The sequence below is a fragment of the Paraburkholderia phymatum genome (genome assembly GCF_038900715.1).
Classification (GTDB): Bacteria; Pseudomonadota; Gammaproteobacteria; order Burkholderiales; family Burkholderiaceae; genus Paraburkholderia; species Paraburkholderia phymatum_A.
In genome coordinates this window covers 229134-286804 of sequence record NZ_JAYMRZ010000001.1, presented here as the reverse complement: position 1 = coordinate 286804, position 57671 = coordinate 229134, and the positions used below count along the sequence as shown (strand labels likewise).

The following is a 57671-nucleotide window of genomic DNA, read 5'->3' as shown; positions in this document are numbered from 1 at the left end:
AAAACCTGACCCGCGTGCTCGTCGCCGCGCAGCAGCCGATCGCGGGCAAAGCGTTCGAGGAGCGCGTGACGCAAGCCGCGTGGCGCTACAAGCCCTCGTGGTACATCGTGACCACGCGCGACCGCGCCGTATCGCCGGAAATCCAACGCTGGATGGCGCACCGGATCGGCGCGACCATCATCGAGACGCCGTCGAGCCACCTGGTGTCCGTGGCGCACGCGGGCGCGACGGCCGATGCGATCGCGCGCGCGGCGAAGGAATTCGGCAAGGAGTGACGGCTCGTGAAGAGCGCGCGCACGGCGCGGATCACGAGGAGAGAACGGCCACGCCGTCCGGAATCCGCGCGAGCCGCGCAACAGGCGACATCACGATGATCCACGCCTGCGCGACGAAGCCGATCGCCGCCACCACCAGGCACGCGTCCATCCCGAAGCGCGCGCTGACGACCGCGCCCAGCAGCGCGCCGAGCGGCCGCGCGCCATACGTCGCCGTGCTGTTGAGCGCCGACACGCGGCCCATCATGTTCGCGGGCGTGATCGCCTGACGCAGCGTCGTCGAGCCGACCGTCCACAGGATCGGCCCCGCGCCGAGCAGAAAGAAGCTCGCTGCCGCAAGCCAGAACGACGGCACGGCGAGCGTCGCGATCATCGTCAGCGAAGCGGCCAGCCCGCAAAACGGCCCGATGATCAGCGTGCGCCCGAACGAAACCCGCCGCGCGACGGACGGCGCGGCCAGCGCGCCGCACACCATGCCGACCCCATACGCGCCGAGCGTCACGCCGATCGCCGACGCGCTCAGCCCGAGCCGATGCACCGCATACGGCACATAGACCGCCTGCAACGTGAAGAAACCAACGTTGAAGAACACGGCCGTCGCGAGCATCGGCCGCAGCAACTCGTCGCCGATCACGAAGCGCGCGCCTTCGCGCAACTCGGCCATGAAATGACGCGCGGCGCCGACGACGCGCGGCGGCTCGCGCAAACCCGCGAGCAGCGCGGCCGCGAGCGCCGACAGCGCGGCCGCGCAGCCATACGCCCAGCCCGCGCCGATCCAGCCGACCAGCAGCCCGCCCAACGCCGGCCCCGCCGAATACGCGACGCTGCGCGCGAGTTCGATGCGTCCGTTCGCGGCGGGCAGCGCGTCGCGCGTCACGAGCGCGGGGACCAGCGCCGGCGCAGCGACGCTGTACGCCACCGTGCCCGTCGCGCCGAGAAAGCCGAGCACGGCGAGCAGCGGCAGCGTCAGTCCGTGCGACAGCACGAGCAGCAGCACACTCGCCATCGCCAGCGCGCGCACGCTCTCCGAGACGGCCATCAGCGTGCGGCGCGAACGGCGATCGGCAACGACGCCGAGGGGTATCGACAGCAACAGGAACGGCAGCGTCTGCGCCGTCTGCAGAAGCCCCGTATCGCGAGCCGTCGCGCCGAGCGTGAATACGGCAACGAGGGGCGCCGCGGCGAGACTGATCTGTTCGGCGGATTGCGCGATCAGGTTCGACCACGCGAGCTGCTGGAACGACGCGGACAGGCTGGCGCCGGCAACGGGAAAGCGAAAGCGGGGAAAGCGGGAACGCATCGGAGGGCTCCGTGACGCGATGACGAGAAGCCCATCGTCACGATTTCGGCCTGTCCGTGCGCTCCGGTTCTTGCTGTGTGATTCCTATCCCTTCCTGATGACCCAGCGCTTCGCCGGCGAGGAAAGCGCGCAAGGCATTCAAGGTGTTCAAGGCGCGTACGACGAGGCCATCCCGCTCTCGCGCCCATGCTCGGGCGTCGTGCGGATCGGCGCGAGTCCGCGGGCGAGCTGTCGGGCGGCATGCGTCAGCGGGTCGGACTGGCGCGCGCGCTCGCCGCCGACACCGACGTACTGCTGATGGACGAAGCATTCTCCGCGCTCGATCCGATGATCCGCACGGAAATGCAGGTTCAGTTGCTGCAATTGCAGGCGACGCTCAACAAGACGATCGTGTTCATCACGCACGATCTGGACGAAGCGCTGCGCATCTGCAATCGCATTGCGACCCCGCGCGACGGCACGCTGGTGCAGGAAGGCACGCCGGATGAAATCCCCACGAAGCCCGCCGACGACTACGTCGCGCGTTTCGTCGAACGGCGGTCCGGCGCGCATTGAGCGTGTGCGTGACGCGCCGCATGTGTCGAAGCGAGCGGCGCAAGGCCGCGAAGGCGACGGGTAGAATGCACGCGACGACGGCGTCCTCGATACTTGCGGGCGCTGTCATCGTCTGATGCATCGCGGCTTTTGGCCGCCCTCTGCCCGTTCCAATGAATCTCGAAAGCGTTCTCTTTTCCCAGGGTTTCGGCTCGCGCCGTCAGTGCCGCGCATTGATCGCGGACGGCCGCGTGTCGATCGGCGGCTCGACCATCGACGATCCCAACGCCGACGTCGCGACCGACGCGCTCACGTTCGAAGTCGACGGCACGCCGTGGCCGTATCGCGAGCGCGCGTACATCGTGCTCAACAAGCCCGCGGGTTACGAGTGCTCGCGCGATCCGCAGCATCATCTGAGCGTCTTCAACCTGCTGCCCGCGCAGTTCGCGACGCGCGGCGTCCAGTGCGTAGGACGGCTCGATCAGGACACGACGGGGCTTCTGCTGCTGTCCGACGACGGCCAGTTCGTCCATGCGTACACGTCGCCGAAGCGCAAGGTGCCGAAGGTCTATCTGGCGACGACCCGCCATTCCCTCGACGACGCGCAGCTTGCCGCGCTGCGCGAAGGCGTGCTGCTGCATGGCGAAGCGAAGCCGGTTGCGGCTGTGGCGGCACATGCGCGCGGCGAGCACGAACTCGAGCTGACCGTGCTGGAAGGCAAGTACCACCAGGTCAAGCGTATGGTTGCAGCAGCGGGAAATCGCGTGGAGGCGCTGCATCGCGAACGGATCGGCGGGCTATCGCTGCCAGCTTCGCTTGCCGAAGGTGCGTGGCAATGGCTCGATGAAGCCGGCCTCGAATCGCTGCGTGTCGTGTAAGCGACGCGTTCCGCGCCCGCCCGCTTTCAGGTGCCCTGACACTGCGTTGGATTCCGAACAAAGCGGCGACAAAAGCCTTTCGGAACGCTGCGACGCAGCATGCTTGCTACGAACGCCCGTCCTATACTCGTACCAACAAACATTACAAGGCAGGCAAGGAGGCGCCATGGTCATCTACGGCAACCTGGCGATTTCGTATGGGATGGTCTCGATCATCTGCTTCGCGATACTGCTTGTCGGCGGCCTGCTGGCCGTCATGCACATGCGGCACAGGTACGCGCCCAATCTGATCGCAGCGCTGATCGGCGCAATCTGCTGCTTCCTGCTGCTCGAAGCGCTGCCTGCCCTCACCTGACGGCTTCGCGGTCTCACTCGCTGCTCTTCACGGCAACGCGGCGTGTGGTCCCGTGCACGGCCATGTTCACGCGCGACGGGCTACCGTGCGCAAGAAATCATCGACGCTCGGATAGCGCAGCTTCACGCGCAACTCGCGCTTGAGCCGGCCGTTGACGAGGCGCCGCGACTCGCGCATGAACGACAGCATCATCGGTTCGAGTTGCCGCTGCGCTTCGCCGCGCGTGATGCGCGGTGCCCGCTCGACGCCGAACGCATCCGCCACCCTGTCGAAGTACTCGCCCATCTTCAGCGTCGTGTCGTCGGATGCGTGGATCACGCGCGATGGCAGGCCATGCGTCGCCATGCGCAGCAGGATCGCGGCGAGGTCGTCGGCGTGGATATGATTCGTGTAGACGTCGTCGGCATCGACGAGCGCGGGAGTGCGCCTCTCGAGCCGCGCAAGAGGCAGCCGGTTGCCCGCGTAAATGCCCGGAATGCGCGCGATGCTCGCCGCAATCGCATGCCGCGCGGCCGCGCGCCGCAACTGCGTCTCCGCCGACACGCGGCGCTTCGCGCGCTCGTTCGCGGGCGCGACGGGACGCGTTTCGTCGAGCCACGCGCCGCCGCAATCGCCATAGACACCCGTCGTGCTCGCATAGACGATGCGCGGACGCACGCCCTTGTAGTGTCCAGCCCTAAGGGCCGGGATACCCCCGTCGGGTACAATAACGGATGTTTTGCGAGCACGAATGCCTTGCTGCGCGGACCTGAGCCGGCCCGTCGCCCGTGCCTCGGCATGGCGGGCATGCCCGATGCGCGGCGTGGTCAGCGTGGCGATCAGCGAGCGCGTGCGCATGTCGACGTCGCCTGTCTTTTGCGGCGGCGCGAGATGCAGCACGGTGGGCGCCAGGCCCGCGAGACGCCAGAGGCTCTGGCGCGCGTCGAGATCTCCGACGATCGGCGTCACGCCCGCCGCGCGCAGTTCGTCGCGGCGCTCGGCGTGATGCGTGAGCGCATAGAGGCGCGCGCGTCGTTGCAATTGCCGCACGCAGCGCATGCCGACATCGCCGCAACCGACGATCAGCACGCGCGGTCTGCGCAAGTTTCGTGTCGCTTTCATCGTGGACGCATTGTAGCCGCGATCCACGGTACGCACTGGCTACCGATCTCTGTACTCAAACCTTGAACGACCTATGGCATTTAACGTAACGCTCCGGCAAAGCGGCCGGCAGTTTCAGGTGGAACCCGATGAACCCGTGCTGACGGCCGCCCTTCGCCAGGGCATCGGCCTGCCATACGGCTGCAAGAACGGCGCATGTGGCTCGTGCAAGGGCACGGTCATCGCCGGCGAAATCGAACAGCGCGCGCATTCGTCGTCGGCGCTGTCGAACGACGAGAAGACGCGCGGCATGGCCCTTTTCTGCTGCGCGACGGCCTGCACGGACCTCGAAGTCGACATCCGCGAAGTGACGGGCATCGGCGACGTGCAGATCAAGAAGCTGCCGTGCCGCGTGAATTCGATCGAGCGCAAGGCCGACGACGTCGTCGTGCTGAAGCTGCAACTGCCCGCCAATGAACGCCTGCAATACATGGCCGGCCAGTACCTCGAGTTCATCCTGAAGGACGGCAAGCGCCGCAGCTACTCGATGGCGAACGCGCCGCATACGGAGGGCCCCGTCGAGCTGCATATCCGCCACATGCCAGGCGGGGCGTTCACCGATCACGTGTTCAACACGATGAAGGAGCGCGACATCCTGCGCTTCGAGGCACCGCTCGGCACGTTCTTCCTGCGCGAGGAATCGGACAAGCCGATCGTCCTGCTCGCATCGGGTACGGGCTTCGCACCGTTGAAGGCGATCGTCGAGCATGCCGTCTTCAAGAACATCACGCGCCCGATGACGCTGTACTGGGGCGCTCGTCGCAAGAAAGACCTGTACATGATGGATCTCGCCGAGCAATGGGCGCGCGAAGTGCCGAACTTCAGGTTCGTGCCCGTGCTCTCCGAACCCGACGCGGACGACGCATGGACGGGCCGCACCGGCTTCGTTCATCGCGCCGTCATCGAAGATCTGCCAGACTTGTCGGCATATCAGGTGTATGCGTGCGGCGCGCCTGTGATGGTCGAATCCGCACAGCGCGATTTCACGCAGCATCATCGCCTGCCGGAAGACGAGTTCTACGCGGATTCGTTCACGAGCGCAGCCGATCTGGCGAACCCCGTGTGATCGTTGCGTCGTCATCCTGCATGAACGAATCGGCTGGCAATGCGTGAAGACATGCAAATTGCTGGTTTACACGGGCGCCGGCATTGTCGTATTCTTTCGCGCATGAACCGCATCCTGTCCGAACTTCGACGTCGCCGCTCGCTGCTCCCATAGGGGCGCCGCTGGCTTCGTCACGGTTTGCGCGTATCAGTTCAGTATCACGCGCACGCAGTTCAAATCACGAAAGCCACGGCATGCCGTGGCTTTTTGCATTTCCGTCGCTGCTTTGACGTTCTGCCGACGACGTGCCGTCGATCACGTTATTGAGCACGTGTACTCGTCAGCGTTTTCTCTCCGTTGCTGGGCCATTTTGTCCGAGGCGGTTTCTTATCCCTGTTTGCCTGGAGCCTGTAGCCATGAACTTCAATGAGTACCCGATCGATTCGCTGATGTACATCACGAACCGGCCCGAAATCGTTTTCACACACGGCAAAGGCTCGTGGCTCTACGACAACAACGGCAAGCGATATCTGGACTTCATCCAGGGCTGGGCTGTGAACAGCCTCGGCCACTGCAACGAAGGCATGATCGAAGCGCTCACGCAGCAGGCGCGCACGCTGATCAACCCGTCGCCTGCGTTCTACAACGAGCCGATGGCGAAGCTCGCCGGCCTGCTCACGCAGCACAGCTGCTTCGACAAGGTGTTCTTCACGAACAGCGGCGCCGAAGCGAATGAAGGCGCGATCAAGCTCGCGCGCAAGTGGGGCAAGAAGTTCAAGAAGGGCGCGTATGAAATCATCACGTTCGATCACAGCTTCCACGGCCGCACGCTCGCGACGATGTCGGCGAGCGGCAAGCCGGGCTGGGACACGATCTACGCACCCCAAGTGCCGGGCTTCCCGAAAGCGGATCTGAACGATATCGCGTCCGTCGAGAAGCTGATCGGCGACAAGACGGTCGCCGTGATGCTCGAACCGATCCAGGGCGAAGGCGGCGTGATTCCCGCAACGCGCGAATTCATGCAGCAGCTGCGCGAGCTGACGAAGAAGCACAACCTGCTTCTGATCGTCGACGAAGTGCAAAGCGGTTGCGGCCGCGCGGGGACGCTGTTCGCGTACGAGCTGTCGGGTATCGAGCCCGACGTGATGACGCTTGCGAAGGGCATCGGCGGCGGCGTGCCGCTCGGCGCGCTGCTGTGCACGAAGGAAGTCGAAGTGTTCGAAGCGGGCGAACAGGGCGGCACGTACAACGGCAATCCGCTGATGACGGCGGTCGGCTATTCGGTGATCTCGCAACTGACGGCGCCCGGCTTCCTCGATGGCGTGAAGGCTCGCGGAGAATATCTGCGCGCGAAGCTGCTCGAGCTGTCGGAAGAGCGCGGCTTTGCGGGCGAACGCGGCGAAGGCATGTTGCGCGCGCTGCTGCTCGGCAAGGACATCGGCATCCAGATAGTCGAGAAGGCGCGCCTGATGCAGCCGGACGGTCTGCTGCTCAACGCCGCGCGTCCGAATCTGCTGCGCTTCATGCCCGCGCTCAACGTGACGACGGAAGAGATCGACCAGATGATGTCGATGCTGCGCTCGATTCTTGACACGCTGTGACGGCTGCTTCGTCACTGTCGATCCGCTGCTTCGACGCGAGCGACACCGATGCCGTCGTCGCGCTGTGGCTCGACGCGTTCCCGGAGTACAAGGACGCGAGCAAGCCGCAGCGCAATCCGCATCTGTCGATCGCAAACAAGCTCGCGACGCAGCCCGAGCTGTTCTTCGTCGCGGTGATGGATGCGTGCATCGTCGGTACGGTGATGGCCGGTTACGACGGGCATCGCGGCTGGCTGTACTCGCTCGCGGTCGATCCGTCGCAACGGCGCCAGGGCATCGGCACGCGGCTGGTGCGTCACGCGGAAGCGGCGCTGACGGCGCGAGGCTGTCCGAAGGTCAATCTTCAGGTGCTGAGCGCGAAGGCCGACGTGCGCGCTTTCTACGAATCGCTCGGCTATCACGCCGATGAGGTCATCAGCCTCGGCAAGCGGCTCGGCGCGTTGGCTTGAGCGCTTGCGCCCGCCCGCACGTTGAATCGCTGAAAACACAAAGGCCGCATGCTGACGCATGCGGCCTTTGTTTATTGCGCGTTGCCGGTTGTGAGAACCGGCACGTGAGCTTGCTGAGCTTTACTCGCCGAGATACGCGGCGCGCACTTTCGGATCATCGAGCATCTGCTTCGCGTCGCCCGACATCGTGACCGTGCCCGAGTCCATCACGTAGCCACGGTCAGCGGCCTGCAGCGCGAGACGCGCGTTCTGCTCGACCAGCATCACCGTGATGCCTTCCTTCGAGATCTCGCGCACCACTTCGAAGATCTTCTCGACCATGATCGGCGAGAGACCCATCGAAGGTTCATCCAGTAGCAGCAGCTTCGGCTTCGAGATGACGGCGCGCGCCATTGCGAGCATCTGCTGTTCGCCGCCCGAGAGCGTACCGGCCAGCTGCGTCGCACGTTCCTTCAGGCGCGGGAAGAAGCCGAACATGCGCTCGACGTCCTTCTTGATGCCATCCGTATCGTTGCGCAGATATGCGCCCATCTGCATGTTCTCGACGATCGACATGCGCGCGAAGATGCCCCGGCCTTCCGGCACCATCGCGAGACCGCGCTTGAGCAGTTCGTGCGGCGGCACGCCCTTGATCGACTGGCCCATGTATTCGATGTCGCCGGCCGAGTAAGGCTTGAGGCCCGTGATCGCCTTCATCGTCGTCGTCTTGCCCGCGCCGTTCGCGCCGATCAGCGTGACGAGTTCGCCCTGCGCGATCTCCAGGTCGACACCCTTGACGGCCTGAATGCCGCCGTAGTTGACCTGCAGGCCCTTGATTTTCAACATTGCCGTAGCCATCAGTGGACCCCCGCACCCAGATAAGCCTCGATCACCTTCGGGTCCTTCTGCACATCCTGCGGCAGACCTTCGGCGATCACCTTGCCATAGTCGAGCACTGTCATCCGATTGCACAGGCCCATCACCAGTTTCACGTCGTGCTCGATCAGCAGGATCGTCTTGCCGTCGCTGCGGATCTTGTCGAGCAGCTTCGTAAGCTCGACCTTTTCCGTTGCGTTCATGCCGGCAGCCGGTTCGTCGAGCGCGAGCAGTTTCGGATCGGTCGCCAGCGCGCGCGCGATTTCCAGACGGCGCTGGTGGCCATACGACAGGTTGCGCGACGTGTAGTCCGCGTATTGCAGCACGCCGACGTACTCGAGCAGTTCCAGCGCGCGTTCCTTGATTTCGCGCTCTTCCTGGCGCTCAGCGGGCGTCTGGAAGACAGCGCCGAGCAGGCCGTGCTTCGTGCGCACGTGGCGGCCGACCATCACGTTTTCCAGCGCGGTCATGCCGCCGAACAGACGGATGTTCTGGAACGTGCGCGCGATGCCCGCCTTCGCCACCTGATACACGGCCGTCGGCGTGTAGTTCGTGCCGTCAAGCCTGAACTCGCCCGAGTCCGGCGTGTAGAGACCGGTAATCACGTTGAAGAACGTGGTCTTGCCGGCGCCGTTCGGGCCGATCAGACCGTAGATGGAGCCTTCCTCGATTTCGAGGCCGACATCCGACAGCGCCTGCAGACCACCGAAGCGCTTGTTCACGCCCTTCACGGACAGACGGATTTGTTTGTCGCTCATGTGTGTTTCCCCTTCGATCCGTGGTCCGTTACGCGCGCACCGGCTTCTTGCCGCCGCGCTTCGCCAGTTTCGCGATCTTGTCCTCATGCTTCGGCGACGGCCACAGGCCTTCCGAGCGGTACAGCATGATCAGCACCATCGCGAGTGCGTAGACGAGCTGACGGATCACTTCCGTATCGACGATCTCATGACCGAAGAGCATGTTTTGCAGCGGGCCCATCGTCGAGCGCAGGAATTCCGGCAGCACGGCGAGCAGCACGGCGCCGAGAATCACGCCCGGAATGTGGCCCATGCCGCCCAGCACGACGCACGCGAGCACGACGATCGATTCCGGCAGCGTGAACGATTCCGGCGACACGAAGCCCTGGAACATGCCGAACATCGCACCCGACAGGCCGCCGAACGACGCGCCCATCGCAAACGCGAGCAGCTTCACGTCACGCGTGTTGATGCCCATCGCCTTCGCGGCGATTTCGTCTTCGCGGATCGCGGCCCATGCGCGGCCGATGCGCGAGTGCTGCAGGCGCGTACACACCCAGATCACCAGCAGCGCGCACAGCACGAACACGTAGTAGTACGAGTACACCGACGGGAACTGGAAGCCGAACAGCGAGTGCGACTGCGAGAGGCTGAAGTCGCCGACGTGGATCGGATCGATGCCCGTGATGCCCTTCGGGCCGTTCGTGATGTTCGCCGGACGGTCGAGGTTGTTCAGGAAGATCCGGACGATTTCCCCGAAGCCCAACGTCACGATCGCGAGGTAGTCGCCACGCAGACGCAGCGTCGGTGCACCGAGAATCACGCCGAAGAACGCGGCAATCGCCATCGCGATCGGCACGATGATCCAGAACGGCGTGTGCAGGCCGCCCGGCGCGAGATGCGCGATCCATTCGAACTGCGAGGACAGGTGCGGCGAGCTCAGCAGCGCCGCCGTATAGGCGCCCACTGCATAGAACGCGATGTAGCCCAGGTCCAGCAGGCCGGCGAAGCCGACCACCACGTTCAGGCCCAGCGCGAGCATCACGTACAGCATCGCGAAGTCGAGCACGCGAACCCAGTAGTTGCCGCCTGCCGTGCCGATGATCATCGGCGCGGCGATCACGAACACGGCGGTGAGGATGCCCACCGTCAGCGTCTTCGTCATGTTGCGTTCAGGGACGAGCGTCGTGGACGGCTCGATCGGTTGAATTGAGGTCATTGTGTTTACTCCTTTCCCTTACGCACGGTCCGCAACACGTTCGCCGAGCAGGCCCGACGGACGGAACACCAGCACGATGATCAGCACGATGAACGCGAACACGTCCTGATAGTTACTGCCGAACACGCCACCCGTCAGATTGCCGATGTAGCCCGCGCCCAGCTGTTCGATCAGGCCGAGAATCACGCCGCCGACCATGGCGCCGCCCAGGTTGCCGATACCGCCGAGCACGGCTGCCGTGAACGCCTTCAGGCCGGGGATGAAGCCCATGTAGAAGTGCGCGTTGCCGTATTCCGACGCGATCATCACGCCCGCCAGCGCAGCGAGCGCCGAGCCGATCATGAAGGTCGCCGAGATCACGAAGTTCGGGTTCACGCCCATCAGCGAGGCGACGCCCGGGTTCTCGGCGATCGCGCGCATCGCGCGGCCGAGCTTCGTCTTGTGCACGAGCAGCAGGAGGCCCGCCATCACGAGGAACGCGACGACGATGATCACGATTTCAGTCATCGAGATCACGGCGCCCGGCGTCGTGTCCGTGGCCTTGATCACGTTGAGGGGATCGGTCGGCAGAAGCTGCGGGAACGGCAGCGGGTTGCGCGACCAGATCATCATCGCGAGCGTTTGCAGCAGGATCGACACGCCGATTGCGGTGATCAGCGGGGCGAGACGCGGCGCTTTACGCAGCGGCCGGTACGCGACGCGCTCGATCGTGTAGCCCACCACCGCGCATACCACGGCGGCAATCGCCAGCGCGATGCACAGCGTCGGCACGTTGCCGAGACCGGGGAAGTGGTTCTGCAACACACCGATGCAAGACAGGGCAACCATCGCCCCCACCATCAGGATGTCGCCGTGCGCGAAGTTGATGATGCCGAGAATGCCGTACACCATCGTATAGCCGAGTGCAATGATGGCGTAGACACTGCCAAGCACCAGCCCGTTGAGAACCTGCTGGATGAAAATATCCATTTAATGCTCCTTAGCCCGTGCGACTGGATTCGCGCTCTTCATCTGCCTGTTGGCGCTGATGCTTTGCGGAATCGCAACGGCACTGCGGGTACTGATATAAAAGACCGGTAAGGGTTATTTCCATCGAGCGTTCATGGTCGCTGGGTTGCAGCGGCAGTCGCACTCGACGCGGATGCAAAAACGGCACCGTCGGATGGTCCGGTGCCGTCAGGCTGTACGTCCCGTCATTACATCTTCACGACATCGAGGACCGCTTTCTTGCCGTCCTTGAAGTCGTAAAGCGTAATAGCGCCTTCTTTCAAATCGCCCTTGTTGTCGAATGCGATGTGACCGATGACACCTGTGTAGTCGGTCGACGGCATCGCAGCGAGCACCTTGGACGGCTCGATCGAATTGGCGCGCTTCATTGCATCGACGATCACGTACACAGCGTCATACGTGAACGGCGCGTAAATCTGCACCGGCGTGTGGAAGCGTGCGTCGTACTTCTTTTCGAAGTCCGCTCCCCTGTCCATCTTCGAAAGCGCAAGACCTGCTTCCGAACATACGAGGTTCTGAACGGCACTACCCGCCAGCTCCCCTACCTTGTCGGTGCACACGCCGTCGCCGCCAAGGATTTTTGCCCTGATTCCGAGCGCGGCTGCCTGTTTTGTGAACGGCCCGCCCGTTGCATCCATGCCGCCGAACATGATGGCGTCCGGCTGAGCACTTTTAATCTTGGTGAGAATGGCCCGGAAATCCGTGGCCCGGTCATTGGTCGCCTCGCGCGCGACGATCTTCGCGCCACCCGCTTCAGCCGTCTTCGCGAACTCGTCGGCGAGACCCTTGCCATAGGCAGTCGCATCGTCGACGACGGCGATCCGTTTCGCGCCGAGTGACTTCGTCGCGTAGTTCGCCAGCGCCGGACCTTGCTGAGCATCGGTTGCCACGACCCGGAAGGTCGTCTTGAAACCCTGCTGCGTATAGGCCGGATTCGTCGAGGACGGCGAGATCTGCACGATGCCTGCGTCGCTATAGATTTTCGATGCGGGAATCGAGACACCCGAATTCAGATGCCCGACGACGGCGACGACGTGGTCGTCGACCAGCTTCTGCGCGACTTGCGTTCCCGTTTTCGGGTCGCCTGCGTCGTCCTGCGCGTCGAGTTGAAGCTGGATCTTGCGGCCGTCTATGGTCAACCCCTGCGCGTTGATCTCCTCTGTCGCGAGACGCGCTCCGTTTTCATTGTCCTTTCCCAGATGCGCAATCCCGCCCGTCAATGGGGCCGCATGGCCGATCTTCACGACAGTCGCTTCGCTTGCAGGCGCCGACGCTGCCACTGCAGCCGATGCACCCGTGCCTGCCTCGCCATCGTTTTTTTTGCTGCACGCGGTCAACATCGCAACCGCGGCCGCGATGGACACGGCACAAGCAAACTTGACTCGCATTAAATAGGTCTCCTGCGCCTTGCAAAATCTGGCGTTCCGAGGCGCTGAAGCCTTGAGAACGCGCGCATTGTAACTCCAATTATGCGACGGGCAATATTGTTGAATGCGCAGGGTTTTCCTGCATTGCAACCGCTTTTTGAGACCTCTAGCGCATGAATATCGCAACCCGGTTGCGCCAGATTTTCGTGCATCAGTTGCACCATGAATGACGCTCCGCAACATCAGTTGTTGCATGGGCGGCGCTGTGAGGCCTGTCGAGCGGACTTCGATGCCAAGCGGCTTCACAGCGAGCCTCGCAGTCGAAAAAGCACCGAACCGGTGCGATCGATCTGATAGCAAATCGTTCGTCTGATGTAAAACGGGGTGCGATCACTTGTCTCAGGGCAAAATACGCCCCAAAAATCAAAAAGAATGTGCGCGCCAACACCGTGCGCCTCGCCTTTTTCGATGATGCGGCACCGTTTTTAATCGATTTCCGGCTCCTGCCGATACAAAAAAAGCGCGCCCACGGCGCGCTTTTTTGATTGGGGTCGGTTCATCAGGCCGGCAAACCGAGGCCGCGCGGCAGCGGAAAAGCGATGTTTTCCTCGATGCCTTCCAGCGCGCGCACGCTGCGCACGCCGAGTTCGCGCAGACGGCCAATCACGGCCTGCGCCAGCGCCTCGGGCGCCGACGCGCCAGCCGTCACGCCGATGCGGCGCTTGTCGGCGACCCAGGCGGGATCGATCTGATCGGGCGAGTCCACCATATAGGCAGGCACGCCGAGTTTCTCGGCGAGTTCGCGCAGCCGGTTGGAATTCGAGCTGTTCGGGCTGCCGACGACGATCACGACATCGCATTGCGGCGCCATGAACTTGACGGCGTCCTGGCGGTTTTGCGTCGCGTAGCAGATGTCCTGCTTCTTCGGCTCCTTGATGTTCGGATACTTCGCCTTCAACGCGGTGATGATCTGCGCGGCATCGTCGACGGACAGAGTCGTCTGCGTCACGTAGGCGATGCGTTGCGGATCGGCGAGTTGCAGCGCCTGCACGTCCTCGATGTCTTCGACGAGATACATGCCTTCGCCCGTCTGCCCCATCGTGCCTTCGACTTCCGGATGGCCCTTGTGGCCGATCATCACAATGTCGAAGCCTTCCGCGCGCATCTTCGCGACTTCGATATGCACCTTCGTGACGAGCGGACACGTCGCGTCGTACACGCGCAGCCCGCGCTGTTCGGCTTCGGCGCGCACCGCCTTCGATACGCCGTGCGCGCTGAAAATCACCGTGCTGCCCGCGGGCACTTCTTCGAGCTGCTCGATGAAAATCGCGCCCTTCTTGCGCAGGTCCTCGACGACATACGCGTTATGAACGATTTCGTGGCGCACGTAGATCGGCGAACCGTACAGCTTGATGGCGCGTTCGACGATCTCGATCGCCCGGTCGACGCCGGCGCAGAATCCGCGCGGTTGCGCAAGCAGGATTTCAGCTTCGGCGAGAGTCGTGTCCGTGATGCTCATGTTTACAGGATCCCGATGATTTTTACTTCGAACGTCAGCGCCTGGCCGGCGAGCGGATGGTTGAAATCGAAGAGAGCCGAGGTTTCGCCGACTTCCTTGAGCACGCCGGCGTAGCGGCCGCCACCCGGCGCATTGAATTCGACGAGATCGCCGGGAGAAAAATCCTCTCCGATCATGCTGTTTTCACGCAGCGTGGCCAGCGACACGCGCTGGATCATTTCAGGATTGCGCGGGCCGAATGCCTGGCCCGGCTCTAGCTGAAAGGTCGAGTGGTGCCCCGCCTTCAGGCCCAGCAAAATGTCTTCCAGCGGCTGTGCCAGTTGGCCGGCGCCCAGCAGCAGCGTGGCGGGCTTGTCGTTGAAGGTGCTGACGATCTCGGCGCCATCGGCGAGCGAAAGCCGGTAGTGAAGCGTGACGTGCGAACCGGGTTTCACTTCGGAGATGTCGATGATGCTCATGCGGTACTCATTCAGTCATGGCGCGCGGCGCAGGGCGCGGCGGCGAGGGTCGCGCGCATGGCAGGCCGTCGGACGCCGTGCGCAAAGGCTCTATTGTAAGCCACATATCCCGAGCCGGCTGGAACGCCGCTGCGCGGCGCGTCGTCGCCGCTCAACCGAATCAGGAAGGACCTTGCCATGAACGATCCGATAGTCATCCCGCTCAACGGAGCGGAGAAAACCTCAGTTCGCCGCCCCGCGCCCTTGCCGGCGCCTGTTTCGGCGCCCGTGCCGATGTCTGTGTCTGCGCCCGTATGGCCGCTGCGCGACATGCCGCGCGAACGGCTGCTGGACGCCGGCGCGGCGGCGCTATCCGATACCGAACTGGTCGCGCTCGTGCTGGGCTCCGGGCTGCCCGGACACAATGTCTTCGACGTCGCACGCTCGCTGCTGCAGCGCTTCGGCTCGCTGCGCGCAATGCTCGACGCGACGCCCGACGATTTCAATGGCGCGCGCGGCGTCGGCCCCGCCAAGCGGGCGCAATTGCTGGCCATCATGGAGCTGGCGCGCCGCGCGCTCGCGGAAAAGATGCGCGAGCGCCCGTTGATCGACTCGCCCGAAGCCGTCGAAGACTATTTGCGCCTGCTGATCGGCTCGCGGCCTTATGAGGTGTTCGTTTGTCTCTTTCTGGACACACGCCACCGGCTGATCCGCTCGGAGGAGAATTCGCGCGGCTCGCTCACCCGCATGGCCGTGTATCCGCGCGAAATTGTGCGGCGGGCGCTATCGGTGAATGCGGCCAGTCTAATCGTCGCGCATAATCACCCGTCTGGCGCCGTCAAGCCAAGCGCCAGCGACCGCCAGCTCACGCGGGTGCTGCGCGATACCCTCGCGCTCATCGACGTGCAACTGATCGACCATCTGGTGATCGGCGCGAACGACACGTTCTCGTTTGCCCGCGCGGGCTGGCCGTGATATCTGGAACACTGGGCACGGAGCGCCGATGCCGCTGCGCAGCCGCCAGCCGTCTCCAAATAAGTTTGATTTTGCGGCTCTTTTTCTGCTAGACTCTCGGTTTGCCTCTTTCCAACCCTGTTCCGAAGCCACCAAGGCCTTTCCGGAAAGCGAGTGATTGCAGTCGGCTACGGCTCGGTCCTCTGGTTTTCCCGGGAAACTTCACGGCGTTCGAACTCAGAATTAGCGTATTAGGAGTGCTCTCATGGCACGCGTATGCCAAGTAACTGGGAAAGCGCCGATGAGCGGCAACAACGTTTCCCACGCGAACAACAAGACCAAGCGTCGTTTTCTCCCGAATCTGCAAAACCGCCGTTTCTGGGTTGAAAGCGAAAACCGTTGGGTGCGCCTGCGCGTTTCGAACGCCGGTCTGCGCCTGATCGACAAGAACGGTATCGACTCGGTGCTCGCAGATCTGCGCGCACGTGGCGAAGCCTAAGGAGTAAATCATGGCCAAAGGCGCACGCGACAAGATCAAGCTGGAATCGACCGCTGGTACGGGTCACTTCTACACGACCACGAAGAACAAGCGCAACATGCCGGAAAAGATGGAGATCAAGAAGTTCGATCCCGTCGTTCGCAAGCATGTGGCGTACAAGGAAACGAAGATCAAGTAATCCGGTTTCCAGCCTGTTGACGACAAAAAGCCCCGCTCAATGCGGGGCTTTTTGTTTTTGTGCGCTCCCCTTTCCCGCCTTACGACGCCCTCCGACGTCGTTTGCCGGTCTTTCCCGTCGACGTCGTCGGCGATCCGCAGCCCTTTCGCCGTCCGCAATAGACTTCGCCATTCGGTCAGCTTTCCCTCGACGGCTGCAACGCGTATGCTCTTCGATTTCCCAATCGAATGGCCGCGGCGGCATTTTCCGCACCAGCCACGCAATACGACGGAGAGAGGAGATGAATTTCGATGTAGCGATTGTCGGCAGCGGGCTCGCCGGTTTGACCGTCGCGCTCAATCTCGCGCAAACGCGGCGCGTCGCCGTGATCGCCAAACGCTCGCTGACAGACGGCGCGAGCGATTGGGCGCAAGGTGGCATCGCGGCCGTGCTCGATTCGGCGGACAGCACGGAGAATCACGTCGACGACACGCTGGTCGCCGGCGGCGGATTGTGCGACGAAGCCGCGACGCGCTTTATCGTCGAACATGGCCGCGAGGCGATCCAGTGGCTGATCGACCAGGGCGTACCCTTCACGAAAGACGACGCCGCCGAACTCGGCTTCCATCTGACGCGTGAAGGCGGCCACAGCCATCGCCGCATCATTCACGCGGCGGACGCCACCGGCCACGCCGTCGTCGCGACGCTGAGCGAGCGCGTGCGGCATCATCCGAACATCACGCTGCTCGAAGATCACTACGCGATCGATCTGATCACGTCGGACCGACTGGGCATGCCGGGACGCCGCTGCCACGGCCTCTATGCGCTCGATCTGGCGAGCGGGCGCACGGTCACGATCGAGGCGCCGCACACCGTGCTCGCAACGGGCGGCGCCGGCAAGGTCTATCTCTACACCACGAATCCCGATACCGCGACGGGCGACGGCATCGCGATGGCCTGGCGAGCCGGCTGCCGCGTGTCGAACATGGAGTTCATCCAGTTTCACCCGACGTGCCTGTTCCACCCGTACGCCAAGTCGTTTCTGATCACGGAAGCGGTGCGTGGCGAAGGCGGCATCCTGAAGCTGCCCGACGGCACGCGCTTCATGCCGGCCCACGACGAGCGCGCCGAACTGGCGCCGCGCGATATCGTCGCGCGCGCGATCGACTTCGAGATCAAGAAGCGCGGCATCGACTGCGTGTATCTCGACATCAGCCACCAGCCGGCCGAATTTCTGCGTGAACATTTTCCGACGATTCTCGCGCGGTGCCTGGAATTCGGCATCGACATTACGAAAGAGCCGATTCCAGTCGTGCCGGCGGCTCACTACACCTGCGGCGGGGTCGTCACGGATCTCGCCGGACGCACGGATCTGACAGGACTCTATGCGGTCGGCGAGACGTCGTGCACCGGCTTGCACGGCGCGAACAGGCTCGCGAGCAATTCCCTGCTCGAGTGTCTCGTGATCGGACGGTCGGCCGCGCAGGCGATCGAAGAAGAAGGCTTCGGTGCGGCCGTGCATGCTCCGCTGCCCGATTGGGATGAGAGCCGCGTCGCCGATGCCGATGAGGAGGTCGTCGTCGCGCACAACTGGGACGAGCTGCGCCGCCTGATGTGGAATTACGTCGGCATCGTGCGCACGGACAAGCGTCTGGCGCGCGCGCGGCACCGGCTCGCGCTGCTGCGCGACGAGATCCACGAGTACTACGCGAACTTCAAGGTGAGCCGCGATCTGCTCGAGCTGCGCAACCTGGTCGACGTGGCTTCGCTGATCGTCGATAGCGCGCGCTCGCGGCGCGAAAGCCGTGGGCTGCATTACAGCCGTGACTGGCCGAACGCGTTGCCCAAGGCGCTGCCGACCGTGCTGTCCCCGGAGCGCGTGCCGAATCGGAACGTATAGCGCTATCCCTGTTGGCGGCTATTCAGCGCTGTTGAGCAGTAAAACGAAAAGGCCATCGCCCGTAGATCGGGCGATGGCCTTTTGCTTTCCGGCGCCGGCTACGCGGTCAAACGATGCGCATCGAAAAGTCGGTCGCGCGCACGTCCTTCGTCAGCGAGCCGACGGAGATTCGGTCGACCCCCGTCTCCGCGAACTGCCGGATCGTATCGAAGTTCACGCCGCCCGATACTTCGAGCACCGCGCGGCCGGCAGTGATACGCACGGCTTCGCGCATCATGTCCAGCGAGAAGTTGTCGAGAAGAATCGACTGCGCGCCGTGCGCGAGCGCCGACGCCAGCTGTTCGAGCGTTTCGACTTCGATCTGGATCGGGACGCCCGCGTTCAGCGCGAGTGCCGCGTCCATCGCCGCGCCCACGCCGCCCGCCGCCGCGATGTGATTCTCCTTGATCAGGATGCCGTCGTAGAGCGCGAGCCGCTGGTTCGCGCCGCCGCCGACGCGCACCGCGTACTTTTGCGCGAGACGCAGCCCCGGCAGTGTTTTGCGCGTATCGAGCACGCGTGCGCGCGTATGCGCGATCGCATCGGCGAACCTGCGCGTCGCGCTCGCGACGCCCGACAGCATCTGCAGGAAATTAAGCCCGTTGCGCTCGGCGGTGAGCAACGCGCGAGCCGGACCGCGCAACGTGCATACGACGGAATCCGTCGCCATGAGGTCGCCTTCGCGATAACGCCATTGCACGTCGATACGCGGATCGACACGGCGCATCACTTCGTTGAACCACGGCACACCGCACAACACTGCCTCTTCGCGCACGATGATGCGGGCGTCGTGCATCTCGTCGGCGGCAACGAGCAGGCCCGTCAGATCGCCTGTGCCGATGTCCTCGGCAAGCGCATCACCGACATTGCGCGCGATCACGGTATCGAGTGCCTCGCCGTATTGCGCGCGGATTTCCGCGAAAAGCGGCGACACCGCGTCCCTCAACTCCATCGATTCATTCGCGCCCATCAAGCCGCTCCGACATTCGAGAACAGCGCCGTATCGCGCGCGAGATCGCCGCTCGCCTGCACGCGCTTCTTGTGACGCGCAGCGAAATCGAGCATGCGGTCGATCGGCAGACGCGCACGCTCGCGGATTGCCGGATCGACGAAGATTTCGTTGTGGCCGTGCTCCAGCACCTCGGCGAGATTGCGCAAGCCGTTCATCGCCATCCACGGACAATGCGCGCAACTCTTGCAGGTCGCGCTGTTGCCCGCCGTGGGCGCTTCGATAAAGGTCTTGCCGGGCGCCGCGAGACGCATCTTGTGCAGGATGCCCAGGTCGGTCGCGACGATGAAGTGCGTCGCATCGCTGTTCTTCGCCGCGTCGATCAGTTGCGTGGTCGAACCCACGACATCCGCGTGCGCCACGACGCTTTCCGGCGACTCCGGATGCACCAGCACTTTCGCGTGCGGATACTCGGCGCGCATCAGATCAAGCTCGACGCCCTTGAACTCGTCATGCACGAGACATGAGCCTTGCCACAGCAGCATGTCGGCGCCCGTCTTCTTCTGGATGTAGGCGCCCAGGTGCCGGTCCGGCGCCCAGATGATCTTTTCGCCGCGCGCATGCAGATCCGCGACGATCTCCAGCCCGATCGACGACGTCACCATCCAGTCGGCGCGTGCCTTGACCGCAGCGCTCGTATTCGCATAGACGACGACCGTGCGGTCCGGATGCGCATCGCAGAACGCAGAAAATTCGTCGACGGGACAGCCGAGATCGAGCGAGCAGGTTGCGTCCAAATCGGGCATCAGAATGCGCTTGTCTGGACTAAGAATCTTCGCGGTCTCGCCCATGAAACGCACGCCGGCGACGACCAGCGTTTGCGCATCGTGATCGCGTCCGAAACGTGCCATTTCCAGCGAATCGGCCACGCAGCCGCCCGTTTCGTCCGCCAGTTCCTGCAACTCCGCATCGACGTAGTAGTGCGCGACGAGCACCGCTTTCTCACGCTTGAGCAATCCACGAATACGCTCCTTCAACGCGAGCCGCTCCTGCGCCGAAGGCGTCTCGGGCACCTTCGCCCAAGCCTGGCCGACGCTGCAGGCCGCACCCTGCGGGCGGTCGTATTCGACGCTCCTGATCGCCTGATTCATGATCTCCTCTGCCCTGCTGATACCGCCGCCGATAACCTTGAGTGGCCTGATTCCGGCGGCCCAAAAAGCAAAACCCCGCCAACGCGGGGTTTTGTGACGTAACCAAAGTTTAATAGATTTCGTCGGCGATCATGCGTAGCGACGCAGGCGCATCGCAAATTCCTGCAGGGCCTTGATGCCGCTTTGTTCCGCGCGATGGCACCAATCCTGCAATTGCACCAGCAGTTGTTCGCGCGACGCATTCGAGCGCTCCCACATCGCCGACAGTTCGTTGCGCAACTCGATGTACGTGCGCAATTTCTGGCTGTTCGCGAAAATCTGCGGAAGCTGGCGGCGCTGCGGCTCGTCCAGACCCGCTTCTTCCTTGTGGAACCACGTGCGGGCGCCGCGCATCAGCTGATACTTCTCGCGCGCGCCCATTTCCTTCAAATGCGCGAGTTCCTGACGGTACGCGCGCTTGATCGCCTTCGCGTAACGCGCCATCACTTCGTAGCGGTTCGCGAGCACGGCCTGCAGCGTGTCCTGATCGAGCACGAGCTTGCCGGTGGTCAGACGCGGCGTCGGCGCGAGCTTCTTCACCTTGGCGAGACGGAACGCCGACATGATGCGGATGTACATCCAGCCGATATCGAACTCGTACCACTTGTTCGACAGCTTGGCCGACGTCGCATACGTGTGGTGATTGTTGTGCAGCTCTTCGCCGCCGATGATGATGCCCCACGGGAACAGATTCGTGCTCGCATCTGCCGAGTTGAAGTTTCGATAACCCCAGAAGTGTCCGAGGCCGTTCACGACGCCAGCCGCCCAGAACGGAATCCAGATCATCTGCACGGCCCATACCGTCAGACCGACGATACCGAACAGCGCCACGTCGATTACCATCATCAGGCTCACGCCGAGGATCGGGTACTTCGTGTAGACGTTGCGCTCGAGCCAGTCGTTCGGCGTGCCGTGGCTGAACTTGCGCATCGTCTCTTCATTCTTCGCTTCAGTGCGATACAGCTCGGCGCCTTCGAGCAGCACCTTCCAGATGCCGCGCGTCTGCGGGCTGTGCGGATCGTCTTCGGTTTCGCACTTTGCGTGGTGCTTGCGGTGAATCGCGGCCCACTGGCCCGTCAGCATGCCCGTGGTCATCCACAGCCAGAAGCGGAAAAAGTGGCTCGCGATGGGATGCAGGTCCAGCGCGCGGTGCGCCTGGCAGCGGTGCAGATAGACCGTGACGCCGATGATCGTCACGTGCGTGACGGCGAGCGTCCACAACGCGATTTGCCACCACGAAAAACGGAGCGCGCCGTGCGCCATAAAATCAAGCAGGGAATTCAGCAAGGCCATTTACCTGGGAATGGAAGACATGCGCGGAAGAATACAACGGCGAATGTCAAGAAAGTGAAAGCAAGCAGATTGTTTTGGACGATATTTTACGCGAACCGTTCCAAGTGTCTGTAACAAAAAAGAAAATTGTTGTGTTGCATCAACCGGGCGTTTCCCGATATTGGTCTGGGAACGTCCGGTTGCTACCCGCCGAGGCGCGTCTCAGGCCGCGCTGCCGGGTTCGTTCGCCGCGCGCCCGGTGGTCATCGCGACTGCCTGCGGCATGATGTCGCCGGGGCCGGTGACGATGCGCACGTCGCGCTGCGCATAGGGAATCGAGATGCCGTTTTCCGTGAAGAGCCGCCAGATGTTGCGGTTCACGTTCGAACGCACGCCGGCCGTGCCCGTGGCCGCGTCTTCGATCCAGTAGCCGAGTTCCAGATTGATGCCGTCCGGGCCGAAGCCTGCGAGAAGAGGCGTCGGCTTCGGTTCCTGCAGCACGCGCTCGACGCCGTTCGCGGCCTCGACCAACAGCGCCATCGCCTTTTCGACATCCGTCGAATACGCGACCTGCACGGTCGCCTTCGCGTTGCCGCGCGTCAGATACGACGACTGGTTCTGCACGACGTCGGTGATCAGCTTTTCGTTCGGAATCAGCGTTTCGATGCCGTCGAGCCCTCGCACCACCGTATAGCGCGTGCGGATCTGCGTGACCATGCCTTGCAGTCCGCTGACGTTGATCGTGTCGCCGATGCGCAGCGACCGGTCGATCAGGATGATGAAGCCCGACACGTAGTTGCTCGCGATCTTCTGCAGGCCGAAACCGAGACCGACGCCGAGCGCCCCGCCGAACACGCCGAGCACCGTCACGTCGATCCCGACCAGCGACAGGCTCATCAGCACCGCCGCGAGGATCAGCAGCGCGCGCCCGACACGCGACAGCACGACTTTCAGGTTCGCATCGAGCGAGCGCGAACGCATCAGCTTGTCTTCGAGCGCCGCGCCGAGCCACATCGCGACGATCATCGTCACGCACACCCACAGCAGCCCCGACAGCAACGACAGCAGCGTCAAATGGGTATTGGCGATGCGAAACTGCACGCTCGCCATCCATTTGAGCACGTCGTTCTGGATGCCCATCACGGTCAGCACCATGCCGACCCACACCATCAGCGACACGAGCTTTTCGACCAGCGACAGCCACGTATGCGTGCTGCCGTCGCGTCCGAACACGCGGCGCGCGAGATAGAACGCGATGTAGATCAGCCCGATGCCGAAGAGCGGCACCATCGCGAGCTGCAGCAGCGACGTATGGATGAACTGCCCCGCAATCGTCTGCGAGATCCAGACGAGAATGCCGCCCAGCAGCGGGAACAGCGCGCGATTGAGCGCTTCCGCGCCGAAGCGCAGCGCGCCGTAACGCGTTTCGCGCTGTGGGGTTTCGCGCTGCGCGTCGAGCGCGCGACGCGCGACGCGCGCGAGCACCCACGCGAGCGCCAGCGCGCCCAGCAGCACACCGAGCTGCCACAGAATCACGGGCTGGCCGAAGTCGCGCACGACGTCGCCCAGCGTATGGAACAACAGATGGTTTTGCATGATGTTTCCTGCAGCCGACGCAACGCCGACGCGTGCGCCGGCGGGACCGCTTCAACCCTGGCCGGTCGCGCGGCCGGCCTTACCCGCGGCGCTCCAGCACGGCGGCGAAGAAGCCATCCGTCGAATGACGGTGCGGCCACAGCGAGAGGAAGTCGCCCATGTCGAGATCGATACGCTGCTCGGCGAGCACGTCGCGCGCGGGCACCAGCTCGAAATCGGGATGATCGGCGAGAAACTGTCGCACGACGCCTTCGTTCTCCGCTTCGAGAATGCTGCAGGTCGCATAGACGAGCCGCCCGCCCTTCTTCACGAGACGCGCCGCGCTCGTCAGGATGGACAACTGCTTCGGCGTCAGCTCGGCGATCGATTCCGGCGACTGGCGCCATTTCAGATCGGGATTGCGGCGCAGCGTGCCGAGACCGCTGCACGGCGCGTCGACCAGCACGCGATCGATCTTGCCCGCAAGGCGCTTGATCTTCGCGTCATGCTCGCTGTCGATCAGCACGGGGTTCACGTTCGACAAGCCACTGCGCGCAAGGCGCGGCTTGAGCTTGGCAAGGCGGCGGTCGGAAATGTCGAATGCGTAGAGACGGCCCGTCGAGCGCATCATCGCGCCGAGCGCCAGCGTCTTGCCGCCCGCGCCCGCACAGAAGTCGACGACCATCTCGCCGCGCTTGGGCGCGACCAGCGCGCACAACAACTGACTGCCCTCGTCCTGCACTTCGAGCCAGCCGTTCTGGAACGCGTCGAGCTTCGACAACGGCGGCTTGCCGACCACGCGCACGCCAAGCGGCGCATACGGCGTGGCGCCAGCTTCGATGCCCGCCCTGGACAGCGCGTCCAGCACTTCGTCGCGGCTTGCCTTGATCGGATTCGCGCGCAGGTCCAGCGGCGCTGGATAGTTGAGCGCGGCGGCCAGACGCGAGAGCTCCTCGGCTTCGACGAACCGCGTGCCGAGTGCCTGGCAGATCCAGTCCGGCAGGTTCAGACGCGTGCGCAGCGGCAGGCTTTGCGGATCGACCTTCGACACATGCTCGAGCCACGCGCCTTCCGCGTCGGAAACGAACGGTTTCAGCGCCGTGCGGCCCGCCGTCTGCATCAGTCCGAGCAGCGCGAGACGCCGGTTAGGACTGCCGGTTCCGCTTTCCGCCAGATGCGCAAATTCCATCCGCCGACGCAGCACCGCAAACACCGCTTCCGCGATCACGCCGCGCTCGCCGTGGCCGAGCTTCGGATGCGCGCGGAAAAACCGGCTGGTCGTCGCATCCGCGGGGCCCGTGAACTTAAGGACGTCCGCGAGCAGCGTCTCAGTTTGTCCGATCAGAAATCCATGCAGTCTCATGCAGCCTCCCCGGCAGCGTTCTGGCTTGCTGTGTCAACGAAGAGCCACTGAGGCTCGGGCGGCGTCACCGTGACGCGCAGGCCGTCGAGCGCGATGCGCCCTTCGACGAACCAGCGCACCGCGCGCGGATAGATCACGTGCTCGGTTTCGAGCACGCGCGCGGCGAGCGTCGCGGCATCGTCGCCGGCACGCACGGGCACAGCCGATTGCACGACGATCGGCCCATGATCCAGCTGCGAGGTGACGAAATGCACCGATGCGCCGTGCAGCCGCACGCCGGCGTCGAGCGCCTGCTGGTGCGTTTTGAGGCCCGGAAAGCTCGGCAGCAGCGACGGATGCACGTTGAGCATGCGGCCCGCATAACGATCGACGAAACCGTTCGTCAACACGCGCATGAAGCCGGCGAGCACGACGAGATCGGGTTCGAAACTGTCGATTTCGCGCGCGAGCGCCGCATCGAAGGTTTCGCGGTCGGAAAACTGGCGATGGTCGACGACCACCGTCGCAATGCCTTGCGACGCCGCGAACGCAAGCCCGGCGGCGTCTGGACGGTTGGCAATCACGGCGGCGACCCGCGCCGGCCAGCCTTCGCTGGCGCAGGCGCGTACGATGGCTTCCATGTTGCTGCCCCGCCCGGAAATCAGAATGACGAGATTTTTCATCCGCGGATTTTATCATTCGGCAACCGCCAATCCGCGCCGCGGCGCCGTGTGTGGCCCTGTGCGTTTATAATCGATTGTTTTGCGGCATCTGGCCCGCTCAAATCCCATCGCCCGCTATTGTGAGAGTCTTTCGCGGTCTTCCCAATGCCGAGAGCCGTGCGCCCTGCGCGCTGACCATCGGCAATTTCGACGGTGTCCACCGCGGGCATCAGGCATTGCTCGCCCGTGTCCGCGCCGCCGCCGACGCGCGCGGCCTGCCCGTCTGCGTGATGACCTTCGAGCCGCATCCGCGCGAGTTCTTCAATCCCGCGAGCGCGCCGCCGCGCATCGCGATGCTGCGCGACAAGCTCGAAGCGCTGCGCATGAACGGCGTCGACCGCGTGGTCGTCGAGCATTTCAATCACACGTTCGCGAGCCAGTCACCGAATGCTTTCGTCGAAAGGATCATCGTCAACGGCTTGCACGCGCGCTGGGTGATGATCGGCGACGACTTTCGCTACGGCGCGAAGCGCGCCGGCGATTTCGCTTCGCTCAAGGCAGCGGGCGAGCAGTACGGCTTCGAAGTCGAGCAGATGGCGACCGTCGCCGATCCGTCGGGTGCACGCATTTCGAGTTCTGGCGTGCGCGCGTCGCTGGTGTCGGGCGATCTCGACGCGGCGCGCGCCGCGCTCGGCCGCGACTATCTGATCAGCGGCCACGTGGTGCATGGGTTGAAGCTCGGCCGCGATCTCGGCTTTCCCACGCTGAATCTGCCGATCGCGCACAAGCGTCCCGCGCTGTCGGGCATTTTCATCGTGCGCGTGCACGGCATCGAAGACAAACCGTTGCCGGGCGTCGCGAGCCTCGGCTTGCGTCCGACTGTCGACGATTCCGGCCGCGTGCTGCTCGAAGTGCATCTGCTCGACTGGCACGGCGATGCATACGGCAAACTGGTGCGCGTCGAGTTTCTGAAGAAGCTGCGCGACGAGGAAAAATTCGTCGACCTCGAAACGCTGACGGCCGCGATCGCGCGCGACGTCACGCATGCCCGCGCGTGGTTCGAAGCAATCGGCGATGCACCGGGCAGCTGTTCCACGGGTTTCGCCACATCGGCCACCGATCGAATTAGATGACCGACGCGGTACGTGCGCGACACATCGCATGATGCACGTACCGTCCACCGCGCATCGAGGGGCGCCGCGCGCAGCATGTGGCCTGGACAGCAGCGTGCAATGCGATGGCCCCCGCGTCGTGCGCGACGCCGGGCGCAACGCGCCGCGCCCGGCGCCACTCAGGCCGTTCGCGCATGCCGCGCCCTAACACCGTATTCACCGCTACGTCACCATGAGCAACAAGAAAGCCGATTCGAAACCGCAGGCCCGGTATCCCGTCAACCTGCTGGACACGCCCTTCCCGATGCGCGGCGACCTGCCCAAGCGCGAGCCGCAATGGGTCAAGGACTGGCAGGAAGGCAAGGTCTACGAGAAGATCCGTTCTGCCTCCAAGGGGCGCAGGAAGTTCGTGCTGCACGACGGCCCGCCGTATGCAAACGGCGACATACACCTCGGCCACGCAGTGAACAAGATCCTGAAGGACATGATCGTCAAGGCGCGCAACATGGCGGGCTTCGACGCCGTCTACGTGCCGGGCTGGGACTGCCATGGCATGCCGATCGAGATCCAGATCGAAAAGCAGTTCGGCAAATCGCTGCCCGCCGCCGAAGTGATGCAGAAGGCGCGCGCCTACGCGACCGAGCAGATCGAGAAGCAGAAGGCCGGCTTCCGCCGTCTGGGCGTGCTCGGCGACTGGGACAATCCGTACAAGACGATGAACTTCGCGAACGAAGCCGGCGAAATCCGCGCGCTCGCGAAGATCATGGAAAAGGGCTACGTGTTCCGCGGCCTGAAGCCGGTGAACTGGTGCTTCGATTGCGGCTCGGCGCTGGCGGAAGCGGAAGTCGAGTACAAAGACAAGACCGATCCGACCATCGACGTGCTGTTCCCGTTCGCGGAAACCGACAAGACGGCGCAGGCGTTCGGCCTCGCGTCGCTGCCGCGCGACGAAGGCGGCATCGTCATCTGGACGACGACCCCGTGGACGATCCCCGCGAACCAGGCGCTCAACGTGCACCCGGACATCGCGTATGCGCTAGTCGATACGCCGCGCGGCCTGCTGATCCTCGCGGAGGAACGCGTCGAGGCATGCCTGAAAACGTACGGCTTCGAAGGCCGCGTGATCGCGACGGCGCCCGGCGCGAAGCTCGCGAACGTGCGCTTCACGCACCCGCTCGCGTCCGCGCACCCCGGTTACAAGCGCACGTCGCCCGTGTACCTCGGCGAGTACGTGACGACGGAGACGGGCACGGGCATCGTGCACTCGTCGCCGGCGTATGGCGTCGAAGACTTCGTTTCGTGCAAGGCGCACGGCATGGCCGACTCGGACATCATCAACCCGGTGATGGGCGACGGACGCTACATCGAATCGCTCGCGCTGTTCGGCGGCCTGTCGATCTGGGCGGCGAATCCGAAGATCGTCGAAGCGCTCGACGAAGCGGGCACGCTGCTGCGCACCGAAAAGTACGTGCACAGCTACATGCACTGCTGGCGCCACAAGACGCCGATCATCTACCGCGCGACGTCGCAGTGGTTCGCCGGCATGGACATCAAGCCGAACGACGGCGACAAGACGCTTCGCGAAACCGCGCTGGAAGGCATCGAAGCGACGGCGTTCTATCCGTCGTGGGGCAAGCAGCGCCTCTTCGCGATGATCGCGAATCGCCCCGACTGGACGCTGTCGCGCCAGCGCCAATGGGGCGTGCCGATGGCGTTTTTCGTCCACAAGGAAACGGGCGAGCTGCATCCGCGCACGCCGGAGCTGCTCGAAGAAGTCGCGAAGCGCGTGGAAGTGTCGGGCATCGAGGCGTGGCAGACGCTCGATCCGCGCGAGCTGATCGGCGACGACGCGAACATGTACGAAAAGAACCGCGACACGCTTGACGTGTGGTTCGACTCGGGCACGACGCACTGGCACGTGCTGCGCGGCTCGCACAAGGACCAGTTGCAATTCCCGGCGGATCTCTACCTCGAAGGCTCGGACCAGCATCGCGGCTGGTTCCACTCGTCGCTGCTGACGGCGTCGATGCTCGATGGCCGCCCGCCGTACAACGCGCTGCTCACGCACGGCTTCACCGTCGACGGCGAAGGCCGCAAGATGTCGAAGTCGCTCGGCAACGGCATCGATCCGCATGAAGTCGCGAACCGGCTGGGCGCGGAAATCATCCGCCTGTGGATCGCGTCGACCGACTACTCGGGCGAACTCGCGATCTCCGAAGAAATCCTGAAGCGCGTGACGGAAAGCTATCGACGCATCCGCAACACGCTGCGCTTTCTGCTCGCGAACCTGTCGGACTTCGACTTCGAGAAGCACGCGCGACCCGTCAGCGAGTGGCTCGAAATCGACCGTTACGCGCTTGCGCTGACGGCCAATCTGCAAGCCGACATCCTCTCGCACTTCGACAAGTACGAGTTCCACCCGGTCGTCGCGAAGCTGCAGACGTTCTGCTCGGAAGACCTCGGCGGCTTCTATCTCGACGTGCTGAAGGACCGCCTGTACACGACGGCGCCCGATTCGAACGCGCGCCGTTCGGCGCAAACCGCGCTGTATCACATCGCGCAGGGCCTGCTGCGTCTGATGGCGCCGTTCCTGTCGTTCACGGCCGAAGAAGCGTGGAAGGTGTTCCAGCCGCAAAGCGAAACCATCTTCACCGAGACGTATCACGCGTATCCGGAAGTGCCGGACGCGCCCGCGCTGCTCGACAAGTGGACGCTGCTGCGCTCGGTGCGCAGCGACGTGACGAAGGCGCTGGAAGAAGCGCGCGTCGCGAACCAGATCGGCTCGTCGCTGCAGGCGGAAGTCGAGATCCGCGCGAGCGGCGCGCGTCACGATGCGCTCGCGAGCCTCGGCGCCGACCTGAAATTCGTGCTGATCACGTCGGGTGCAACGGTCGTGAAGGTGAACAGCGAAGCGGAAGAAGGCGTCGACGTGATCACGTCGAAGTACCTGAAGTGCGAGCGCTGCTGGCACTACCGCAAGGACGTGGGCGAAAACGCCGAACATCCGACGCTGTGCGGCCGCTGCATCAGCAATCTGTTCGGCAACGGCGAAACGAGGAGCGCGGCATAATGTCCAGAACGCTGTCGAAATCGACGGGCGGTTCGCTCGCGCCGTGGCTGGGCGTCGCGGTCGTCGTGATCCTGTTCGATCAGTTGACGAAGATCGCGGTCGCGAAGGTGTTTGCTTACGGCTCGTCGCACGTGATCGCGCCGTTCTTCAACCTCGTGCTCGTCTACAACCGCGGCGCCGCGTTCAGCTTTCTCGCGATGGCGGGCGGCTGGCAGCGCTGGGCATTCACCGCGCTGGGCGTCGCGGCGGCGTTGCTGATCTGCTATCTGCTCAAGCGCCACGGCACGCAGAAGCTGTTCTGCACGGCGCTCGCGCTGATCATGGGCGGCGCGATCGGCAACGTGATCGATCGTCTGCTGTACGGCCATGTGATCGACTTCCTCGACTTTCACGTCGGCACGTGGCACTGGCCGGCGTTCAATCTCGCGGATAGCGCGATCACGATCGGCGCGGCGCTGCTCGTGTTCGACGAACTGCGGCGCGTGCGCGGCGCGCGCTGAGCGCGACGCTTGACGCGAATAACAACACGCTGCGCGCGGCGCATCTCCGGCCGCACGCAGCACGTGGGCCTCGGCAAAACGTAAGCCGTGCCGCTCGCGATCAGGCAGCAGTCTTGCAGTACGAAGCCGGCGCGCTTCACCGATGCGTCGGTCATCACGTCTTGTCGGAGGCATCAGTTGGCCACAGAACTCGCCGGAAAACACATCGTCCTCGGCATGACAGGCGGGATCGCCTGCTACAAGATCGCTGAACTCACGCGCCTTCTGACGAAGGCGGGCGCGACCGTCCAGGTCGCGATGACGGACGCGGCGACGCAGTTCATCACCCCCGTCACGATGCAGGCGCTGTCCGGCCGCCCCGTCTACACGAGCCAGTGGGACGCGCGCATTCCGAACAACATGCCGCACATCGATCTGTCGCGCGAAGCCGACGCGATCGTGATCGCCCCCGCCTCCACCGATTTCCTCGCGAAGCTCGCAAACGGCCTGTGCGACGATCTTCTGTCCACACTTTGTATCGCGCGTGACTGTCCGCTGCTCGTCGTGCCCGCGATGAACCGTCAAATGTGGATGAATCCCGCGACGCAGCGCAACGTCGCGCAATTGCGCGCGGACGGCATCGAACTGCTCGGACCGGATTCGGGCGCGCAGGCGTGCGGCGAAGTCGGCGACGGGCGCATGCTCGAACCGGAAGCCGTCTACGAAGCGATCTCGTCGTTCTTCACGCGGAAGATCCTGGCGGGCCGCCGCGTGCTGCTGACGGCCGGCCCAACGTTCGAGCCGATCGATCCCGTGCGCGGCATCACGAACCGTTCGAGCGGCAAGATGGGCTTCGCGCTCGCGCGCGCGGCACAGCAGGCGGGCGCGGACGTGCATCTCGTCGCCGGGCCCGTCGGGCTGGAGACGCCGTGGGGCGTCTACCGCGAGGACGTGCAGACTGCGCAGCAGATGCACGACGCCGTCATGCGCGCCGTGCCCGATTGCGACATCTTTATCGGCGTGGCGGCCGTCGCGGACTGGCGCGTCGATCATGTCGCCGATCACAAGATCAAGAAGACCGCCGATCGCGCGATCCCGTCGTTTTCGTTCGTCGAGAATCCGGACATTCTGGCGTCGGTTGCGAAGCTGCCGCGTCCGCCGTTCTGCGTCGGCTTTGCGGCGGAAAGCGGCGATCTCGACACGAACGGCGAAGAGAAGCGCAAGCGCAAGAACGTGCCGCTTCTGATCGGCAATCTCGGCCCGCAGACGTTCGGGCTCGACGACAACGAAGTCGTGCTTTTCGAAGCCGCCGGCATCACGCGGCTTCCGCGCGCGGACAAGCAGACGCTCGCGCGCGCATTGATCGCGGAAATCGCCAAGCGCCTGCCGGATGCGAGCGTGATCGCCTGAGCGTCGCCGCGCTCATCGTGTCATCGCGAATGGTCACGCTCGAATACGATCCCTCAGCCAATGCCATGGTGCTGTCATGACCCTGCTCTCCGTGCTCGACCAGACGCCCGTCATCGACGGGCATAAGGTGTCCGACGCGATTGCCGCGACGGTCGAACTCGCGCAACTCGCCGACGATCTCGGCTATACGCGCTACTGGTGCGCCGAACATCACGGACTGTATGGCGTATCGAACCCGTGTCCGGAGGTGATGCTCGCGCGGCTCGGCAGCGTGACGAAGCGCATCCGCATCGGCTCGGGCGGCATCATGCTGCCGTACTACAGTCCGTTCAAGGTCGCCGAGCAGTTCATGATGCTCGAAGCGCTGTTTCCGAACCGCGTCGATCTGGGCGTCGGACGCGCGCCGGGCGGCGACATGCGCACAGCGCAGGCCGTCGCGGCGGGCACCTACAATCGCGGCGAACAGTTTGCGCAGCAAGTCGCCGATCTCGTCGCAACGATGGACGGCACGCTGCCTTCCGATCATCTCGCCTACGGGGTGCTGCTGCAGCCGCAAGTCGAAACGCGTCCGCAACTGTGGGTGCTCGGTTCCAGCGATTTCGGCGGGCTGCTGGCGGCGCAGCTCGGCATTCGCTTCTCGTTCGCGCATTTCATCAATGCGCATTTCGGGCATGCCGTCGCGCAGGCGTATCGCGAACGCTTCAAGCCTGGTCACGAACAGAAGCCGTATCTGGCGGCCGCTGTGTTCGTGATCTGCGCGGATACCGAACACGAAGCCGCCGACCTCGAAAAGGCCGTCGATCTGCGCCGCGTGCAGATGGCGTACGGTCTGAATGCGCCGATTCCGTCGATCGAACAGGGGCTCACGCAGGAATACGGCGAGCGCGAAGTTCTCGTCATCGACAGGGAAAAGCCGCGCAGCATCATCGGCACGCCTGAGTCGGTGACGGAGCGGCTGCATGCATTGCAGGAACAGTTCGACGCGGACGAACTGATCGTGCTCACCGTCGCGGGCAGCTATCGCGCGCGCCTGCGCTCATATGAACTGCTGGCCGAGGCGTTCGAACTCGGCAAGTCGTAGAAAGACCTTCGAATCAACGGACAACGCTACTTTTTCAACCTCTCACCGAACTGCATGAAACTCGACCTGAAGATTCTCGATCCGCGCATGCGCGAACAACTCCCCGCCTACGCGACGACGGGCAGCGCGGGCCTCGACCTGCGCGCCTGCCTCGAAGCGCCGCTGAAGCTCGAGCCCGGCCAAACGGCGCTCGTGCCGACGGGCCTCGCGATCCATGTCGGCGATCCCGGTTATGCGGCGCTGATCCTGCCGCGCTCGGGTCTCGGCCACAAGCACGGCATCGTGCTCGGCAACCTGGTCGGCCTGATCGACTCGGACTATCAAGGCCAGTTGATGATCTCGACGTGGAACCGCGGCACGACCACCTTCACGCTGAATCCGATGGAGCGGCTTGCGCAGCTCGTGATCGTCCCGGTCGTGCAGGCGGAATTCAATATCGTCGACGAGTTCGAATCGAGCGAGCGCGGCGAAGGCGGCTTCGGCAGCACCGGCAAGCACTGAGGCATTGCTCGTCATCGCTTTGATGCGTTTGACGTGCAGAAAATAAAAACGGCGTGGGTCGTAAAACCCACGCCGTTTCGTTTTTGCTTCAGATCTGCGGAGCGACCGACGCTCAGTCCACTTCCACCGCTTCCGGATTCGGATTGCGCGGCGGCGCCGAGTTCTCGTCGAACGTCAGCTGGACCTTGTCGTCCGCATCGACGTCGACCGTCACGCGGCCGCCGTTCATCAGCTTGCCGAACAGCAGCTCGTCGGCGAGCGCGCGGCGGATCGTATCCTGGATCAGACGCTGCATCGGACGCGCGCCCATCAGCGGATCGAAACCGTGCTTCGCGAGATGCTGGCGCAGCGAGTCGGTGAAGAGCGCGTCGACCTTCTTCTCATGCAACTGGTCTTCGAGTTGCATCAGGAACTTGTCGACCACGCGCATGATGATTTCTTCATCCAGCGAGCGGAAGCTGATCGTCGCGTCCAGACGGTTGCGGAACTCCGGCGTGAACATCCGCTTGATGTCGACCATTTCGTCGCCCGTCTCGCGGCGCGTCGTGAAACCGATCGACGACTTCTGCATCGACTCAGCGCCCGCATTCGTCGTCATGATAATGATGACGTTGCGGAAATCCGCCTTGCGCCCGTTGTTGTCAGTCAGCGTGCCGTGGTCCATCACCTGCAGCAGCACGTTGAAGATGTCCGGATGCGCCTTCTCGATTTCGTCGAGCAACAGCACGCAGTGCGGCTTCTTCGTTACGGCTTCCGTCAGCAGGCCGCCCTGATCGAAACCGACATATCCCGGCGGCGCGCCGATCAGACGGCTCACCGCGTGACGCTCCATGTACTCCGACATGTCGAAGCGGATCAGCTCGATGCCCAGCGTGAACGCGAGTTGCCGCGCCACTTCCGTCTTGCCGACGCCCGTGGGGCCGGAGAACAGGAACGCGCCAATCGGCTTGTCGGTCTTGCCGAGACCCGCGCGCGCCATCTTGATCGAAGCGCTGAGCGCGTCGATGGCGGGGTCCTGACCGAACACGACGGCCTTCAGATCGCGATCGAGCGTCTGCAGCTTGCTGCGATCGTCCTGCGACACGCTTTGCGCCGGCACGCGCGCGATCTTCGAGATGATTTCCTCGATCTCGCTCTTGCCAATCGTTTTCTTCTGCTTCGACTTCGGCAGGATGCGTTGCGCCGCGCCCGCTTCGTCGATCACGTCGATTGCCTTGTCGGGCAGATGACGATCCGTGATGAAGCGCGCCGACAGCTCAGCCGCCGCCGACAGCGCACCCGACGAGTACTTCACGCCGTGGTGCTCTTCGAAGCGTGACTTCAGGCCGCGCAGGATCGCCACCGTCTGCTCGACGGTCGGCTCGGTCACGTCGATCTTCTGGAAACGACGCGACAACGCTGCGTCCTTCTCGAAGATGCCGCGGAATTCGGTGAACGTCGTCGCGCCGATGCACTTCAACGTGCCCGACGACAGCGCCGGCTTCAGCAGATTCGACGCGTCCAGCGTGCCGCCCGATGCAGCGCCCGCGCCGATCAGCGTATGAATTTCGTCGATGAACAGAATTGCGTTCGGACGCTCCTTCAATTCCTTCAGGACCGTCTTCAGGCGCTGTTCGAAGTCGCCGCGATACTTGGTGCCCGCGAGCAACGCGCCCATGTCGAGCGAGTAGACCTGCGCGTCCACCAGAATGTCCGGCACTTCGCCGCGCGTGATGCGCCAGGCGAGGCCCTCGGCGATCGCCGTCTTGCCGACGCCCGCCTCGCCGACCAGCAGCGGATTGTTCTTGCGGCGGCGGCACAGCACCTGCACGACGCGCTCGACTTCCGCCTCGCGTCCGATCAGCGGATCGATGCGGCCGTCCTTCGCCATCTGGTTCAGGTTCTGCGTGAACTGCGCGAGCGGCGTTTCCTTCTGCGCAGCGGCTTCGTCCGATTCGGCGCTTGCGTCGGTCGACTTCGCGGCTTCCGAGCTGTTCGTCTTCGCGATGCCGTGCGAAATGAAGTTGACGACGTCCAGACGCGTGACGCCCTGTTGCTGCAGGTAGTAGACCGCGTGCGAATCCTTCTCGCCGAAGATCGCGACGAGCACGTTCGCGCCCGTCACTTCCTTCTTGCCGTTCGACGTGGACTGGACGTGCATGATCGCGCGCTGGATCACGCGCTGGAAACCCAGCGTAGGCTGAGTATCGACGTCGTCGGTGCCCGGAACGGTCGGGGTATTGTCGTGAATGAAGTTGCGCAGGTTCTGACGCAGGTCTTCGATGTTGGCCGCGCACGCGCGCAGCACTTCGGCCGCCGTCGGGTTGTCCAACAGCGCCAGCAAAAGATGTTCGACCGTAATGAACTCATGCCGCGCCTGGCGCGCTTCCATGAACGCCATGTGCAGGCTGACTTCCAGTTCCTGGGCAATCATGCTTCCTCCATCACACACTGCAGCGGATGCCCGGCCTGCCGTGCGTGGGTAACGACTTGCTCGACTTTGGTCGACGCGATGTCCCGCGTGTAGACCCCACAAACTCCCCTGCCCTCGCGATGGACCTTCAACATGATTTGTGTCGCGGTCTCACGATCCTTATTGAAATATTCCTGCACGATCATCACGACGAATTCCATCGGCGTGAAATCGTCATTCAACAGCACCACCTTGAACATGGCAGGCGGTTTCAGCTTTTGTTCCTGCCGCTCCAGTACGGTGTTGTCCTGCTTGTCCGGGATAATCGCCATACACCCATTCTAAACAACTCGGACAGGCCCGCAATCCTGTCAAAACCCGACCGGCTGGTCGGACATCAGTTCCCTCCGGCCCGTTGGAGCGGCCTCTCGTGGGTGCGCTTTGCGCCGGGCCGATTGCGGTCGCGGCCCTCCGAAATATTCGATATACATCTGTGTTGCAGCGTAATGACTTCGGTCGGATTGAGTATCGCACAACCCGGACCAGCAGGCTGACGGTCCGTCCGTTCGACGCCGGCCTCTGTCCGCAACACAGCATGTGCGTTGATTATGCGACTTTTCAAGATGCCCCGCTTGCGCCACCGCACACATGCAAAGCGGTAAAAACCCTGGAAATTGGTTCTTTACAACGGAGAATTCAGCGTCTCAAAATTTTCTTGACACTCGATTAAAGAGACTCAACAATCAAGCTGGCACTTTTTTCAATAAGTGGTCTATACGAAAAAATGCCGTTGGTGAGCTTGTGAGGAGGGGCGACTGCATCCCGCGGTCGTTGAGCTTTTCGAGGGCTCGTGGCAGCTTTTGAGTTACAGGGGAAGTTGGTATGGCAACTGGTACGGTCAAGTGGTTCAACGACGCGAAGGGTTTCGGATTCATTACGCCCGACGAAGGCGGTGAGGATCTGTTTGCACACTTTTCGGCTATCCAGATGAACGGTTTCAAGACCCTCAAGGAAGGCCAGAAGGTCAGCTTCGAGGTCGTTCAAGGCCCGAAGGGCAAGCAGGCATCGAACATTCAGGCCGCAGCCTGATACGTTCGGTTCCGCACCCTTGAAAACCCGGCATCACGCCGGGTTTTTTCGTTTCTGGCGCAGTCCGCCCCGCTATCGATATCTACGGCCGAAATCAGACGACCTTGAGGGTCGCCATCATGCCGAGATCCTCGTGCTCCAGAATGTGGCAGTGGAACATCCGCTCGCCCGCGTCGCGCTGGACCGTTGCAATGCGCACCGTCTCTCCCCGCCGGACGTCGACGGTATCCCGCCACGCGAGATACGGCTCGGCGGTCTTCGCGCCCGCCAGCTCGCGCTCGATGACCTGGAACTGCGTGCCGTGCAGGTGAAACGGATGATCCATGTCGGTGCGGTTTTCGATCGACCAGACTTCGACCTCGCCCGCCCGGCTGGTTAGCGCGATGCGCGATGGATCGAACGTCGCGCCGTTGATCATGAACTTCATGCCGGGCGGCAGCGCGGACATCATCGCGCCCGGACGGTGCATCGACTTCATGTCCATCGCTTCGGCGAAGACGACGGATTTGCGCGGCACTTTGTCGGCCGCCGTGTCCGCCGACGACAACAGCGGCGCGATGGGGCGCAGCGTCGGCGGCAAGGCGCGCGCCGCCGCCGGGCCCGGCTCGAAGCGGACATCGGCGAGCGCTTTCGCCGGATCGGCGGGCAGGCTGTTGCCTTCCGTCATCGTCATCTTGCGGCGGTCATAGACGGCAGCGGTGAGAACCGCCGTCGACGGCTGCGCACCTGCGCGAACGACGATCTCCGCGCGCTCGCCGGGCGCTAGCAGCAGTTCCGTGAGACCGTCGCGCGGCTTGTCGAGCAGGCCGCCGTCCGTGCCGACCTGCGTGAAAGCCTGTTCGCCGCCGAGCGACAATCTCAGATAGCGGGCACTGCATCCGTTCCACAAACGCCAGCGCTCGTCCTGCGCAACGGCGAGACGCGGACGCCGCGCGCCGTTCACCAAGACGAACTGGCCTTCGCGGCCGTTCATCCAGTCCATCATGTCGTTCGGCGCGATGGACGCGTCGCTCGCGAGCTTCAGGTCCGAGAAGAACAGATGCCGTTCCGGAAATTCGGCGAGGGGATCGTCGGCGGCGCGCACGATGATCGGCCCGGCCAGCCCGCGAAACACCTGCTCCGCCGTCATCATGTGCGGATGCGGGTGATACCAGTACGTACCCGCGCTGCCGCGCGGCAGCGTGAAGCGATAGACATGCGTCGCGCCAGGCGCGACGGGATTCGTCGGATTGCCGTCCTGATCGGGCGGCACCGGCAGTCCGTGCCAGTGGATCGTCGACGGCTGCGGCAAACGGTTGACGAAGCGGATTTCGACGGTGTCGCCTTCGCGCACATCGATCAGCGGACCGACGATCGAGCCCTGCGCGGCATCGCCGTAGAGCCACAGCGCGGTGGAATGGCCGGGCGTCAACTGGCGGCGCACGGGCTGCGCGACGAGCGTCGCGCGAAAGACGCCCGGCTCACTGCTTTCGTTCGCCAGCTTGCGGAATGTGGCGAGTGGCGTGCCCGCGGGCAGCGCGGTTTCGGGCGCGAGATTGCCAGCGGACGACGCGGCATGCGATTGCGTCGCATGATCCGGTGACATGCCGGGCATGTCTTTCATGTCGCCCATGCTGGACATGTCGTGCGCGCCATGCATGTCGTGCATCGAGTGCTGTGCGAAAACGTCGCGCGCGAAGAGCGAGGCAACGGCGGCGCTCAACGTGCGGACGAGAAATTCCCTGCGAATCATGGATCGTTTCCTTGCTGATGCGGCGCGGCAATCAGACGGCTCGCTGCGCGCAATGGATCTTGTGACGAGTGGCGAGCGCGCGTGCGCTCACGCATCGAGCTGCGTTTTTGCGCGCCACGAAAAAGCGCGCTGACACGAAGCGGTCACGCGATCGGCGGCCGCACAGGCGGCGCGCGCGTGACACCGGCGCGCGCCGGGTCGCTGCGAGGCACCGGCACGTCGGCCGACGACATGCGCGCGGGAACGCTCGCACCCGACGACATCGCGCTGCAGTGAACCCCGCACATCGTCATGCAGCACAGCGAGTGCGCGTGGCGGCAAGGCGAGCCGGCATCGCGCGTGTCCATCGAGGCATCGCAATGTGTTGCAACGGCGTGCATCGACTCATCCATGTGCATCGCTCGCGTCGACGGTGACGGCGACGTTGCCGCATGCTCATGCTCGCACGCGGACGCGCCCTGCATGCCGAGCAAGGCGAGCGTCAACACGATGAGAATGCGCCAAAGCAGAGTCATGCGTATCTATCTACGGGTACGGGAATGCGATGTCCGGCGACAAAGCGGATCAGCGGATCATAACGCAGCGCGATCGATGCGTTGATGACGGAAACCCAAACGAAAAACCCCGGCAAGCATGAGCTTGCCGGGGTCCGTGCAGGATACCGAAGCGTCAGGACGCGATTACATGTGCTCGATCATCACCTGCCCGAAACCCGAGCAGGAAACTTGCGTCGCGCCTTCCATCAGACGCGCGAAGTCATACGTCACGCGCTTCGACAGAATCGACTTTTCCATCGACGAGATGATGACATCGGCCGCTTCCGTCCAGCCCAGGTGGCGCAGCATCATTTCCGCCGAAAGGATTTCCGAGCCCGGATTCACATAGTCCTTGCCCGCGTACTTCGGCGCCGTGCCGTGCGTCGCTTCGAACATCGCGACGGAATCGGACATGTTCGCGCCCGGCGCGATGCCGATGCCGCCGACCTGTGCCGCCAGCGCATCGGAGATGTAGTCGCCGTTCAGGTTCAGCGTGGCGATCACGTCGTATTCGGCGGGACGCAGCAGGATCTGCTGCAGGAACGCATCGGCGATCACGTCCTTCACGACGATGTCGTTGCCCGTCTTCGGATTCTTCACCTTCATCCACGGGCCGCCTTCGATCAGCTCCGCGCCGAATTCCTTCTGCGCGAGCGCGTAGCCGTAGTCACGGAAGGCGCCTTCCGTGTACTTCATGATGTTGCCCTTGTGAACCAGCGTGACCGTGCGGCGATCGTTGTCGATCGCGTACTGGATCGCCTTGCGCACCAGACGTTCCGTGCCCTCGCGCGACACCGGCTTCACGCCGATGCCCGACGTGTCGGGGAAGCGGATCTTCTTCACGCCCATTTCTTCGCGCAGGAACTTGATGACCTTCTTCGCCTCGGGCGATTCGGCAGCCCATTCGATGCCCGCGTAGATGTCTTCCGAGTTCTCGCGGAAGATCACCATGTTGACCTTCTCCGGCTCGCGCAGCGGCGACGGCACGCCCTTGAAGTACTGGATCGGGCGCAGACAGACATACAGGTCGAGCTCCTGGCGCAGCGCGACGTTCAGCGAACGGATGCCGCCGCCGACGGGCGTCGTCAGCGGCCCCTTGATCGACACGACGTATTCCTTCAGCACCTCCAGCGTTTCGTCCGGAAGCCACACATCGGGACCATAGACCTTGGTCGCCTTCTCGCCCGCGTAAATCTCCATCCAGTGGATCTTTCGCTTGCCGCCATAGGCCTTTTCAACGGCCGCATCGACGACCTTGATCATTACGGGCGTGATGTCGAAGCCCGTGCCGTCGCCTTCGATGTACGGAATGATCGGCTGGTCGGAAACGTTGAGCGAGAAATCCGCGTTGACTGTGATCTTGTCACCGTCAGTCGGAACCTTGATGTGCTGATACGCCATGATCGGACTCCAGTGATGGCTGGTCTGTGAGAACAGGTTGGAACTGCGAAACCGGGGCGCTCCTCTTGCGCGCGGCGACGCGGCAAGATGCCGCTGCGAATGCCGATGCCCGATACTGCGAGGCCCACGCAGCAGACCCTGATGCAGCAGACAGGCAGGCGGGTATTCTAGCCCACGTCGGCGTGACACTGCCCTTGGGACGAGCACCGACGCACGTCCCGGCAGCCTCGCTGGCGCGAAAGGAATCGAGTGTCCTATGTCTTATATAAGACATAGGACATAACGTTCCATATTATGCATTAAGATCTCGCCATTTGCCACCGGACTTGCCCGTAGTGGCCGTCGGCGCGCGGCGATCGCTTTGCTGCGGCCGCACGGACGCCGCGTCCGCACAATGCTTCGCTCACGCATGACTCTGCTCGCTCTCAACAAGCCCTTCGGCACGATCTGTCAGTTCTCGCCGCACGAAACACGCGCGTCGCTCGCCGACTGGGTGAAAGTGCCCGGCGTCTATCCCGCCGGCCGACTCGACTCCGACAGCGAAGGCCTGCTGCTGCTCACCGACGACGGCGCATTGCAGGCGCGCATCGCCGAGCCGCGTCACAAGCTGGTGAAGCGCTATTGGGCGCAAGTCGAAGGCGCGCCGGGCGAGAGCGATCTGAAGGCGCTCGCGCGCGGCGTCGATCTCGGCGACTATGTGACGCGCCCCTGCCGCGTGGATTTCGTCGAGCCCGGCGATGCGCTGTGGGCTCGCACGCCGCCTATCCGCTATCGCGCGGCGATTCCCACGACGTGGATCGAACTGTCGATCACCGAAGGCAAGAACCGACAGGTGCGCCGCATGACGGCAGCCGTCGGCTTTCCGACGCTGCGTCTCGTGCGGGTCGGTGTCGGCGCGCTCGATATCTTTTCGCTCGGATTGCAGCCGGGCGAGTACGTCGAGTTGCCCTCGCGCGCGCCGTGGGATGGCCTCGCATAGCAATCGCCATACCTCCGGAACAGCGCGTGATCAGGAGCACTAAGCCGTTGTATCGGCAAGCATTTTCGGTTCTTTTCGCTATTTGAAAAGCGTGCGATTAAGCCTCAAAAAAGCATTCGAAAGTCTGCGCGGCGCACTCAAAAAAATTCCAGAAAATTTTCGTCAACCGTGCCGCAATGTCACGCGTTATTCGACGCAGATGCCGCTTAAGCTGTCCGGCATTGAGCCTCAAGAACCTTGATACAAGCCGCTTCGACGACCTGTATGGGGTGTCCGAACGCTAGCAGCCGCTGAGAAAAATTTCTTCGATGCGGATGTCAACCGAAAGGTGGACGGCACGTTTAACGACATGACTCAACCTAACCGGGTCATTTGGTTAATTAACTAAAGTCGAGGATTCACAAAATGAACAAACTGATCGCCGCTCTGGTCGCTGGCCTCTTCGCAACGGCAGCATTCGCACAAGCTTCGGCACCGGAAGCAGCTTCGGCAGCTCCGGCAGCAGCAGCTTCGTCGGCTCACAAGTCGTCGCACAAGAAGGCATCGCACAAGAAGTCGCACAAGAAGGCAGCTCCGGCAGCAGCAGCTTCGGCAGCGTCGGAATAAGTTTGTTGCAATAACGCAGTCAAGAATTAGCTTCATTGCCGTTCTTACGGCGTTGAAAGGCAGATGGCCGCAAGGCTCTCTGCCTTTTTGTTTTTGACGCGCTCGCGTAACATTCGCGGTTCATATTCAGCAAGGAGTCACGTCGTGCGATTTTCTTTGCGCTCGTTGATGGCGCGCTTCGCAATTGCAGTTGCACTGCCTGTCGCCGCATTGTCCGTTGTGTCGCTGGCGACGCTGTCCTCACAGGACGTCCTTGCGCAGCAGATGCCTCAGGGCGCGAAACAGCCGGGCGATTTTCCGCGCGCAAAACTCTCGGCGGGCATGTTCGTCATCGACGCCGCCGTTGCTGCGAACGACGCCGATCGCGAGCAAGGCCTCATGTACCGCACGCAACTCGCGCCGAACGAAGGCATGCTCTTCGTGTTCGGCGAGAACGCCGTGCATTGCTTCTGGATGAAGAACACGTTGATTCCGCTGTCGATCGCATTCATGCGCGCCGACGGCACGATCACCGACATCGACGAGATGCAGGCCGAAACCACCAACAACCATTGCCCGAAAAACAATGGCGTGTATGCGCTGGAGATGAGCAAGGGCTGGTTCACGTCGAAAGGCATCAAGCCCGGAATGAAGATTCAAGGCCTGCCGGCCCCGCAATAAGCGCAACAGGCACGCGAACGGCGCAAGCCGTAAACCGCCAACGGTCCGAACGAATACCAGCCGGCGCAGCCTCGGGGCGCGCCGGCTTTTTTGTGTCCGCTGCATTGCAACGCAAAGCGGGCGCGGCGTTGGACGAGTGCTGGCAGGATTCCTGCAAAAGCCAGGGCGACACGCTATTCTTATAGTCTCACCCGCAGCACCGAGAGAAATCGTCCGGGCCGCGCAGCCAATTGCAGCGCAAAGCCCGGCGCCATTCACCGGCGCGCCAACTCATGGAGGTTCACGTGCCCCGCAAGACTCCTATCGAGCGATACCGGAACATCGGTATCAGTGCTCACATCGATGCCGGCAAGACCACCACCACCGAACGCATTCTTTTCTACACCGGCGTGACTCACAAGATCGGCGAGGTTCACGACGGTGCGGCGACGATGGACTGGATGGAACAGGAGCAGGAGCGCGGCATCACGATCACGTCGGCGGCCACGACGGCCTTCTGGAAAGGCATGGCCGGCAATTATCCAGAGCACCGGATCAACATCATCGACACGCCGGGACACGTCGACTTCACGATCGAAGTCGAACGCTCGATGCGTGTGCTCGACGGCGCGTGCATGGTGTACGACTCTGTCGGCGGCGTGCAGCCGCAGTCCGAAACCGTGTGGCGCCAGGCGAACAAGTACAAGGTGCCGCGTATCGCGTTCGTCAACAAGATGGACCGCGTCGGCGCGGATTTCTTCCGCGTGCAGCGGCAGATCGGCGAGCGCCTGAAGGGCGTGGCCGTGCCTATCCAGATTCCGATCGGCGCGGAAGATCACTTCCAGGGCGTCGTCGATCTCGTGAAGATGAAGGCGATCGTCTGGGACGACGAGAGCCAGGGCATCAAGTTCACCTACGAAGAGATTCCCGACAACCTGAAGGATCTCGCGCACGAGTGGCGCGAAAAGATGGTCGAGGCGGCGGCGGAATCGAGCGAAGAACTGCTCGAAAAGTATCTGACCGATCACGAGAGCCTGACTGAAGACGAGATCAAGACGGGCCTGCGCAAGCGCACGATCGCCAACGAGATCGTGCCGATGCTGTGCGGCAGCGCGTTCAAGAACAAGGGCGTGCAGGCGATGCTCGATGCCGTGATCGACTATCTGCCCTCGCCCGTCGACGTGCCCGCGATTCTCGGCCACACCGAAGACGACAAGGAAGCTGAGCGTCATCCGAGCGATGACGAGCCGTTCTCCGCGCTCGCGTTCAAGATCATGACGGACCCGTTCGTCGGCCAGCTGATCTTCTTCCGCGTGTACTCGGGCGTCGTGAATTCGGGCGACACCGTCTACAACCCGGTGAAGGAAAAGAAGGAGCGCCTCGGCCGCATTCTTCAGATGCACGCGAACGAGCGCAAGGAAATCAAGGAAGTGCGCGCGGGCGACATCGCGGCCGCAGTCGGCCTCAAAGAGGCGACCACGGGCGACACGCTGTGCGACCCGAACAACATCATCATCCTCGAACGGATGATCTTCCCGGACCCGGTGATCTCGCAGGCCGTCGAGCCGAAGACCAAAGCCGACCAGGAGAAGATGGGCATCGCGCTCAACCGTCTCGCGCAGGAAGACCCGTCGTTCCGCGTCACCACCGACGAAGAATCCGGCCAGACGATCATCTCCGGCATGGGCGAGTTGCACCTGGAAATTCTCGTCGACCGGATGAAGCGCGAGTTCGGCGTCGAGGCGACGGTCGGCAAGCCGCAGGTCGCGTATCGCGAAACGGTGCGCACGAAGATCGAAAACGTCGAGGGCAAGTTCGTCAAGCAGTCGGGCGGACGCGGCCAGTACGGTCACGCGGTGATCACGGTCGAACCCGATCCGGGCAAAGGCTACGAGTTCGTCGACGCGATCAAGGGCGGCGTGATTCCGCGCGAATTCATTCCCGCCGTCGACAAGGGCATCCAGGAGACGCTGAAGGCAGGCGTGCTCGCGGGCTATCCCGTCGTCGACGTGAAGGTGACGCTGACCTTCGGTTCGTATCACGACGTCGACTCGAACGAAAACGCGTTCCGCATGGCCGGCTCGATGGCGTTCAAGGAAGGCATGCGCCGCGCGAAGCCGGTGCTGCTCGAACCGATGATGGCCGTCGAAGTGGAAACGCCCGAGGACTTCATGGGCAACGTGATGGGCGACCTGTCGGGCCGCCGCGGCATCGTGCAGGGCATGGAGGACATCGCGGGCGGCGGCGGCAAGCTGGTGCGCGCCGAAGTGCCGCTGGCCGAGATGTTCGGCTATTCGACGTCGCTGCGCTCGCTGACGCAAGGCCGCGCGACGTACACGATGGAGTTCAAGCATTACGCCGAGACGCCGAACAACGTGTCGGAGGCGATCATCAATTCGAAGGGGAAGTAGGCGTTTTCCACGCTGAGCATGAAAGCCCGTTCCGCAAGGACGGGCTTTTTTGTTTGCACTCCCGTTCCGGCGCAGCTTCATACGCGAAGTTTTTGGCCATGCCAGAATGACCCGACTCGTATCGCCATCACATCGGCAATCACATCGTTGTACGCATGGCGGCAAGCGCGCAAGCAAACGGACGCGCGCCACGCGCCGCCCGAGCAAGGAGACGACACATGAGCGACGAACATCAGCAGGCGCCCCAGGCGCCGATCGACTGGCGCGAGCACGGCGTAAAGGTCATCAAGGGCGACCAGCTCGACACGAACACGCCGCAAACGCCCGGCATGAACCGCGCCGCCGCGATCAACGCGGCCCGCGCCGGCGCGCAGAAGTTGTGGGCGGGCACCGTGACGATTCATCCGAATGCGAAGACGGGCGCGCATCATCACGGCGCACTCGAAAGCGTGATCTACGTCGTGCGCGGCCATGCGCGGATGCGCTGGGGCGAGCACCTGGAATTCACCGCCGAAGCCGGCCCCGGCGACTTCATCTTCGTGCCGCCGTATGTGCCGCATCAGGAGATCAACGCGAGCACCGACGATCCGCTCGAATGCGTGCTGGTGCGCAGCGACAACGAAGCCGTCGTCGTGAACCTGAACATCGATGCCGTCGAGAAGCCCGAGACCGTCTACTGGGTCGATCCGATTCACAAGCATCCGCACGAGCACTGACGTCCCGCGCAACCTCGGCACAACGCCGAACACCACGCCGAACACCACGGCCGAACACCACGCCCGCATGACGCCGCCCTCTTCGCTGCGCGCTCGCCTCGTCACGCTGTACGCCGGACTGATCGGCGCAAACGTCGCCGCGTGGGCGTGGGCGCTGATCGCGTTTCGCCACTATCCGCTGCTGCTCGGCACGGCGCTGCTCGCGTATGGCTTCGGACTGCGGCACGCGGTCGACGCCGACCACATCGCCGCCATCGATGCCGTCACGCGCAAGCTGATGCAGGAAGGCAAGCGCCCGCTCGGCGTCGGCCTCGCGTTCTCGCTCGGACATTCGAGCATCGTGATCGCGGCGACGGTCGGCATCGCGTTGACGGCGCTGACGCTACATGGGCGCTTCGAAGCATTTCACGCGGTCGGCGGGACCATCGGGACGATCGTCTCGTCGGCCTTTCTGCTCGTGCTCGCCGGCGTGAATCTCGCGATTCTGCGCGACGTGTGGCGCCGCTACCGTCACGTGCAGCGAGGCGGACAGCCGTCGCATGAAGACGCTGCCCGCGGCGCGCCGGCCGGCCTGCTGTCGCGCGCGCTGAAGCCGCTTTTCCGCCTCGTGACGAAAAGCTGGCACATGTACCCTGTCGGCGTGCTGTTCGGCCTCGGCTTCGACACGGCGACGGAAATCGGCCTGCTCGCGATCGCCGCCGCCGAAGCGGGCAAAGGCCTGCCGCTCTACTCGATCCTCGTGTTTCCGGCGCTCTTCACGGCGGGCATGACGCTCGTCGATTCCACCGACAACGTGCTGATGGTCCACGCGTACGGCTGGGCGATGGACGACCCGAAGCGCAAGCTCTACTACAACGCGAGCATCACGTTTGTGTCCGCCGTCGTGGCCATCGCGATCGGCGGCATCGAGGCACTCGGCTTGCTGGCGGACAAGCTGGGCCTCGACGGCGGCGCCTGGGACGCGGTGGCCGCCGTCAACGCGCGCTTCGGCGCGCTGGGCTATGGGATCGTCAGCGTGTTCATGCTGTGCTGGATCGGCTCGATTCTGTTTCATCGCTGGCGCAGGCCCGCGCCGGCGCGGCTCGGCCGCTAGCGTTGCCGTATGCGCCGAGCCGCGCCGACGGTCCTATGCGCGCCTTATGATCGGCCCATGACCGCCTCATAAGCGCTTCATAAACACCGCGCGCCGCCCGAACGACGGATCGGCCGCCGCAACGCCGTCGAGCGCCCGCACGCGCCGCGGGCGTTGTGTGCGCGACACATGTTCATCGCCGATTCGTCTGAAGGGAACCCCTGGCGGACACGAATGCTCCCAACACATAGGCAATCGCTTACACTGAACCCGCATCGTCGCCGCAGTACCGCTTGCGTCAACCCGCAGCGCCGCGCGCACAACGCGTGGCGTCCCAACAGAACGGATCGGACTAACCATCGATGAAGAATTCCGCGGACCCGCGTTTTGCGCCTCTTTCAGAAGCCGCTTTTGACGTCGAGGCGACACGCCGCAGCGCCGACGCCTACGGCAATCATGCGATCGACGAATGGCTGGCCGGCCGCCTCACGCGGCGCGAGCTGCTGCGCTACGCGAGCGTGTTGGGCATGTCGCTCGCGGGCGGCGGCCTGCTCGCGCCACGCAGCGCCCGCGCGCAAGGCGCGGCGAACGCGAACGGAACGATCCGCGTCGCGCACCTGACGCCCGCGGGCGCCGTCGATCCGATGACCGTCACCGATGCCGCCAGTCTCTGCCTGCTGAATCAGACAGGCGAATTCCTGATCGACGACGACGGCGAAAAGGAGGTGCTCAAGCCCGCGCTCGCGTTGTCGTGGAAGCCGAACGACAAGGGCGACGTGTGGACCTTCAAGCTGCGCGAGAACGTCAAGTTCCACGACGGCCAGCCGTTCACCGCGAAGGACGTCGCCGCGACGTTCGACCGTCTCGCCGATCCCGCCGCCGGTTCGGCCGCGCTGTCGGTGCTGAAGGGCGTGCTGTCGAAGGGCGGGACGAAGGTCGTCGACGATCACACCGTCGCGTTCCATCTCGACGCGCCCAACGGCAATTTCCCGTACTACGTTTCGTCCGACAACTACAACGCGGTGATCCTGCCCGCGAACTACACGGGCGGATACGAGAAGAGCTTCATCGGCACGGGCCCGTTCAAGCTCGAGAAGTATCAGGCGAAAGTGGGCGCGACGTTCGTGCGCAATCCCGACTACTGGGGCGAAAAGGCGTTGCCGCAGCGCGTGCAGTTCACGTTCTACGCGGACCAGCAGGCGCAGATACTCGCGCTGCAAGGCCATCAGGCGGACGTGATGGGCACGTTCACCGTGCAGGGCGGCCAGGGCCTGATGAACAATCCCGAGTTCAAGGTGATCGGCGTGAAGTCGAGCGCGCACCGGCAGATTCACATGCGCGTCGACAGCCCGCAGTTCAAGGACAAGCGCGTGCGCCAGGCGCTTGCGCTGTCGCTCGATCGCGATGTGATCGTCAAGGGGCTCTTCAAGGGCCGCGCGCAAGTGGGCAACGACAGCCCGTTCGCGCCTGCGTTTCCGTCGTCGAATGCGGGAGTGCCGCAGCGCAAGATCGACGTTGCGAAGGCGAAGCAGCTGCTCGCGCAGGCGGGCGTGCCGAACGGTTTCGACGTGACGCTTACGACCGAGAAGTTCATGGAGATTCCCGATCTCGCCGTCGTCGTGCAGAACTACGCGAAGGCCATCGGCGTACGCATCAATCTGAAGGTCGAGAGCCAGTCGCAGTACTACGGCTCGGGCACGCCGGGCAAGTCGGACTGGCTCGACTCGCCGCTAGGCATCACCGATTACGGCAGCCGTGGCGTGCCGAACGTGTTCCTCAACGCGCCGCTGACGAGCACGGGCACCTGGAACGCCGCGCATTTCAAGAACCCGCAGTACGACAAGCTGGTCGCCGACTACGTCGCGGCACTCGATCTCGCGTCGCAAAAGAAAGCGTCCGCGCAGATCCAGACATTGCTGCTCGACGAAACGCCCGTGATCTTTCCCTTCTTCTACGATCAGCTGATCGCCGCGCGCAAGCAGCTGAACGGCGTGCGCTTCACCGCGATCGCGCAGCTGTATTTCGATCGCGCGACGCTCACGGCCTGATCCCGCGCGAAGCCGCGAGCACGAGATATCGATGTCGACCACGGTCCCCTCTTCCATCGCTCGCAGCTCGGGTGGCAGTACGGCGCGTGTCGCGCGTTTCATCGCGACGCGTGTCGGCTTGTCGCTGATCACGCTGTGGCTGCTGTCGATCATCGTGTTCGCGGGCGGCCAGCTGCTGCCCGGCGACATCGGCCGCGCGCTGCTCGGGCCGCTCGCCGATGCGCGCGCCGTCGCCGCGCTCAATCATCAACTGGGCGCGGACCGGCCGCTTCTCACGCAATACACGCAGTGGATCACGCACTTCGTGCACGGCGACATGGGCATGTCGTACGCGTTTCGCGAGCCCGTTGCGCCGTTCGTCGGCAACGCGCTGGCCAACTCCGCGAAGCTCGGCTTTCTCGCGTTCATCGTGGTCGTGCCGCTCGGCATCGCGGGCGGCGTGTGGGCCGCGATGCACGCGGGACGCTGGCTCGACCGCACGATCAGCATCGCCGGCCTGTCGGCGACGGTCGTGCCGGAGTTCGTGTCGTCGATCGTGCTGATACTCGTGTTCGGCGTGTGGCTGCAATGGCTGCCCATCGAGGCATCGTATCCGGCCAATGCCGGCATCCTCACGCAACTGAAGCACCTGATTTTGCCTGTGCTGCCGCTCGTCTTCGTGTTCTTCGGCTATATCGCGCGGATGGCGCGCGCGGGCACCGTCGAGGCGCTCGACGCCGACTACACGCGCACCGCGATCCTCAAGGGGCTGCCGCCGCACATCGTGATCTGGCGGCACGTGCTGCGCAACGCGCTGCTGCCGACCATCACGGTCGCCGCGACGCAGCTCGGCTACATGATCGGCGGGCTCGTCGTCGTGGAGACGCTGTTCCACTACCAGGGCATCGGCTCGCTGATCTACAACGCGGCGAAGGCCAAGGACTTTCCGATGCTCGAAGCAGGCGTGCTGACGATCGGCGTCGTCTATACGGCCGCCAATCTCATCGCCGATGCGCTATACGTGCTGCTCAATCCGCGCCTGCGCGTGAGGAGCGCCGAATGAGCACGACGCCCGCGTCCCCCGTCACGCCACCGCAAACGCCACCCGAAACGCCCCCGCAGACGCCGCTGCAAGCACCCGCGCCGCGCTCGCGCGAGCGCCGCTACGACACGCTGCGCGTGTTGCTGCGCTCGCCGACCTTCATCGTCGGCGCTGTCATTGTGTTGTGGTGGATCGTGTGCGCGATTGGGGGCCCGTGGATCGCGCCGCTCGATCCGTATGCATCCGATCCGCTGAACTCGCTCGCGCCGCCCGCGCACGGACACTGGTTCGGCACCGATCAGCTCGGCCGCGATGTGCTCTCGCGCGTGATCGCCGGCGCGCGCGACATCCTGACGATCGCCCCGCTCGCGACGCTGCTCGGCACGCTCGCGGGCACCGCGCTCGGTCTGGTGGTCGGCTACTTCGACGGCTGGGTCGACAACGTGATCGGACGCGCGATCGATGCCGTGCTCGCGCTGCCGCTCGTGATCGTCGCGCTGCTCGCGCTGGCGGCCGTCGGCGCGTCGAACGCGACGGTGATCCTCGTGATCGGAATCACGTTCGCGCCGATCACATCACGCACGGTGCGCGCCGCCGTGTTCGCCGAACGGCATCTCGACTACGTGGCGGCCGCGCAGCTGCGCGGCGAGAACGCGCTCTACATCATGTTCGCGGAGATCCTGCCGAACGTGCTGCCGCCCATCATCGTCGAGGCGACGGTGCGCCTCGGCTACGCGATCTTCGCGGTCGCGACGCTGTCGTTTCTCGGCTTCGGCATCCAGCCGCCTTCCGCCGACTGGGGCCTCGCGCTCTCCGAGTCGTACACGCTGATGGCGGGCGGCGCGTGGTGGACGGTCGTGTTCGACGCGGCGGCCATCGCTTCGCTCGTGGTCGGCGTGAACCTGATCGCGGATGCCGTGCAAGGAGCCGTCGACGGATGAACGGGCCGCCCCCCTCGCCTCCCGCCTCGTTTCCCGCGTTCGACGTGTCGAAGAGCGACCAGTCGGACGCGCTCACGATCGTCGGACTCACCGTCACGTACCGCACGCGCGGACGCGAGCGCGAAGTGCTGCAAGACGTGTCGTTTCGGATCAGGCGCGGCGAATCGTATGGGCTCGTCGGCGAATCGGGATGCGGCAAGTCGACGGTCGCGATGGCGACGCTGCGCTATCTGCCGCGCAATGGCCGCGTGAAGGCGGGCCGCATTTCGATTGCGGGCAAGGAAGTGCATTCGCTCGACGCCGCCGCGCTGCGCGAAATGCGCGCGAACGCGATCTCGATGGTCTATCAGGAGCCGTCCCGCGCGCTGAATCCGTCGCTGACGGTTGCGCGCCAGGTGTCGGAAGCGTTCGAAGCATCCGGTGCGACCTACGACGAAGCGCTCGCGCGAACTGCGGAGATGCTGCGCAAGGTGCGCATCGCCGAGCCCGAGCGCGTGATGGACAGTTATCCGCATCAGCTGTCGGGCGGCATGCAGCAGCGCGTCGTGATCGCGATGGCGCTCGCGTCGCAACCCGCGCTGCTGATTCTCGACGAACCGACGACGGGACTCGACGCCACCGTCGAAGCCGAAGTGCTCGACCTCGTCGCGCAACTGCGCGAAGAGTTCGGCACGGCTGTGCTCTTCATCAGCCACAACCTCGCGGTGATCGGGCGGATGTGCGAACGCGTCGGCGTGCTGTACGCGGGCAAGCTCGTCGAAGAAGGCGCGACGCCGGACGTGTTCGCTCGGCCGCGTCATCCGTACACCGTGGGCCTGTTGCGCTGTCTGCCCACATCGGGCCGCAGCAAGGACACCGACCGGCTCGATACGATCGCGGGCAGCCTGCCGCAGCCGGGCTCCGTCACGCAGGGCTGCATCTACGCGGAGCGCTGCCGTCTCGCGGACGACCGCTGCCGCCGCGAAGCACCGCCGCCTTATCGCGTGCGGTCGCAGCACGGCGATCAGATGTCGCGCTGCCACTATCACGAACGCGCGATGGAACTGCCGCGCGTGACGGCCTTGCATGCATCGAACGATGCGCCCAACGATATACCCGACGATGCACGCAACCCGCACGATCATTCGCCCGTTCTGCGCGCGGAAAACGTGTCGAAGACTTTTCACGTGCCGGGCGCGACGCTGCGCGCTGTCGACGACGTATCGCTCGAACTCGCGAAGGGAGAGACGCTCGGCCTCGTCGGCGAATCGGGCAGCGGCAAGACGACGCTCGCGAAGCTGCTGCTCGGCCTGATTTCTCCCGACGCGGGCAGCGTCATCGAACTCGACGGAGCGCGCCTGCCGCCGCGCGTCACGAATCGCAACGACGATCAGGTGAAGTCGCTGCAAATCGTCTTTCAGAATCCGGACTCGGCGCTCAATCGCGCGCACTCCGTCAAGCGGCTGATTGGCCGTGCGCTGTCGCGATTGTCTTCGCTGCACGGGCCCGCGCGCGACGAAAGGCTCGCGTCGCTGACGCAAGCCGTGCGGCTGCCCGATCGCTATCTGACGTCGCGCACGCGGCAACTGTCGGGCGGCTTGAAGCAGCGCGTCGCGATTGCGCGCGCGTTCGCGGGCGATCCGCGCATCGTCGTGTGCGACGAGCCGACCTCCGCGCTCGATGTGTCCGTGCAGGCCGCGATCCTCAACCTGCTCGCCGATCTGCAGCGCGATCGCGGCGTGAGCTATGTGTTCATCTCGCACGATCTGCATGTCGTGCGCTATCTGTCGGATCGCATCGCGGTGCTGTACGTTGGCCGGCTGCTCGAGATCGGGCCCGCCGACGCCGTGTTCAACGGTCCGCATCATCCCTATACGGAAGCGCTGCTGTCTTCCGTGCCGACGCTCGATGGGCACGCAGGACAACCCGACGACGCGCGCGATAACGGTCGCACGCAGCGCATCCGCCTGTCGGGCGAATTGCCGAGCGCCGCTTCGCCGCCTTCGGGCTGCGTCTTTCACACGCGCTGTCCGCGCAAGCTCGGCGCGATCTGCGAACAGCAGGACCCGCCCTTCACCGATGCCGGCGGCGGGCATCGCATCCGTTGCCACATTCCCGTCGACGAGTTGCGCGTCCTTCAACGCCGCGACTGAAACGCCTGTTCTACCGCGCTTATCGGGCATCGCCTAAGCCGCTCATCAACATCGCCGACACGGCTCGTCGACATCGTTGAAACGAAAAGCCGCGCGATTCGCAGCCTGCGTTTCATGTCCGAAACGTTTTTCATCCGTTCCGATGCGCGTGCGATCGAGTTGTCACAGCAGTGCCATACGCGGCGGGCGTGCGCGCGCAATGGCATGTTTATCGCTAAACGACAGTCACGCATGGGGTTGCGGCGAGATCGACGAATCCTCGGGCATGCCGCTTCGCGCCGGTACACGAACGACGCAACGGCGCAGAAAGGACAGCCGGTCTCGCATCTGACGAGCGCCGCGGACTTCCGGCCCACGCGTGGCTCGACAGAGCAAACGAGACAAAAGCAAAAAGCAGCATTAAGGGATGACGGCTTGCGGGGGTCGTCGTTTCCTCGGGAGAGGTGCGATGAATACGAACAAACTTTCTACGTACTACTACAAGACGATAAAGGGTACGGCAGCCTTCGCGGTAGGCGCGGGGACTTTGATGGCGGTCCAGTACGTTCGGGCCGCATCCACGGACGAAGTGATTCCGAAGTGGATCGTCACAGCCGATGCGCCGCTCGTGGCAAGCGGAGCGTCGGCTGCGACGCAGCTCGCTCAGAACGACGCGGACTCGACAGGCGCTCAGTCCACCACGACGACGGCAGCCGACGACGCGGCATCCGTCTTTCTGCCCAAGACTTGTATTGGCAACCCCGGCAACTGCTCGGCCAATGGCGGGCGCGGCGGCGGCGCGGGCGCGGCCGGCGCTTCGGGTTCGGCTGGGGCTTCTTCGGGCGGTAGTGGCGGCGGTGGCAGTGGCGGTTTCGGCGGCAGCTCTGGCAGCGGCGCAGCGGCAGGTCCGAGTGGGAATTCAGGCGGTGGTGGTTTCGGTGGGTCGGGTGGGTCGGGTGGGTCGGGTGGCTCCGGTGGCTCCGGTGGCTCCGGTGGCTCGGGTGGCTCGGGTGGCTCGGGTGGCGGAAGTGGGAATGGTGGTGGAAGCGGCGGCGGCAGCGGTGGCAACGGCGGCGACGGCAGTAACGGTGGTGGTGGTGGTAACGGCGGTGGTCACGGTGGAGGCAGTGGCGGTGGAGGCAGTGGCGGCGGGGCTAATGGCGGCTGCGGTTGTGGCGGCGGCCACGGCGGTCCGAGTGGTCCGAGTGGTCCGAGTGGTCCGAGTGGTCCGAGTGGTCCGAGTGGTCCGAGCGGCCCAGGCGGCGGATTTGGCGCAGGCGGCTTTGGCGCGGGCGGTTTCGGTAAAGGTGGTGGCTACGGTGGCGGCTCCGGGTCAGGCGGGGGTCACGGCGGCGGCAACGGACACTGAGATCCAGCTGACGGCGCCACGCGCCGTTCACCCACGACAACAATCGCACAATGCGCAGACGCTTCCTGGCCCGCATTGGCGGTGACGTTCCGATTCCCCGAACGAACGTCACCGCGTGGGCAGCAAGCCAACTCAAACATCAAACGCAACAACGCAAACGCACGAAGGCCCGCAGATCACCCGATCCAACGCATGCACCTGCAAACGCATCTCACGCTCAAAGCATCTCGAGCGGCCGCTTGCTTCCCGGTGGACGAAAGTGCGCATCGATAGCGGCGAGATCATCGGCGGAAAGCCGAAGCTCGAGCGCGCGTGCGTTGTCGCGCACATGCTCGATGCGCCCGGACTTCGGAATCGCGAACACCTCAGGCTGCCGCAGCACCCAAGCGAGCGCGACCTGAATCACGGAGACGCCGTGCGCACCGGCGATATCGTCGAGCGGCGAGCGCTTCGGCAGACGCGCGTGATCGACGGGGCTATACGCCATCGCGGGCATCTTGCGTTCCGCGAGCCACGTGAACAGATCGAACTCCGGCCCGCGCCGCGCGACGTTGTAGAGAATCTGATTGGTCGCGCACGCGTCGCCATGAGGAACGGCGACAAGCTCTTCCATATCGTCGACGTCGAAGTTGCTCACGCCCCAGTGACGTATCTTGCCGTCGCGGCGCAGCGCTTCGAAGCCGGCGACCGTCTCCTCCAGCGGCACCGAACCGCGCCAGTGCAGCAGATACAGATCGATGCGATCCGTCTTCAGGCGCTTCAACGACTGCTCGCACGCATGCTGCACGCCGCGTTTGCTCGCGTTGTGCGGATAGACCTTGCTGACGAGAAACACCTCGTCGCGCAGGCCGTGCAACGCGTCGCCGAGCAGCGATTCCGTTGCGCCTTCGCCGTACATTTCGGCCGTATCGATCAACGTCATGCCCAGTTCGATGCCGCCACGCAGCGCCTCGATCTCGGCCTTGCGGCGCGACGGATGCTCGCCCATCTCCCACGTGCCCTGCCCCAGCTTCGGAATGCGCTCGCCGTCGGGCAGCGTCACGCTGGCGATGTCGTTCGTCATGTTCGATTCCTCGCAGATGATGTGATGTCGATGCGCGCGTCACTGCATGTCACGCATCGGCTGATGCAACGAGTGTAGCGTCTGATCGCGGAACGCATCGGCGTCCCGGCAAAACCCCGCTATAACGCAGCGCGCCAATGACATAGAATTGCCGCTTGCCCTTCTTGCGTCCGTCACATGAATCCAGCCTCGGAAGACCGCTGGCGCGACCTGCGCCCGGACCCGGAAAACGACACTCCGCTGTATCTTCAGCTCGCCCGCAAGCTCGGCAACGCGATCCACGAGAACCGCTGGAATGCGGGCGAAGCGCTGCCGTCGGAGCGCGTGTTGTCGGAAGCGCTCGGCGTATCGCGGATCACCGCGCGCAAGGCGATCGCGCTGCTCGTCGAACAGGGGCTGATTCGCCGTTCGCAAGGCGCGGGAAGCTTCATCACGCCGCGCTATGAAGATCCGCTGTCGCGCCTGTCGAGCTTCAGCGAAATGCTGCGCCGGCGCGGCTTCACGCCCAGCTCGCAGTGGCTCTCGCGCGAGATCGTCCCCGCCAATCGCGATGAAGTGATCCAGCTCGGGCTGTCGCCCGCTGCCGCCGTCACGCGCTTGCGCCGCTTGCGTCTCGCGGACGGCATCGTGATGGCCGTCGAAAACTCGACGTTCCCGGCTTCGATCATTCCCGACCCGCTCGCCATCGGCGATTCGCTGTACACGTATCTCGAGCAGCGCGGGCTGACGATCGTGCGCGCGTTGCAGCACTTCCGCGCGGTCAACGCGAGCGACGAGATCGCGCACCAGATGAGCATCGCGCCGAACGAGGCGCTGCTGCTGATCACACGTGTCGGCTACACGGCGGATCAGCGCGCGATCGAGCTCACCGACACCTATTGCCGCAACGACTACTACGACTTCGTCGCCGAGCTGCGCAAGTAAGAAGCGCTTTGTGCCCCTGCCGATCGCCGAAAGTCAGTCTTCCCAGCGCGCCGCGTCGGTGCCGATCGGCACGGGCGGCCGCGCATAGAACGCAGGCGTCTCCGACATCTGCTCGGCGGGCGCCGCCGCGCGCACGCGGCCAAACGGCGAGCCGACTTCGTGCAGACAGTCCTGCACGTCGTCGAAGGTCACGTCGGGCGCGCGCCAGCCGTCCTCGATCTGTCCCATCGATTGCAGCCATCGCCCCGTCTGCGCAAGCGACAGCCGCACGTGCCAGCTGCCGCCCTCCTGCGCGCGGCGCGCGAGCGCGACCATCGCGCCGAACGCGGCGAGATAGCCCGTCGCGTGATCGAGCGCCTGACACGGCAGATGCTTCGGCCCTTCGACGCCCGCCGCGTGGCTCTCCGTGTACGCGATGCCGCTCGCCGACTGCACGAGGCTGTCGAAGCCGCGCCGCGTCGCCCACGGACCCGCGTGCCCATACGCGGAAATCGACACGCAGACTATGCCCGGCCTGATCCGCGTGAGCGCTTCGGGCGCGAAGCCGCGTGAAGCGAGCGAGCCGGGCCGGTACGCCTGAAGGAACACATCGGCATCGGCGGCGAGCGCATGCAACTGCTCGCGCGCGGCGGACTCGCGGAGATCGAGCGTCGCCGAGCGCTTGCCGCGTCCGTTATCGATGACGAGCGGCGCGATGTTCGGCAGATGCGGCCCGTTGATCAGCAATACGTCCGCGCCATGCTGCGCGAGCGCGCGCCCCGCCACCGGTCCCGCGATGATCCGCGACAGATCGAGCACGCGCGTTCCGCTCAGCGGCCGCTGCGGCGCGTGCCGCCCTGGCGCTTCCGGCGGCGCGTCGCCGATTCGTTCGATTTCGAAGAGCGGCAGATTCGCAATCGCCTTCGCCTGATCGAGCGCCGCCCATTCGCGCGGCGAGCGGATCAGCGCGGCGCACAGGCCAGCGTCGGCGAGCGTCTGGTCGAGCTTCGCGCCGTCCCAGCCGCGTATCGCTTCGGCCACGGCGCCTGGATCGCCGTCGCAGCCGAGCACCTTCAGCACGCCTTGCAGATGATGCGGAAAGTTCGTGTGCAACTGGACCCAGCGGCCATCGCGCGTCGAGTAAAAGCCGGTGACGGGATGGCGCAACTCGGGCGGCAGGCCATCGTCGACGCGCAGATAACGCTCGCTGCGAAACGCGACGAGCGCGCGCCGCACGCTCACATCGACGCGCTGCATGCGGCCCGTGCGCAGCCTGAAGCAATCGGCGGCGGCAAGACCCATCGCGGCAATCGATGCGCTCGCGAGCGTCCCGACGCGGAACACGGAAGGCAGCGACGGGTCATTGCCGTCGATGGCCGCGTAATCGAGCAAGGCCGGATCGCAACCGGCAACGGACCACAGATGATCGAGAGCGAGCTGGGGCGTCATGATGAGCGTGCATCCGGAAAGAAGGCGTGACTCAGTCTAGATTTGCCACTCGCCACGATCAATCTTGATTTATATAATCAACATATATCGTTTTCTTTGGCTTTCGCGCTCCGATATCACACAAATGAGGACACAAGCGATGTCCGCTCCGCGTTACCTCTCCGCCGACGAAGCCGCCGCGACGCTCGGCATCAGCGTCACGACGCTCTATGCGTACGTGAGCCGGGGCATGTTGCGCTCGACGCCCGATGCGGACAGCAAGCGCCGTCTCTACGATGCCGA

General features: G+C 64.1%; 52 protein-coding genes and 1 pseudogene (2 of these 53 cut by a window edge). 31 read left to right on the top strand and 22 right to left on the bottom strand.

Going from position 1 to position 57671, the window contains the following annotated elements; genetic code table 11:
• Positions 1–275: the 3' end of an alpha/beta hydrolase gene (locus tag VSR68_RS01275; RefSeq protein ID WP_342938076.1), read on the top strand. Its footprint begins 676 nt before the window's first position; 275 of the gene's 951 nt are visible here — the last part of the coding sequence; its start codon lies beyond the left edge, outside the window; the stop codon is at positions 273–275.
• Between the two features lie 31 nt (positions 276–306).
• Here VSR68_RS01275 and VSR68_RS01270 read toward each other — a convergent pair whose 3' ends face one another.
• Complete coding sequence (locus VSR68_RS01270) at positions 307–1575, bottom strand: MFS transporter (protein ID WP_342938075.1); 1269 nt, start codon at positions 1573–1575, stop codon at positions 307–309.
• Between the two features lie 222 nt (positions 1576–1797).
• Between VSR68_RS01270 and VSR68_RS01265 the strand changes: the two are divergent.
• From VSR68_RS01265 to VSR68_RS01255, 3 genes and pseudogenes are all read left to right on the top strand, one after another.
• Positions 1798–2109: pseudogene (locus VSR68_RS01265) on the top strand (ATP-binding cassette domain-containing protein); the annotation flags it as partial.
• Positions 2110–2282: 173 nt separating this feature from the next.
• Complete coding sequence (locus VSR68_RS01260) at positions 2283–2987, top strand: 16S rRNA pseudouridine(516) synthase (RefSeq protein WP_342938074.1); 705 nt, start codon at positions 2283–2285, stop codon at positions 2985–2987.
• 166 nt (positions 2988–3153) lie between these two features.
• Entirely contained in the window at positions 3154–3342 is a 189-nt protein-coding gene (locus VSR68_RS01255) for a hypothetical protein (protein WP_342938073.1), read from the top strand.
• Positions 3343–3408: 66 nt separating this feature from the next.
• Here VSR68_RS01255 and VSR68_RS01250 read toward each other — a convergent pair whose 3' ends face one another.
• Positions 3409–4443, bottom strand: coding sequence for an NAD-dependent epimerase/dehydratase family protein (locus VSR68_RS01250; RefSeq protein ID WP_342938072.1), 1035 nt, complete (start codon positions 4441–4443; stop codon positions 3409–3411).
• 73 nt (positions 4444–4516) lie between these two features.
• Between VSR68_RS01250 and VSR68_RS01245 the strand changes: the two genes are divergently transcribed.
• The 3 genes from VSR68_RS01245 to VSR68_RS01235 all read left to right on the top strand — a co-directional run bounded on the left by VSR68_RS01245 (position 4517) and on the right by VSR68_RS01235 (position 7577).
• Positions 4517–5548 carry a CDP-6-deoxy-delta-3,4-glucoseen reductase gene (locus tag VSR68_RS01245; protein WP_342938071.1) on the top strand — a complete coding sequence of 344 codons (1032 nt, stop codon included), beginning with the start codon at positions 4517–4519 and terminating at the stop codon, positions 5546–5548.
• Positions 5549–5943: 395 nt separating this feature from the next.
• Positions 5944–7128, top strand: coding sequence for an acetylornithine transaminase (locus VSR68_RS01240; RefSeq protein WP_342938070.1), 1185 nt, complete (start codon positions 5944–5946; stop codon positions 7126–7128).
• The gene (locus VSR68_RS01235) at positions 7125–7577 is read left to right on the top strand and encodes a GNAT family acetyltransferase (RefSeq protein WP_342938069.1); all 453 of its coding nucleotides are present in this window, start codon (positions 7125–7127) and stop codon (positions 7575–7577) included. Before VSR68_RS01240 ends, VSR68_RS01235 begins: the two co-directional genes overlap by 4 nt.
• A 120-nt stretch (positions 7578–7697) precedes the next feature.
• Here VSR68_RS01235 and VSR68_RS01230 read toward each other — a convergent pair whose 3' ends face one another.
• The 7 genes from VSR68_RS01230 to VSR68_RS01200 form a co-directional block, all read right to left on the bottom strand.
• Complete coding sequence (locus VSR68_RS01230; protein WP_152755622.1) at positions 7698–8414, bottom strand: ABC transporter ATP-binding protein; 717 nt, start codon at positions 8412–8414, stop codon at positions 7698–7700.
• Positions 8414–9190, bottom strand: a complete 777-nt coding sequence (locus tag VSR68_RS01225) for an ABC transporter ATP-binding protein (protein ID WP_342938068.1) — start codon at positions 9188–9190, stop codon at positions 8414–8416. Before VSR68_RS01225 ends, VSR68_RS01230 begins: the two co-directional genes overlap by 1 nt.
• 28 nt (positions 9191–9218) lie before the next feature.
• Positions 9219–10388 carry an ABC transporter permease subunit gene (locus VSR68_RS01220; protein WP_342938067.1) on the bottom strand — a complete coding sequence of 390 codons (1170 nt, stop codon included), beginning with the start codon at positions 10386–10388 and terminating at the stop codon, positions 9219–9221.
• Positions 10389–10406: 18 nt separating this feature from the next.
• Complete coding sequence (locus tag VSR68_RS01215) at positions 10407–11357, bottom strand: branched-chain amino acid ABC transporter permease (protein WP_087733808.1); 951 nt, start codon at positions 11355–11357, stop codon at positions 10407–10409.
• Between the two features lie 227 nt (positions 11358–11584).
• Complete coding sequence (locus VSR68_RS01210; RefSeq protein ID WP_342938066.1) at positions 11585–12784, bottom strand: branched-chain amino acid ABC transporter substrate-binding protein; 1200 nt, start codon at positions 12782–12784, stop codon at positions 11585–11587.
• Between the two features lie 538 nt (positions 12785–13322).
• Positions 13323–14282, bottom strand: a complete 960-nt coding sequence (gene ispH / locus VSR68_RS01205; protein WP_342938065.1) for a 4-hydroxy-3-methylbut-2-enyl diphosphate reductase — start codon at positions 14280–14282, stop codon at positions 13323–13325.
• A 2-nt stretch (positions 14283–14284) separates the two neighbouring features.
• Entirely contained in the window at positions 14285–14740 is a 456-nt protein-coding gene (locus VSR68_RS01200) for a peptidylprolyl isomerase (protein ID WP_342938064.1), read from the bottom strand.
• 273 nt (positions 14741–15013) lie between these two features.
• Here VSR68_RS01200 and radC point away from each other — a divergent pair, with 273 nt between their 5' ends.
• The 4 genes from radC to nadB all read left to right on the top strand — a co-directional run bounded on the left by radC (position 15014) and on the right by nadB (position 18229).
• Positions 15014–15694 (top strand): RadC family protein, encoded by a 681-nt coding sequence (radC, locus tag VSR68_RS01195; protein ID WP_428983443.1) that lies wholly within the window; start codon positions 15014–15016, stop codon positions 15692–15694.
• A gap of 244 nt (positions 15695–15938) precedes the next feature.
• Positions 15939–16172 (top strand): 50S ribosomal protein L28, encoded by a 234-nt coding sequence (rpmB, locus tag VSR68_RS01190; protein WP_004186391.1) that lies wholly within the window; start codon positions 15939–15941, stop codon positions 16170–16172.
• A 10-nt stretch (positions 16173–16182) separates the two neighbouring features.
• The gene (gene rpmG / locus VSR68_RS01185) at positions 16183–16350 is read left to right on the top strand and encodes a 50S ribosomal protein L33 (protein WP_087733803.1); all 168 of its coding nucleotides are present in this window, start codon (positions 16183–16185) and stop codon (positions 16348–16350) included.
• Positions 16351–16630: 280 nt separating this feature from the next.
• Positions 16631–18229, top strand: a complete 1599-nt coding sequence (nadB, locus tag VSR68_RS01180) for an L-aspartate oxidase (protein WP_342938062.1) — start codon at positions 16631–16633, stop codon at positions 18227–18229.
• A gap of 106 nt (positions 18230–18335) precedes the next feature.
• On the opposite strand, the gene nadC is transcribed toward nadB, so the two are convergent.
• From nadC to purN, 6 genes are all read right to left on the bottom strand, one after another.
• Positions 18336–19238 carry a carboxylating nicotinate-nucleotide diphosphorylase gene (gene nadC / locus VSR68_RS01175; protein WP_342938061.1) on the bottom strand — a complete coding sequence of 301 codons (903 nt, stop codon included), beginning with the start codon at positions 19236–19238 and terminating at the stop codon, positions 18336–18338.
• Complete coding sequence (gene nadA, locus VSR68_RS01170; protein WP_342938060.1) at positions 19238–20368, bottom strand: quinolinate synthase NadA; 1131 nt, start codon at positions 20366–20368, stop codon at positions 19238–19240. Before nadA ends, nadC begins: the two co-directional genes overlap by 1 nt.
• Before the next feature lie 129 nt (positions 20369–20497).
• Entirely contained in the window at positions 20498–21694 is a 1197-nt protein-coding gene (locus VSR68_RS01165; protein ID WP_342938059.1) for a DesA family fatty acid desaturase, read from the bottom strand.
• 207 nt (positions 21695–21901) lie between these two features.
• Positions 21902–23275: a mechanosensitive ion channel family protein gene (locus tag VSR68_RS01160; RefSeq protein WP_342938058.1), complete on the bottom strand. Its 1374-nt coding sequence runs from the start codon at positions 23273–23275 to the stop codon at positions 21902–21904.
• A 79-nt stretch (positions 23276–23354) separates the two neighbouring features.
• Positions 23355–24617 (bottom strand): RsmB/NOP family class I SAM-dependent RNA methyltransferase, encoded by a 1263-nt coding sequence (locus tag VSR68_RS01155; protein WP_342938057.1) that lies wholly within the window; start codon positions 24615–24617, stop codon positions 23355–23357.
• The gene (purN, locus tag VSR68_RS01150) at positions 24614–25279 is read right to left on the bottom strand and encodes a phosphoribosylglycinamide formyltransferase (protein WP_342938056.1); all 666 of its coding nucleotides are present in this window, start codon (positions 25277–25279) and stop codon (positions 24614–24616) included. Before purN ends, VSR68_RS01155 begins: the two co-directional genes overlap by 4 nt.
• Positions 25280–25398: 119 nt before the next feature.
• On the opposite strand from purN, the gene VSR68_RS01145 reads away from it, so the two are divergent.
• The 6 genes from VSR68_RS01145 to dut all read left to right on the top strand — a co-directional run bounded on the left by VSR68_RS01145 (position 25399) and on the right by dut (position 32911).
• Positions 25399–26391, top strand: a complete 993-nt coding sequence (locus VSR68_RS01145; protein WP_342938055.1) for a bifunctional riboflavin kinase/FAD synthetase — start codon at positions 25399–25401, stop codon at positions 26389–26391.
• Positions 26392–26602: 211 nt separating this feature from the next.
• Complete coding sequence (gene ileS, locus VSR68_RS01140) at positions 26603–29440, top strand: isoleucine--tRNA ligase (protein WP_342938054.1); 2838 nt, start codon at positions 26603–26605, stop codon at positions 29438–29440.
• Positions 29440–29940 carry a signal peptidase II gene (gene lspA, locus VSR68_RS01135; protein WP_342938053.1) on the top strand — a complete coding sequence of 167 codons (501 nt, stop codon included), beginning with the start codon at positions 29440–29442 and terminating at the stop codon, positions 29938–29940. The genes ileS and lspA overlap by 1 nt, the downstream gene beginning before the upstream one ends.
• 177 nt (positions 29941–30117) lie before the next feature.
• The gene (gene coaBC / locus VSR68_RS01130; protein ID WP_342938052.1) at positions 30118–31329 is read left to right on the top strand and encodes a bifunctional phosphopantothenoylcysteine decarboxylase/phosphopantothenate--cysteine ligase CoaBC; all 1212 of its coding nucleotides are present in this window, start codon (positions 30118–30120) and stop codon (positions 31327–31329) included.
• A gap of 76 nt (positions 31330–31405) precedes the next feature.
• Positions 31406–32410 carry an LLM class flavin-dependent oxidoreductase gene (locus VSR68_RS01125; protein ID WP_342938051.1) on the top strand — a complete coding sequence of 335 codons (1005 nt, stop codon included), beginning with the start codon at positions 31406–31408 and terminating at the stop codon, positions 32408–32410.
• A gap of 54 nt (positions 32411–32464) precedes the next feature.
• On the top strand, positions 32465–32911 hold the full coding sequence (gene dut / locus VSR68_RS01120) for a dUTP diphosphatase (RefSeq protein WP_342938050.1): 447 nt from the start codon (positions 32465–32467) through the stop codon (positions 32909–32911).
• 112 nt (positions 32912–33023) lie between these two features.
• Here dut and clpA read toward each other — a convergent pair whose 3' ends face one another.
• Positions 33024–35324, bottom strand: coding sequence for an ATP-dependent Clp protease ATP-binding subunit ClpA (gene clpA, locus VSR68_RS01115; RefSeq protein ID WP_342938049.1), 2301 nt, complete (start codon positions 35322–35324; stop codon positions 33024–33026).
• The gene (clpS, locus tag VSR68_RS01110; protein ID WP_012399982.1) at positions 35321–35635 is read right to left on the bottom strand and encodes an ATP-dependent Clp protease adapter ClpS; all 315 of its coding nucleotides are present in this window, start codon (positions 35633–35635) and stop codon (positions 35321–35323) included. Before clpS ends, clpA begins: the two co-directional genes overlap by 4 nt.
• Before the next feature lie 550 nt (positions 35636–36185).
• On the opposite strand from clpS, the gene cspD reads away from it, so the two are divergent.
• The gene (gene cspD / locus VSR68_RS01105) at positions 36186–36392 is read left to right on the top strand and encodes a cold shock domain-containing protein CspD (RefSeq protein WP_017776809.1); all 207 of its coding nucleotides are present in this window, start codon (positions 36186–36188) and stop codon (positions 36390–36392) included.
• A gap of 94 nt (positions 36393–36486) precedes the next feature.
• Here the strand turns inward: cspD and VSR68_RS01100 are convergent, their stop codons facing one another.
• The 3 genes from VSR68_RS01100 to icd all read right to left on the bottom strand — a co-directional run bounded on the left by VSR68_RS01100 (position 36487) and on the right by icd (position 40061).
• Entirely contained in the window at positions 36487–38124 is a 1638-nt protein-coding gene (locus VSR68_RS01100; RefSeq protein ID WP_342938048.1) for a multicopper oxidase family protein, read from the bottom strand.
• A 143-nt stretch (positions 38125–38267) separates the two neighbouring features.
• Complete coding sequence (locus VSR68_RS01095; RefSeq protein ID WP_342938047.1) at positions 38268–38639, bottom strand: hypothetical protein; 372 nt, start codon at positions 38637–38639, stop codon at positions 38268–38270.
• A gap of 165 nt (positions 38640–38804) precedes the next feature.
• Positions 38805–40061: an NADP-dependent isocitrate dehydrogenase gene (gene icd / locus VSR68_RS01090; protein WP_342938046.1), complete on the bottom strand. Its 1257-nt coding sequence runs from the start codon at positions 40059–40061 to the stop codon at positions 38805–38807.
• 409 nt (positions 40062–40470) lie between these two features.
• On the opposite strand from icd, the gene VSR68_RS01085 reads away from it, so the two are divergent.
• From VSR68_RS01085 to VSR68_RS01035, 11 genes are all read left to right on the top strand, one after another.
• The gene (locus VSR68_RS01085; protein ID WP_342938045.1) at positions 40471–41040 is read left to right on the top strand and encodes a pseudouridine synthase; all 570 of its coding nucleotides are present in this window, start codon (positions 40471–40473) and stop codon (positions 41038–41040) included.
• A gap of 405 nt (positions 41041–41445) precedes the next feature.
• Positions 41446–41646: a hypothetical protein gene (locus tag VSR68_RS01080; protein ID WP_087733785.1), complete on the top strand. Its 201-nt coding sequence runs from the start codon at positions 41446–41448 to the stop codon at positions 41644–41646.
• A gap of 144 nt (positions 41647–41790) precedes the next feature.
• Complete coding sequence (locus VSR68_RS01075; protein ID WP_342932593.1) at positions 41791–42306, top strand: DUF192 domain-containing protein; 516 nt, start codon at positions 41791–41793, stop codon at positions 42304–42306.
• A gap of 284 nt (positions 42307–42590) precedes the next feature.
• Entirely contained in the window at positions 42591–44696 is a 2106-nt protein-coding gene (gene fusA, locus VSR68_RS01070) for an elongation factor G (RefSeq protein ID WP_342938044.1), read from the top strand.
• 218 nt (positions 44697–44914) lie between these two features.
• Positions 44915–45412, top strand: coding sequence for a cupin domain-containing protein (locus VSR68_RS01065; protein ID WP_342938043.1), 498 nt, complete (start codon positions 44915–44917; stop codon positions 45410–45412).
• Between the two features lie 67 nt (positions 45413–45479).
• The gene (locus VSR68_RS01060) at positions 45480–46505 is read left to right on the top strand and encodes a HoxN/HupN/NixA family nickel/cobalt transporter (RefSeq protein WP_342938042.1); all 1026 of its coding nucleotides are present in this window, start codon (positions 45480–45482) and stop codon (positions 46503–46505) included.
• A 341-nt stretch (positions 46506–46846) separates the two neighbouring features.
• Entirely contained in the window at positions 46847–48532 is a 1686-nt protein-coding gene (locus tag VSR68_RS01055) for an ABC transporter substrate-binding protein (RefSeq protein WP_342938041.1), read from the top strand.
• Positions 48533–48563: 31 nt separating this feature from the next.
• Positions 48564–49574 (top strand): ABC transporter permease, encoded by a 1011-nt coding sequence (locus tag VSR68_RS01050; protein WP_342938040.1) that lies wholly within the window; start codon positions 48564–48566, stop codon positions 49572–49574.
• Complete coding sequence (locus VSR68_RS01045) at positions 49571–50494, top strand: ABC transporter permease (RefSeq protein WP_342938039.1); 924 nt, start codon at positions 49571–49573, stop codon at positions 50492–50494. The genes VSR68_RS01050 and VSR68_RS01045 overlap by 4 nt, the downstream gene beginning before the upstream one ends.
• Entirely contained in the window at positions 50491–52626 is a 2136-nt protein-coding gene (locus VSR68_RS01040; RefSeq protein ID WP_342938038.1) for an ABC transporter ATP-binding protein, read from the top strand. The genes VSR68_RS01045 and VSR68_RS01040 overlap by 4 nt, the downstream gene beginning before the upstream one ends.
• Before the next feature lie 448 nt (positions 52627–53074).
• Positions 53075–53974 carry a hypothetical protein gene (locus tag VSR68_RS01035; protein WP_342938037.1) on the top strand — a complete coding sequence of 300 codons (900 nt, stop codon included), beginning with the start codon at positions 53075–53077 and terminating at the stop codon, positions 53972–53974.
• 217 nt (positions 53975–54191) lie between these two features.
• Here the strand turns inward: VSR68_RS01035 and VSR68_RS01030 are convergent, their stop codons facing one another.
• On the bottom strand, positions 54192–55037 hold the full coding sequence (locus VSR68_RS01030) for an aldo/keto reductase (RefSeq protein WP_342938036.1): 846 nt from the start codon (positions 55035–55037) through the stop codon (positions 54192–54194).
• 177 nt (positions 55038–55214) lie between these two features.
• Here VSR68_RS01030 and VSR68_RS01025 point away from each other — a divergent pair, with 177 nt between their 5' ends.
• Complete coding sequence (locus tag VSR68_RS01025; protein ID WP_342938035.1) at positions 55215–55961, top strand: GntR family transcriptional regulator; 747 nt, start codon at positions 55215–55217, stop codon at positions 55959–55961.
• A gap of 33 nt (positions 55962–55994) precedes the next feature.
• Here VSR68_RS01025 and VSR68_RS01020 read toward each other — a convergent pair whose 3' ends face one another.
• Complete coding sequence (locus tag VSR68_RS01020) at positions 55995–57389, bottom strand: CoA transferase (RefSeq protein WP_342938034.1); 1395 nt, start codon at positions 57387–57389, stop codon at positions 55995–55997.
• Between the two features lie 139 nt (positions 57390–57528).
• Here VSR68_RS01020 and VSR68_RS01015 point away from each other — a divergent pair, with 139 nt between their 5' ends.
• A protein-coding gene (locus VSR68_RS01015; protein ID WP_342938033.1) for a citrate synthase family protein crosses the window boundary here: on the top strand, positions 57529–57671 show its start. It continues 1090 nt past the right edge of the window; the window shows 143 of its 1233 coding nt (coding positions 1–143); its start codon is at positions 57529–57531; its stop codon lies off the right edge, out of view.

Bases quoted from the DNA above. Each gene is read 5' to 3' on its own strand.
- nadC (WP_342938061.1), bottom strand. From the start codon at position 19,238: ATGGGCGCGAATGAATCGATGGAGTTGAGGGACGCGGTGTCGCCGCTT.
- VSR68_RS01025 (WP_342938035.1), top strand. From the start codon at position 55,215: ATGAATCCAGCCTCGGAAGACCGCTGGCGCGACCTGCGCCCGGACCCG.
- VSR68_RS01055 (WP_342938041.1), top strand. From the start codon at position 46,847: ATGAAGAATTCCGCGGACCCGCGTTTTGCGCCTCTTTCAGAAGCCGCT.
- ispH (WP_342938065.1), bottom strand. From the start codon at position 14,282: ATGAGCATCACGGACACGACTCTCGCCGAAGCTGAAATCCTGCTTGCG.
- VSR68_RS01045 (WP_342938039.1), top strand. From the start codon at position 49,571: ATGAGCACGACGCCCGCGTCCCCCGTCACGCCACCGCAAACGCCACCC.
- clpA (WP_342938049.1), bottom strand. From the start codon at position 35,324: ATGATTGCCCAGGAACTGGAAGTCAGCCTGCACATGGCGTTCATGGAA.
- VSR68_RS01260 (WP_342938074.1), top strand. From the start codon at position 2,283: ATGAATCTCGAAAGCGTTCTCTTTTCCCAGGGTTTCGGCTCGCGCCGT.
- VSR68_RS01125 (WP_342938051.1), top strand. From the start codon at position 31,406: ATGACCCTGCTCTCCGTGCTCGACCAGACGCCCGTCATCGACGGGCAT.
- VSR68_RS01040 (WP_342938038.1), top strand. From the start codon at position 50,491: ATGAACGGGCCGCCCCCCTCGCCTCCCGCCTCGTTTCCCGCGTTCGAC.
- clpS (WP_012399982.1), bottom strand. From the start codon at position 35,635: ATGGCGATTATCCCGGACAAGCAGGACAACACCGTACTGGAGCGGCAG.
- VSR68_RS01100 (WP_342938048.1), bottom strand. From the start codon at position 38,124: ATGATTCGCAGGGAATTTCTCGTCCGCACGTTGAGCGCCGCCGTTGCC.
- VSR68_RS01065 (WP_342938043.1), top strand. From the start codon at position 44,915: ATGAGCGACGAACATCAGCAGGCGCCCCAGGCGCCGATCGACTGGCGC.
- VSR68_RS01230 (WP_152755622.1), bottom strand. From the start codon at position 8,414: ATGGCTACGGCAATGTTGAAAATCAAGGGCCTGCAGGTCAACTACGGC.
- VSR68_RS01060 (WP_342938042.1), top strand. From the start codon at position 45,480: ATGACGCCGCCCTCTTCGCTGCGCGCTCGCCTCGTCACGCTGTACGCC.
- purN (WP_342938056.1), bottom strand. From the start codon at position 25,279: ATGAAAAATCTCGTCATTCTGATTTCCGGGCGGGGCAGCAACATGGAA.
- VSR68_RS01030 (WP_342938036.1), bottom strand. From the start codon at position 55,037: ATGACGAACGACATCGCCAGCGTGACGCTGCCCGACGGCGAGCGCATT.
- lspA (WP_342938053.1), top strand. From the start codon at position 29,440: ATGTCCAGAACGCTGTCGAAATCGACGGGCGGTTCGCTCGCGCCGTGG.
- ileS (WP_342938054.1), top strand. From the start codon at position 26,603: ATGAGCAACAAGAAAGCCGATTCGAAACCGCAGGCCCGGTATCCCGTC.
- cspD (WP_017776809.1), top strand. From the start codon at position 36,186: ATGGCAACTGGTACGGTCAAGTGGTTCAACGACGCGAAGGGTTTCGGA.
- rpmG (WP_087733803.1), top strand. From the start codon at position 16,183: ATGGCCAAAGGCGCACGCGACAAGATCAAGCTGGAATCGACCGCTGGT.
- VSR68_RS01210 (WP_342938066.1), bottom strand. From the start codon at position 12,784: ATGCGAGTCAAGTTTGCTTGTGCCGTGTCCATCGCGGCCGCGGTTGCG.
- VSR68_RS01035 (WP_342938037.1), top strand. From the start codon at position 53,075: ATGAATACGAACAAACTTTCTACGTACTACTACAAGACGATAAAGGGT.
- VSR68_RS01155 (WP_342938057.1), bottom strand. From the start codon at position 24,617: ATGAGACTGCATGGATTTCTGATCGGACAAACTGAGACGCTGCTCGCG.
- VSR68_RS01245 (WP_342938071.1), top strand. From the start codon at position 4,517: ATGGCATTTAACGTAACGCTCCGGCAAAGCGGCCGGCAGTTTCAGGTG.
- VSR68_RS01215 (WP_087733808.1), bottom strand. From the start codon at position 11,357: ATGGATATTTTCATCCAGCAGGTTCTCAACGGGCTGGTGCTTGGCAGT.
- VSR68_RS01050 (WP_342938040.1), top strand. From the start codon at position 48,564: ATGTCGACCACGGTCCCCTCTTCCATCGCTCGCAGCTCGGGTGGCAGT.
- VSR68_RS01240 (WP_342938070.1), top strand. From the start codon at position 5,944: ATGAACTTCAATGAGTACCCGATCGATTCGCTGATGTACATCACGAAC.
- VSR68_RS01225 (WP_342938068.1), bottom strand. From the start codon at position 9,190: ATGAGCGACAAACAAATCCGTCTGTCCGTGAAGGGCGTGAACAAGCGC.
- VSR68_RS01160 (WP_342938058.1), bottom strand. From the start codon at position 23,275: ATGCAAAACCATCTGTTGTTCCATACGCTGGGCGACGTCGTGCGCGAC.
- VSR68_RS01220 (WP_342938067.1), bottom strand. From the start codon at position 10,388: ATGACCTCAATTCAACCGATCGAGCCGTCCACGACGCTCGTCCCTGAA.
- VSR68_RS01085 (WP_342938045.1), top strand. From the start codon at position 40,471: ATGACTCTGCTCGCTCTCAACAAGCCCTTCGGCACGATCTGTCAGTTC.
- nadB (WP_342938062.1), top strand. From the start codon at position 16,631: ATGAATTTCGATGTAGCGATTGTCGGCAGCGGGCTCGCCGGTTTGACC.
- VSR68_RS01200 (WP_342938064.1), bottom strand. From the start codon at position 14,740: ATGAGCATCATCGACATCTCCGAAGTGAAACCCGGTTCGCACGTCACG.
- dut (WP_342938050.1), top strand. From the start codon at position 32,465: ATGAAACTCGACCTGAAGATTCTCGATCCGCGCATGCGCGAACAACTC.
- nadA (WP_342938060.1), bottom strand. From the start codon at position 20,368: ATGAATCAGGCGATCAGGAGCGTCGAATACGACCGCCCGCAGGGTGCG.
- VSR68_RS01020 (WP_342938034.1), bottom strand. From the start codon at position 57,389: ATGACGCCCCAGCTCGCTCTCGATCATCTGTGGTCCGTTGCCGGTTGC.
- VSR68_RS01250 (WP_342938072.1), bottom strand. From the start codon at position 4,443: ATGAAAGCGACACGAAACTTGCGCAGACCGCGCGTGCTGATCGTCGGT.
- rpmB (WP_004186391.1), top strand. From the start codon at position 15,939: ATGGCACGCGTATGCCAAGTAACTGGGAAAGCGCCGATGAGCGGCAAC.
- VSR68_RS01255 (WP_342938073.1), top strand. From the start codon at position 3,154: ATGGTCATCTACGGCAACCTGGCGATTTCGTATGGGATGGTCTCGATC.
- icd (WP_342938046.1), bottom strand. From the start codon at position 40,061: ATGGCGTATCAGCACATCAAGGTTCCGACTGACGGTGACAAGATCACA.
- VSR68_RS01095 (WP_342938047.1), bottom strand. From the start codon at position 38,639: ATGACTCTGCTTTGGCGCATTCTCATCGTGTTGACGCTCGCCTTGCTC.
- VSR68_RS01080 (WP_087733785.1), top strand. From the start codon at position 41,446: ATGAACAAACTGATCGCCGCTCTGGTCGCTGGCCTCTTCGCAACGGCA.
- radC (WP_428983443.1), top strand. From the start codon at position 15,014: ATGTCTGTGTCTGCGCCCGTATGGCCGCTGCGCGACATGCCGCGCGAA.
- VSR68_RS01270 (WP_342938075.1), bottom strand. From the start codon at position 1,575: ATGCGTTCCCGCTTTCCCCGCTTTCGCTTTCCCGTTGCCGGCGCCAGC.